The 56,993-nt window shown below is 73.6% G+C and carries 50 protein-coding genes (1 of these 50 only partly in view); 38 read left to right on the forward strand and 12 right to left on the reverse strand.

Annotated elements, in window-relative coordinates:
• Positions 1-29 precede the first annotated feature (29 nt).
• A complete protein-coding gene (locus AQJ30_RS26125) occupies positions 30-653 on the reverse strand; it encodes a TIGR03086 family metal-binding protein (RefSeq protein WP_067238805.1) in 624 nt (207 codons plus the stop codon).
• Positions 654-766: 113 nt separating this feature from the next.
• Between AQJ30_RS26125 and AQJ30_RS26130 the strand changes: the two genes are divergently transcribed.
• Positions 767-1,747: a helix-turn-helix transcriptional regulator gene (locus AQJ30_RS26130; protein WP_067238808.1), complete on the forward strand. Its 981-nt coding sequence runs from the start codon at positions 767-769 to the stop codon at positions 1,745-1,747.
• A 63-nt stretch (positions 1,748-1,810) separates the two neighbouring features.
• On the opposite strand, the gene AQJ30_RS26135 is transcribed toward AQJ30_RS26130, so the two are convergent.
• On the reverse strand, positions 1,811-2,437 hold the full coding sequence (locus AQJ30_RS26135; RefSeq protein ID WP_067238810.1) for a TetR family transcriptional regulator: 627 nt from the start codon (positions 2,435-2,437) through the stop codon (positions 1,811-1,813).
• A gap of 145 nt (positions 2,438-2,582) precedes the next feature.
• Here AQJ30_RS26135 and AQJ30_RS38805 point away from each other — a divergent pair, with 145 nt between their 5' ends.
• The 3 genes from AQJ30_RS38805 to AQJ30_RS26145 all read left to right on the forward strand — a co-directional run bounded on the left by AQJ30_RS38805 (position 2,583) and on the right by AQJ30_RS26145 (position 4,322).
• Positions 2,583-2,747, forward strand: a complete 165-nt coding sequence (locus AQJ30_RS38805; protein WP_168218151.1) for a hypothetical protein — start codon at positions 2,583-2,585, stop codon at positions 2,745-2,747.
• A gap of 15 nt (positions 2,748-2,762) precedes the next feature.
• Positions 2,763-3,029 (forward strand): DUF4190 domain-containing protein, encoded by a 267-nt coding sequence (locus tag AQJ30_RS26140; protein WP_067238813.1) that lies wholly within the window; start codon positions 2,763-2,765, stop codon positions 3,027-3,029.
• A gap of 123 nt (positions 3,030-3,152) precedes the next feature.
• Positions 3,153-4,322 (forward strand): cysteine desulfurase family protein, encoded by a 1,170-nt coding sequence (locus tag AQJ30_RS26145; protein WP_067238816.1) that lies wholly within the window; start codon positions 3,153-3,155, stop codon positions 4,320-4,322.
• A gap of 51 nt (positions 4,323-4,373) precedes the next feature.
• Here the strand turns inward: AQJ30_RS26145 and AQJ30_RS26150 are convergent, their stop codons facing one another.
• Positions 4,374-5,123 carry an N-acetylmuramoyl-L-alanine amidase gene (locus tag AQJ30_RS26150; RefSeq protein WP_067238818.1) on the reverse strand — a complete coding sequence of 250 codons (750 nt, stop codon included), beginning with the start codon at positions 5,121-5,123 and terminating at the stop codon, positions 4,374-4,376.
• A 96-nt stretch (positions 5,124-5,219) separates the two neighbouring features.
• On the opposite strand from AQJ30_RS26150, the gene mnmA reads away from it, so the two are divergent.
• Entirely contained in the window at positions 5,220-6,344 is a 1,125-nt protein-coding gene (mnmA, locus tag AQJ30_RS26155; RefSeq protein WP_067238821.1) for a tRNA 2-thiouridine(34) synthase MnmA, read from the forward strand.
• A gap of 37 nt (positions 6,345-6,381) precedes the next feature.
• Here mnmA and AQJ30_RS26160 read toward each other — a convergent pair whose 3' ends face one another.
• Together AQJ30_RS26160 and AQJ30_RS26165 are read right to left on the reverse strand one after the other, a co-directional pair.
• Positions 6,382-7,164 (reverse strand): alpha/beta fold hydrolase, encoded by a 783-nt coding sequence (locus AQJ30_RS26160; RefSeq protein ID WP_067238824.1) that lies wholly within the window; start codon positions 7,162-7,164, stop codon positions 6,382-6,384.
• A 38-nt stretch (positions 7,165-7,202) separates the two neighbouring features.
• Positions 7,203-7,565 (reverse strand): DUF427 domain-containing protein, encoded by a 363-nt coding sequence (locus AQJ30_RS26165; RefSeq protein WP_067238826.1) that lies wholly within the window; start codon positions 7,563-7,565, stop codon positions 7,203-7,205.
• Between the two features lie 51 nt (positions 7,566-7,616).
• Here AQJ30_RS26165 and AQJ30_RS26170 point away from each other — a divergent pair, with 51 nt between their 5' ends.
• The 5 genes from AQJ30_RS26170 to AQJ30_RS26190 all read left to right on the forward strand — a co-directional run bounded on the left by AQJ30_RS26170 (position 7,617) and on the right by AQJ30_RS26190 (position 14,748).
• Complete coding sequence (locus AQJ30_RS26170; RefSeq protein WP_067239275.1) at positions 7,617-8,156, forward strand: LOG family protein; 540 nt, start codon at positions 7,617-7,619, stop codon at positions 8,154-8,156.
• Positions 8,157-8,182: 26 nt separating this feature from the next.
• A complete protein-coding gene (locus tag AQJ30_RS26175) occupies positions 8,183-8,872 on the forward strand; it encodes an SDR family oxidoreductase (RefSeq protein ID WP_067238829.1) in 690 nt (229 codons plus the stop codon).
• An 84-nt stretch (positions 8,873-8,956) separates the two neighbouring features.
• The gene (locus tag AQJ30_RS26180; protein ID WP_067238832.1) at positions 8,957-9,964 is read left to right on the forward strand and encodes a methionine synthase; all 1,008 of its coding nucleotides are present in this window, start codon (positions 8,957-8,959) and stop codon (positions 9,962-9,964) included.
• A gap of 15 nt (positions 9,965-9,979) precedes the next feature.
• Positions 9,980-12,172 carry an NAD-dependent DNA ligase LigA gene (gene ligA / locus AQJ30_RS26185; protein WP_067238835.1) on the forward strand — a complete coding sequence of 731 codons (2,193 nt, stop codon included), beginning with the start codon at positions 9,980-9,982 and terminating at the stop codon, positions 12,170-12,172.
• Between the two features lie 260 nt (positions 12,173-12,432).
• Positions 12,433-14,748, forward strand: coding sequence for a putative bifunctional diguanylate cyclase/phosphodiesterase (locus tag AQJ30_RS26190; RefSeq protein ID WP_067238838.1), 2,316 nt, complete (start codon positions 12,433-12,435; stop codon positions 14,746-14,748).
• A gap of 221 nt (positions 14,749-14,969) precedes the next feature.
• Here AQJ30_RS26190 and AQJ30_RS26195 read toward each other — a convergent pair whose 3' ends face one another.
• Complete coding sequence (locus AQJ30_RS26195; protein WP_067238839.1) at positions 14,970-15,554, reverse strand: TetR/AcrR family transcriptional regulator; 585 nt, start codon at positions 15,552-15,554, stop codon at positions 14,970-14,972.
• A gap of 96 nt (positions 15,555-15,650) precedes the next feature.
• Here AQJ30_RS26195 and AQJ30_RS26200 point away from each other — a divergent pair, with 96 nt between their 5' ends.
• From AQJ30_RS26200 to AQJ30_RS26255, 12 genes are all read left to right on the forward strand, one after another.
• The gene (locus AQJ30_RS26200) at positions 15,651-16,022 is read left to right on the forward strand and encodes a DUF4267 domain-containing protein (RefSeq protein WP_067238842.1); all 372 of its coding nucleotides are present in this window, start codon (positions 15,651-15,653) and stop codon (positions 16,020-16,022) included.
• Positions 16,023-16,074: 52 nt separating this feature from the next.
• The gene (locus AQJ30_RS26205) at positions 16,075-16,584 is read left to right on the forward strand and encodes a cupin domain-containing protein (protein ID WP_067238844.1); all 510 of its coding nucleotides are present in this window, start codon (positions 16,075-16,077) and stop codon (positions 16,582-16,584) included.
• A gap of 67 nt (positions 16,585-16,651) precedes the next feature.
• Positions 16,652-16,948: an Asp-tRNA(Asn)/Glu-tRNA(Gln) amidotransferase subunit GatC gene (gene gatC, locus AQJ30_RS26210; RefSeq protein WP_006130840.1), complete on the forward strand. Its 297-nt coding sequence runs from the start codon at positions 16,652-16,654 to the stop codon at positions 16,946-16,948.
• Between the two features lie 6 nt (positions 16,949-16,954).
• Complete coding sequence (gene gatA, locus AQJ30_RS26215) at positions 16,955-18,448, forward strand: Asp-tRNA(Asn)/Glu-tRNA(Gln) amidotransferase subunit GatA (protein WP_067238847.1); 1,494 nt, start codon at positions 16,955-16,957, stop codon at positions 18,446-18,448.
• Entirely contained in the window at positions 18,445-18,684 is a 240-nt protein-coding gene (locus tag AQJ30_RS26220; protein WP_067238850.1) for a hypothetical protein, read from the forward strand. Before gatA ends, AQJ30_RS26220 begins: the two co-directional genes overlap by 4 nt.
• A 16-nt stretch (positions 18,685-18,700) precedes the next feature.
• Positions 18,701-20,215 carry an Asp-tRNA(Asn)/Glu-tRNA(Gln) amidotransferase subunit GatB gene (gene gatB, locus AQJ30_RS26225; protein ID WP_067238852.1) on the forward strand — a complete coding sequence of 505 codons (1,515 nt, stop codon included), beginning with the start codon at positions 18,701-18,703 and terminating at the stop codon, positions 20,213-20,215.
• A 105-nt stretch (positions 20,216-20,320) separates the two neighbouring features.
• A complete protein-coding gene (locus AQJ30_RS26230; RefSeq protein WP_245727135.1) occupies positions 20,321-20,698 on the forward strand; it encodes a hypothetical protein in 378 nt (125 codons plus the stop codon).
• Between the two features lie 226 nt (positions 20,699-20,924).
• Complete coding sequence (locus AQJ30_RS26235) at positions 20,925-23,159, forward strand: MMPL family transporter (protein ID WP_067238855.1); 2,235 nt, start codon at positions 20,925-20,927, stop codon at positions 23,157-23,159.
• Between the two features lie 35 nt (positions 23,160-23,194).
• The gene (locus tag AQJ30_RS26240) at positions 23,195-23,764 is read left to right on the forward strand and encodes a hypothetical protein (RefSeq protein ID WP_067238857.1); all 570 of its coding nucleotides are present in this window, start codon (positions 23,195-23,197) and stop codon (positions 23,762-23,764) included.
• A gap of 193 nt (positions 23,765-23,957) precedes the next feature.
• Complete coding sequence (locus AQJ30_RS26245; protein WP_067238860.1) at positions 23,958-24,194, forward strand: hypothetical protein; 237 nt, start codon at positions 23,958-23,960, stop codon at positions 24,192-24,194.
• Between the two features lie 62 nt (positions 24,195-24,256).
• Positions 24,257-27,412: a helix-turn-helix transcriptional regulator gene (locus tag AQJ30_RS26250; RefSeq protein ID WP_067238863.1), complete on the forward strand. Its 3,156-nt coding sequence runs from the start codon at positions 24,257-24,259 to the stop codon at positions 27,410-27,412.
• A gap of 47 nt (positions 27,413-27,459) precedes the next feature.
• Positions 27,460-27,654 carry a DUF6191 domain-containing protein gene (locus tag AQJ30_RS26255; RefSeq protein ID WP_067238865.1) on the forward strand — a complete coding sequence of 65 codons (195 nt, stop codon included), beginning with the start codon at positions 27,460-27,462 and terminating at the stop codon, positions 27,652-27,654.
• Here the strand turns inward: AQJ30_RS26255 and AQJ30_RS26260 are convergent.
• Together AQJ30_RS26260 and AQJ30_RS26265 are read right to left on the reverse strand one after the other, a co-directional pair.
• Positions 27,647-28,807: a PQQ-dependent sugar dehydrogenase gene (locus AQJ30_RS26260; RefSeq protein WP_067238868.1), complete on the reverse strand. Its 1,161-nt coding sequence runs from the start codon at positions 28,805-28,807 to the stop codon at positions 27,647-27,649. The genes AQJ30_RS26255 and AQJ30_RS26260 overlap by 8 nt on opposite strands.
• 226 nt (positions 28,808-29,033) lie before the next feature.
• Positions 29,034-30,035, reverse strand: coding sequence for an aldo/keto reductase (locus AQJ30_RS26265; protein WP_067238871.1), 1,002 nt, complete (start codon positions 30,033-30,035; stop codon positions 29,034-29,036).
• A 74-nt stretch (positions 30,036-30,109) separates the two neighbouring features.
• On the opposite strand from AQJ30_RS26265, the gene AQJ30_RS26270 reads away from it, so the two are divergent.
• The 6 genes from AQJ30_RS26270 to serA all read left to right on the forward strand — a co-directional run bounded on the left by AQJ30_RS26270 (position 30,110) and on the right by serA (position 40,206).
• Complete coding sequence (locus AQJ30_RS26270; protein WP_067238874.1) at positions 30,110-31,084, forward strand: 2-hydroxyacid dehydrogenase; 975 nt, start codon at positions 30,110-30,112, stop codon at positions 31,082-31,084.
• A 397-nt stretch (positions 31,085-31,481) separates the two neighbouring features.
• Complete coding sequence (locus AQJ30_RS26275) at positions 31,482-34,640, forward strand: putative bifunctional diguanylate cyclase/phosphodiesterase (protein WP_067238877.1); 3,159 nt, start codon at positions 31,482-31,484, stop codon at positions 34,638-34,640.
• A 231-nt stretch (positions 34,641-34,871) separates the two neighbouring features.
• Positions 34,872-36,719, forward strand: coding sequence for an acetolactate synthase large subunit (locus AQJ30_RS26280; protein WP_107119709.1), 1,848 nt, complete (start codon positions 34,872-34,874; stop codon positions 36,717-36,719).
• Between the two features lie 28 nt (positions 36,720-36,747).
• Positions 36,748-37,272 (forward strand): acetolactate synthase small subunit, encoded by a 525-nt coding sequence (gene ilvN, locus AQJ30_RS26285; RefSeq protein ID WP_067238881.1) that lies wholly within the window; start codon positions 36,748-36,750, stop codon positions 37,270-37,272.
• A 118-nt stretch (positions 37,273-37,390) separates the two neighbouring features.
• Positions 37,391-38,389: a ketol-acid reductoisomerase gene (ilvC, locus tag AQJ30_RS26290; protein ID WP_067238884.1), complete on the forward strand. Its 999-nt coding sequence runs from the start codon at positions 37,391-37,393 to the stop codon at positions 38,387-38,389.
• A gap of 227 nt (positions 38,390-38,616) precedes the next feature.
• Positions 38,617-40,206, forward strand: coding sequence for a phosphoglycerate dehydrogenase (serA, locus tag AQJ30_RS26295; RefSeq protein ID WP_067238885.1), 1,590 nt, complete (start codon positions 38,617-38,619; stop codon positions 40,204-40,206).
• Between the two features lie 90 nt (positions 40,207-40,296).
• On the opposite strand, the gene AQJ30_RS26300 is transcribed toward serA, so the two are convergent.
• Positions 40,297-41,499, reverse strand: a complete 1,203-nt coding sequence (locus AQJ30_RS26300) for a PucR family transcriptional regulator (protein ID WP_079084317.1) — start codon at positions 41,497-41,499, stop codon at positions 40,297-40,299.
• Between the two features lie 143 nt (positions 41,500-41,642).
• On the opposite strand from AQJ30_RS26300, the gene AQJ30_RS26305 reads away from it, so the two are divergent.
• The 5 genes from AQJ30_RS26305 (at position 41,643) to AQJ30_RS26320 (ending at position 47,264) form a co-directional block, all read left to right on the forward strand.
• The gene (locus AQJ30_RS26305) at positions 41,643-42,569 is read left to right on the forward strand and encodes a proline dehydrogenase family protein (protein WP_067238891.1); all 927 of its coding nucleotides are present in this window, start codon (positions 41,643-41,645) and stop codon (positions 42,567-42,569) included.
• Between the two features lie 54 nt (positions 42,570-42,623).
• On the forward strand, positions 42,624-44,255 hold the full coding sequence (pruA, locus tag AQJ30_RS26310) for an L-glutamate gamma-semialdehyde dehydrogenase (protein WP_067238894.1): 1,632 nt from the start codon (positions 42,624-42,626) through the stop codon (positions 44,253-44,255).
• Between the two features lie 275 nt (positions 44,256-44,530).
• Positions 44,531-44,662 carry a hypothetical protein gene (locus tag AQJ30_RS39860; RefSeq protein WP_107119710.1) on the forward strand — a complete coding sequence of 44 codons (132 nt, stop codon included), beginning with the start codon at positions 44,531-44,533 and terminating at the stop codon, positions 44,660-44,662.
• A gap of 207 nt (positions 44,663-44,869) precedes the next feature.
• Positions 44,870-45,922: a 3-isopropylmalate dehydrogenase gene (locus AQJ30_RS26315; protein ID WP_067238897.1), complete on the forward strand. Its 1,053-nt coding sequence runs from the start codon at positions 44,870-44,872 to the stop codon at positions 45,920-45,922.
• Between the two features lie 253 nt (positions 45,923-46,175).
• A complete protein-coding gene (locus AQJ30_RS26320; protein WP_067238900.1) occupies positions 46,176-47,264 on the forward strand; it encodes a branched-chain amino acid aminotransferase in 1,089 nt (362 codons plus the stop codon).
• 79 nt (positions 47,265-47,343) lie between these two features.
• Here AQJ30_RS26320 and AQJ30_RS26325 read toward each other — a convergent pair whose 3' ends face one another.
• On the reverse strand, positions 47,344-48,822 hold the full coding sequence (locus AQJ30_RS26325) for a cytosine permease (RefSeq protein ID WP_067238902.1): 1,479 nt from the start codon (positions 48,820-48,822) through the stop codon (positions 47,344-47,346).
• Positions 48,823-48,936: 114 nt separating this feature from the next.
• Between AQJ30_RS26325 and ureA the strand changes: the two genes are divergently transcribed.
• The 5 genes from ureA to cimA all read left to right on the forward strand — a co-directional run bounded on the left by ureA (position 48,937) and on the right by cimA (position 54,944).
• The gene (gene ureA, locus AQJ30_RS26330; protein ID WP_079084318.1) at positions 48,937-49,683 is read left to right on the forward strand and encodes an urease subunit gamma; all 747 of its coding nucleotides are present in this window, start codon (positions 48,937-48,939) and stop codon (positions 49,681-49,683) included.
• Positions 49,680-51,389, forward strand: coding sequence for an urease subunit alpha (locus AQJ30_RS26335; protein ID WP_067238904.1), 1,710 nt, complete (start codon positions 49,680-49,682; stop codon positions 51,387-51,389). Before ureA ends, AQJ30_RS26335 begins: the two co-directional genes overlap by 4 nt.
• A gap of 9 nt (positions 51,390-51,398) precedes the next feature.
• Complete coding sequence (locus AQJ30_RS26340; protein WP_067238907.1) at positions 51,399-52,436, forward strand: agmatine deiminase family protein; 1,038 nt, start codon at positions 51,399-51,401, stop codon at positions 52,434-52,436.
• A 10-nt stretch (positions 52,437-52,446) separates the two neighbouring features.
• Entirely contained in the window at positions 52,447-53,049 is a 603-nt protein-coding gene (locus tag AQJ30_RS26345) for a TetR/AcrR family transcriptional regulator (RefSeq protein ID WP_067238909.1), read from the forward strand.
• 281 nt (positions 53,050-53,330) lie between these two features.
• Positions 53,331-54,944, forward strand: a complete 1,614-nt coding sequence (gene cimA, locus AQJ30_RS26350) for a citramalate synthase (RefSeq protein WP_067238912.1) — start codon at positions 53,331-53,333, stop codon at positions 54,942-54,944.
• A gap of 33 nt (positions 54,945-54,977) precedes the next feature.
• Here cimA and AQJ30_RS26355 read toward each other — a convergent pair whose 3' ends face one another.
• Positions 54,978-55,592, reverse strand: a complete 615-nt coding sequence (locus tag AQJ30_RS26355; RefSeq protein WP_067238914.1) for a GOLPH3/VPS74 family protein — start codon at positions 55,590-55,592, stop codon at positions 54,978-54,980.
• A 77-nt stretch (positions 55,593-55,669) separates the two neighbouring features.
• Positions 55,670-56,993 carry the 3' portion of a ricin-type beta-trefoil lectin domain protein gene (locus tag AQJ30_RS26360; protein ID WP_067238917.1) on the reverse strand. Its footprint extends 542 nt past the window's final position, so the window shows 1,324 of its 1,866 coding nt (coding positions 543-1,866); the start codon falls outside the window, past its right edge; its stop codon occupies positions 55,670-55,672.

The raw sequence follows: 56,993 nt of genomic DNA on the forward strand, positions 1-56,993 counted from the left end.
GGGGGGGGGGGGGCTGACCGGGGGCCCGCTCAGGCGTGCGCGGCCAGCGGTGCCCGCCCGAGCCAGGCCGCCAGCCGGGTGTGCGCGTCGGCGTCCCCGGCCACCTCCCGGGCCGCTGCGAACGGCGTGTTCTCGTCGCGCTCCGGGTCGGGCAGCGCCCGGTGCGCGGCGGACAGCGCGAACTCGGCCAGGTCGTCGGCCAGTTCGACCGGACGGCCCAGTGCCTCGTTCAGGTCCCAGGTGTGCGCGACGAGTTCCATCACGTACCCGGAGAGCCCGGCGTGTCCGGGCACCTCGCCCCACGGCACCCGCACCGCGGCGGTCAGCCGCTCGTCGGGCTCCCAGGCCGCGAGCACCCGCGCCCGGGCCTCGGCGTAGGCCCGCGGCCAGGCGGCGTCGGCGACCCCGTCCACGAACGGCCGGACGGCGAGCCCGTCGCCGCCCTCGCCCACGACCGCGATCCGCAGGGTGCCGCCCACGATGTGGGAGAGCAGCGTCCGTACGTCGAACTCCGTGCAGGGCGTGGGGCCGGCCAGCCGCTCGGGCCGCACCGCCGCGATCACGGCGGCCGCCTGCGCGGTGGCGCGGGCGTAGACGGGACGCGGGTCGACGGCGGGCGCGGACCGGTGGGCCTCGGTGGCGTGCGTGTTCATGGGGTGCTTCTCCTGCCGTTCGGTGACTCGGTACGCAGGTGATCCTCACGGCATAACCTGACAGTTCCCGTCATGATTTGCGGCGGACTTCCGGGCGGCGCGATGCTGGGCGCGTGAAGTCCGACCGCCTGCTGGCGATCCTGCTGCTCCTGCAGACCCGCGGCCGCGTGCCCGCGCCCGAACTCGCCGAACGGCTGGAGGTGTCGGTCCGCACCATCTACCGCGACGTCGAGGCCCTGTCGGCGTCGGGCGTCCCGGTCTACGCCGAGCGCGGCCGGCACGGCGGCATCGAACTGCTCCCCGGCTTCCGCACGGACGTCACCGGACTGACCGCCGACGAGTCGCGGGCCCTGTTCATCCTGGCCGCCGAGGGCGCGCACGCCGCCCTCGGCCTGGACGCGGCCCTCGGCTCCGCGCTGCGCAAGGTCATGGCCGCGCTGCCCGCGCCCCACCGCCCGGCCGCCGAGGTCACCAGCCGGCGCATCCTGGTCGACGCCACCCGCTGGAAGGGCGGCCCGCAGCCCGCCGCCGACCTGGACACCCTCCAGGACGCGGTCTTCGCCGACCGCAGGCTGCGCCTGCGCTACCGGCACAGCGGCGCCCGCGAGCCGCGCACCTACACGGTCGACCCGTACGGTCTCGTCGCCAAGGCCGGCGTCTGGTACCTGGTCGCCGACCGGCGCGGCACCCCGCAGCTCTTCCGCGCCGACCGGGTGCGCTCGGCGACGGTCCTCGACGACCCGGTGCGCCGGCGGCCCGGCGTCGAACTCGCCGACGCCTGGGAGGTGGTGCGCCGCCAGGTCGAGGAGCGGCCGGACGCGCTCGCCGTGACCGCGCGGGTGCGGCGCCCCCGCCTCGACATGTTCCTGCGGATGAACGCCGCGCACCTGACCGGGCCGCCCGCCGAGGACGACGGCGCGAGCGAGTGGGTGACCGTCCGCCTGGCGTTCCCCTTCGTGGTGGCCGTCCGCCAGCTCCTCGCGTTCTCCGACCAGGTGGAGGTCCTGGACCCGCCCGAGGCACGCGCGGAACTGCGCGCGGCCGCCGCCTCCGTCACGGAGCTGTACGGGCCCGCCGGCCGCGCGTCCGGGTGACACCCCGGGCCGCAATCGGGGCCCGCGGGCACGACATGGCCGGGAACCGCCCCCGCTACCGGCTCAATCGAGCCAGTGCCGACGCCCCTTGCTGATCAGCCGCATCTGCCGGGTGGCGAGCCGGGTGATCCGCTCGCGCTCGCCCTCGGGGCCGTCCAGCGCCTCCAGGAAGAGCGAGGCGGTGGCGAGCATCTGGTCGACGTAGAGGTGGGAGAGCATCAGCAGGTCGTCCTCGCTCCAGCCGCGCGCCTCGGGGTCCTTGGCCAGCTCGGCCCGCACCTCCTCGGCGAACCGGCCGAGTTGGCCGCGTATCGCCTCCCGCACCGACTGGACCCCGCCATGTCGCTCGCGGGCGATGAAGCGGACGTGGGCGGGGTACGCGTCCACGTGACGGGCGATCAACTCCACAGCGCGGTGGATGCGTTCGTCGCTCGAGTCGGCCGTGGTCACCGTCGACCGCACCATCCGGTGCAGGCTGCCGAGGGCTTCGTCGACCAGGGCCACGCCCAGGTCGGCGGTGGAGCGGAAGTGCCGGTAGAACGCGGTCGGGGCGACCCCCACGGCCCGGGTGACCTCGCGCAGGCCGAGGCTGCTCAGGCTCTGCTCCTCCAGCAGCGCCAGCGCGGCGTCCAGGAGCGCCTGCCGGGTCTTCTGCTTCTGGACCTGCCGGATGCCCGCGGTGTGACTCATGTCATCCAGTTAACAACTGTTCTCCGTAATTGGAAAGTCTTCGATCGCGCTAGACTGGGAACTCAGTGAACAACTGTACCTACAACTGTTCACCGAGATGTCACGGAGACGGAACCGACCCGTCTCGGAGGGGGGATTGGATCCCATGCTGTTCCTCGTCGCCGCACTCTTGCTGCTCGGCGTGGTCCTGGGCACCGTGGCCCACGCGCCGTTCGGCTTCACCCTCGTCGCCGCCGCCGTCATCGCGGCCTGGCTCGTCGTCTTCGCCGTCCGTGAGCGCCACGGCCGCCGCAGTGCCGGCCACCGCTGAAGGAGCTGATCCGTCATGCACCTCACCGCACCCGCCACCCGCCGCACCGGCCTGCGCGACACCGACGGCATGGCCGTGGCGTCGTTCGTCCTCGGCCTCGTCGGCTTCCTGGTCCTCAACGTCTTCCTCGGCCCGACCGCGATCATCCTGGCCTCCATCGCCCTGATCCGCGGCACGCAGCGCAAGGGCCGCGCCTACCTGGGCCTCGCCCTCGGTGTCCTGGACCTGGTCGTCCTCGTCGCCTTCATGCACGTCGACTCGACGGTCTCCTGGAGCTTCTAGGCTGCCCCCCGGGGACCGGTCGACCCGGGCGGCCCGGTCCGGTCCGCGGCGAAGGCGCCGCGTGTCCACGGACCGACCGCACACCGGGGCTCGTTCGACGGGCGCCGTACAATCGGCGGCACCATGGCATACCTCGACCACGCCGCGACCACCCCGATGCTCCCGGAGGCGGCAGAGGCGCTGACCGCCGCGCTGAGCGCCACCGGCAACGCGTCCTCCCTGCACGCATCCGGGCGCCGGGCCCGCCGCACGGTCGAGGAGTCCCGCGAAGTCCTCGCGGCCGCGCTCGGCGCCCGCCCCAGCGAGGTCGTCTTCACCTCCGGCGGCACCGAGGCCGACAACCTCGCCGTGAAGGGCCTGTACTGGGCCCGCCGCGACGCCGACCCGGCCCGCACCCGGGTCCTGGCCAGCCCCGTCGAGCACCACGCCGTCCTGGACGCCGTCCACTGGCTCGGCGAGCACGAGGGCGCCACCGTCGAGTACCTCCCCGTCGACCGCTACGGCCGCGTCTACCCCGGGGTCCTGCGCGAGGCGATCGCCCGCAACCCCGACGACGTGGCCCTGGCCACCGTGATGTGGGCCAACAACGAGATCGGCACGCTCCTGCCGGTCGCGGAACTGGCCGAGGTGGCGCGGGAGTTCGACGTCCCGCTGCACGCCGACGCGGTGCAGGCCTTCGGCCAGGTCCCCGTCGACTTCGCCGCCTCCGGCCTCGCCGCGATGACCGTCTCCGGCCACAAGATCGGCGGGCCGTACGGCATCGGCGCCCTGCTGCTGGGCCGGGAGTACACGCCCGTGCCCGTCCTGCACGGCGGCGGCCAGGAGCGCCACGTCCGCTCCGGCACCCTGGACGTCCCGGCCATCGCCTCCTTCGCCGTCGCCGGCCGGCTCGCGGCCGAGCAGCGCGACTGGTTCGCCCGCGAGATCGGCGCCCTGCGCGACCAGCTCGTCGAGGTCGTCCGTGAGGCCGTCCCCGACGCGATCCTCGGCGGCGACCCCGCCCCGGAGGGTCGGCTCCCGGCCAACGCCCACTTCTCCTTCCCCGGCTGCGAGGGCGACTCCCTGCTGCTCCTGCTGGACGCCCAGGGCATCGAGTGCTCCACCGGGTCCGCTTGCACCGCGGGCGTCGCCCAGCCCAGCCACGTCCTGCTGGCCACCGGCACCGACCCCGACCTGGCCCGCGGCACCCTGCGCTTCTCCCTCGGCCACACGTCCACCGAGGCCGACGTCGAGGCGCTCGCCAAGGCGATCGGCCCCGCGGTGGAACGCGCGCGTGCGGCCGGGCTGACGTAGCGGCCGGGGCGCGGAGCGCCCAGCGGTCCGACAAGGCGGGCCGCGGCGTCCTCACGTGCGCGTGACGGCTCCGCGCGCCGCGCGCACCAGGCGTATGTACCGGTCCCAGTCCCAGTGCGGGCCGGGGTCCGTGTGGTCCGCGCCGGGCACCTCGACGTGGCCGATGACGTGGTCGCGGTCCACGGGGATGCCGTAGCGCGCGCAGATCCCGGCCGTCAGACGGGCCGAGGAGGCGTACATCGCGTCAGTGAAGGACGACGCCCGGTCCACGAAGCCCTCGTGCTCCACGCCGACGCTCCGCTCGTTGTACTCCCGGTTCCCCGCGTGGAACGCCACGTCCAGCTCGCGGATCATCTGCGTCACGCGGCCGTCCCGGCCGACGATGTAGTGCGCCGCCGCCCGGTGGCCCGGGTCCTGGAACACCTTCACCGCACTGGCGAGGCTGCCCTGGGTGACGTGGACGACCACCCGGTCGATCGTGTAGTCGTCGGGCCGGTCGGCCCAGCGGAAGTTCGCCGGGGAGGCCGCCACCCAGCGCGCGCCCCGGAAGTCCACCGCCCCCTGGACCCGGGGCTTCTCCACCCCCGGCATCCGCCACCACAGCCGCCCGAGCTCGTCGCGCGCCAGCGCCGCCGTGCCCGCGAGGGCCGCCGCGCCGCCGATCAGCAGGGCCCGCCGCCCGATCCGCCGGTCGGCGTCCTTCCCGGCACCCGCCCCGGCGCCCCCTCGGCCGCCCTTCCCGGCGCCCGGTCCCGTGCCCCTCGTCGCGCCCGTCGCCGTGCCCTTCCGCGTCGCCCCCATGCCCCGTCCCGTCCCGTGCCGTCCTTGCGCGCCCCTCGAGGGATGAACGCGCACCCGGGCACCCCGGTTCCCGCCGCCCCGTACCCTGGAAGGGTTATGACTGAGACCCCGCAGCGTCCCCTCCGCGTCCTCGCCGCCATGTCCGGCGGGGTCGACTCCGCCGTCGCCGCCGCCCGCGCCGCCGAAGCCGGGCACGACGTGACCGGCGTCCACCTCGCGCTCTCCGCGAACCCCCAGTCGTTCCGCACGGGCGCGCGGGGCTGTTGCACCATCGAGGACTCCCGCGACGCCCGCCGCGCCGCCGACGTCATCGGCATCCCGTTCTACGTCTGGGACCTCGCCGACCGCTTCCGCGAGGACGTGGTCGAGGACTTCGTCGCCGAGTACGAGGCGGGCCGCACCCCCAACCCGTGCCTGCGCTGCAACGAGAAGATCAAGTTCGCGGCGCTGCTCGACAAGGCGCTCGCCCTGGGCTTCGACGCGGTCTGCACCGGTCACTACGCCAAGGTCGTCGTGCACGAGGACGGCTCGCGCGAGCTGCACCGCGCCTCCGACATGGCCAAGGACCAGTCGTACGTGCTCGGCGTGCTCGACGAGCGCCAGCTCGCGCACGCGCTGTTCCCGCTCGGCGACACGGTCACCACCAAGGACGAGATCCGCGCGGAGGCCGAGCGGCGCGGCCTGGCCGTCGCCAAGAAGCCCGACTCGCACGACATCTGCTTCATCGCCGACGGCGACACCCAGGGCTTCCTCGCCCGGCGCCTCGGCCGGGCCGAGGGCGACATCGTGGACGAGTCCGGCACCCGGCTCGGCACCCACGAGGGCGCCTACGGCTTCACCATCGGCCAGCGCAAGGGGCTGAGGATCGGCACCCCGGCCCCCGACGGCAAGCCCCGCTACGTGCTGGACATCTCCCCGGTGGACAACACCGTCACGGTCGGCCCCGCCGAGGCCCTGGACGTCTCGGCGCTCACCGCGATCAAGCCCCGCTGGTGCGGCGCGGCGCCCACCGGCCCCGCCGCCTACACAGCGCAGCTGCGCGCCCACGGCGGCGAGACCGAGGTGCGGGCCGAGGTCGTCGAGGGCGAGCTGCGGGTGACCTTCACCGAGCCGGTCCGCGGCGTGGCCCCCGGCCAGGCAATCGTCCTGTACGACGGCACGCGCGTGGTGGGCTCGGCGACCATCGCGTCGACCGTGCGGGCGACCGCGGGCGTCGCCTGAGCCACACCTGCGACCCGACGGCCCGCGCCCGGTGCCCTTAGGCCTTCAGGAACTCGGTCAGCACCGGTGCCACCACGTCCGGCTCCACCACGTGGGTCTGGCCCTCCAGGACGCGGGCGGAGCCCTGCGGCAGCGCCTCGGCCACCGCGTGGGCGGCGCGCTGGAGCCAGTCGGGGCTCGCGCCGCCCGCCAGGGCCAGCACCGGCACCTCGACCGACGCCAGCAGCTCGCGCGGCACGAGTCCGCCGCCCATCACGGCGTCGTCGTGGGCGAGGCTCGGCGCGACGGCCTCCAGGGCCGCCCACATCGGCGCCTGGCGGGCGCCCCGGATCATGTCGTCCGCCATGCCGGTCAGCCGCAGGAACAGCTCCACCGCGTCCCCGCGCCGGCCCTGCTCCAGCGCCTCGGTGAGGCCGCGGGTGTACGCGGCCCGCTCCTCGGCGCCGGCGGGGGAGAAGTCCGCGTAGGGCACCTCGTAGACCACCGCGCGGCGCACCGGCAGCCCCTCGGCCAGGGCGCGCAGCACCAGCGCGCCCCCGGAGGACACGCCGAACAGCGACGCCTCGCCGCCCACCGTCTCCACTAGGACCGCCAGGTCCTCGACCTCGCGCCGCACGTCGTAGGGCACGGTGTCACCGCTGTCGCCGCGGCCCCGGCGGTCGTACACCACCGTCTCGAAGCGCTCGGCGAGCGCGGCGGCCAGCGGGGCGAGGGTGCCCCCGGTGGACAGCGCGCCGCTCACCAGGATCACCGCGGGACCCCGGCCGGCGCGCGTGTAGGCGATACGGGTCCCGTCGCGGGAAAGGAGGTTGTCGTCCATGCCCGTGCAGACTGCCGCAGGACACGGATCTCATCGCGCTACGACACGTCCGCGACGACCTCGGTGTCGTAGAAGCACAGGTGCCCCTTGATCGCGGCGACGTCCGGCTTCGGGTCGGGATAGGCCCACACCCGGTCCGTGCCGTCCGTGCCGTCCGTGCCGTCCGCCGGGCCCGGCAGCGACCAGTACGACGCCGTGCCCTTGAACGGGCAGTACGTGTGGGTGTCGGACGGCGTCAGCAGCTCCGTGCGGACGTCCTCCGCGGGGAGGTAGTAGCGGACGGGACAGCCCGTCTCGCGCAGCACCAGCGGCCGGTCGCTCTCCGCCAGCACCTGTCCGTCGCGCACCACGCGCACGCGGAGGTCGCCCTGCTCGATGGTGATCGTGTGTCCAGTGGCCATGTACGGACAGCGCCCGCGGGGCCGCGAATCTTCCCGCGTACCGTGGGCGCCATGCGTATCTGTGTCTTCCTCTCCGCCGCCGACCTCGACGACCGCTACACCGGCCCCGCGCGCGAGTTCGCCGAACTGCTCGGCAAGGGCGGCCACACGCTCGTGTGGGGCGGGTCCGACGTGGGGCTGATGAAGGTGGTCGCGGACGGCGTGCAGCAGGCGGGCGGGCGGCTGTGCGGGGTCTCGGTGGAGTTCCTGTCCGCGCGGGTCCGCCCGGGCGTCGACGACATGGTGGTCGCCAAGGACCTCGCCGAGCGCAAGCGGCTGCTGCTGGAGAAGGCGGACGCCGTGGTGATCATGGTGGGCGGCACGGGCACCCTCGACGAGGCCACCGAGATCCTGGAGCTGAAGAAGCACGGGCACACCGACAAGCCGGTCGTGCTGCTGAACACCGCGGGCTTCTACGACGGGCTCAAGGAGCAGTTCCGGCGCATGGACGAGGAGGGCTTCCTGCCGCGTCCGCTGACCGACCTGGTGTTCTTCGCGGAGGAGCCGGTGGGGGCGCTGGCCTACCTGGAGGAGAGCCAGGGCGTCGTCTGATCCGGGGAGGGTGCGAGCATGGCGGCATGGCTACACATGTGATCACCGGGGCCGGCTCCGGCATCGGCGCGGCCGTCGCCCGCCGCCTGCACGCGCGCGGGGACGACCTCGTGCTGCACGCCCGCGACGCGGGACGCGCGAAGGAGCTGGCGGCACAGTTCCCCGGCGCGCGCACCCTGGTCGGGGACCTCGCCGACCCCGACCGGCTGAGCTGGGCGTTCTCCCACCAGGCGCTGCCCGACCGGGTCGACTCGCTGCTGCACGTCGCGGGCGTGGTCGACCTCGGCCCGGTCGGCGAGCTGACCCCGAAGTCCTGGCGCCACCAGCTGAACGTCAACCTGATCGCGCCCGCCGAGCTCACCCGCCACTTCCTGCCCCAGCTGCGGGCGAGCCGCGGCCACGTGCTGTTCGTGAACTCCGGGGCGGGCCTGCGGGCGAGCGCCGACTGGTCGGCGTACGCGGCCTCCAAGCACGGCCTGAAGGCCCTCGCCGACTCCCTGCGCCAGGAGGAGCACGACCACGGCGTCCGGGTCACCTCCGTCTACCCCGGGCGCACGGCCAGCCCCATGCAGGCCAAGGTCCACCAGCAGGAGGGCAAGCCCTACGACGCGTCCGCGTGGATCGACCCCGAGTCGGTCGCCACGACGGTCCTGATGGCGCTGGACCTGCCCCGGGACGCCGAGGTCAACGACCTGACGGTCCGTCCGGGCGCCTGACCGCCGCCGCGTCGCCCCGCCCCGTCGCCCCCGGCCAGGGCCCGGCCGGGGGACCGGCCGGGCCGGGTTACGTAGGCTGCCGGGGTGAGCAACGACACTGAGTTCCGCTTCGGGCCCGCCACCGGCGTCGGCTCCCTGCCCGGCGGCGACGCCAGGGAGGCCGCCAAGACCGTCACCGGGTCCTTCGAGGACTTCCCGCACCTCGCCGAACTGCCCGCCCGCGGCCCCGGCGCCGACATGATCGGCCGCACCGCCGGACTGCTCGTCGAGCTCTACGCACGCGTGGAGCCCAGCGGGTGGCGGATCGGTGACCGGCCGGGACGCGACACCCGGCGGGCCAGGTCCTGGCTGGTGGAGGACCTGGACGCGCTGGAGGAGTTCACCCAGGGCTACGAGGGCGCGCTCAAGGTGCAGGCCGTCGGGCCCTGGACGCTCGCCGCGAACCTGGAGCTCAAGAACGGCGAGGCCGCGCTCTCCGACCCCGGGGCCTGCCGCGACCTCGCCGGGTCCCTCGCCGAGGGCCTGCGCACGCACCTGGCCGAGGTCGCCCGCCGCGTCCCCGGCGCCCGGCTCGTGCTCCAGCTCGACGAGCCCTCCCTCACCGCCGTGCTGCGCGGACAGGTGCGCACCGCCAGCGGCTACCGCACCCACCGCGCCGTCGACCGGCAGGTCGTCGAGGCCACCCTGCGGGACGTCGTCGGGGTGCACGCGGACGGGCCCGTGGTGGTGCACTCCTGCGCGCCGGACGTGCCGTTCGCCCTGCTGCGCCGGGCCGGCGCGGCCGGCGTGTCGTTCGACGCCTCCCTGCTCACCGAGCGTGACGACGACGCGATCGGTGAGGCCGTCGAGGCCGGCACCGCGCTGTTCGCCGGTGTCGTACCCGCCGTGGACGGTCCATTGTCGGACCCTGCCGGTAGCGTCATGGGTGTCAGGACGCTGGGGCGCAGGCTGGGGCTGCGGCCGGAGCTTCTCGCACGGGTCGTCACGGTCACTCCGGCGTGCGGCCTCGCGGGCGCTTCGCCCGCGTACGCCCGCCGGGCCCTCGCCCACTGCGTCCGGGCGGCGAGATCCCTCGCGGACAACCCAGAGTAACGGGAGGACAACACGGTGGCCGGCGACAAGCAAGCGGAGACGACGGTGCCCGCCGAGGCGCGGGAGCGGCACGCCCAGCTCGCTGAGCAGATCGAGGAGCACCGCTTCCGTTACTACGTGAAGGACGCTCCCGTCATCAGCGACGCCGAGTTCGACCGCCTGCTGCGGTCCCTGGAGGCGCTGGAGGAGGAGCACCCCGAACTGCGCACGCCCGACTCGCCCACCCAGAAGGTGTCGGGCGCGTACGCCACGGACTTCACCGCCGTCCAGCACCGCGAGCGCATGCTCTCGCTGGACAACGCCTTCGACGACCTGGAGCTCGCGGCCTGGGCCGAGCGGGTCCACAAGGACGTCGGCACCTCCGCGTACCACTTCCTGTGCGAGCTGAAGGTCGACGGCCTCGCGGTCAACCTCACCTACGAGAACGGCCGGCTCACGCGCGCGGCGACCCGCGGCGACGGCCGCACGGGCGAGGACATCACGCCCAACGTGCGCACCATTGCCGAGATCCCCGACCGCCTCCACGGCGACGGCGTCCCCACGCTCGTGGAGATCCGCGGCGAGGTCTACTTCCCGATGGAGAAGTTCGAGGAGCTCAACGCCCGGCTGGTCGAGGCGGGCGACAAGCCCTTCGCCAACCCCCGCAACGCGGCGGCCGGTTCGCTGCGCCAGAAGGACCCGCGCGTCACCGCCACCCGCCCGTTGCACATGGTGGTCCACGGCATCGGCGCCCTGGAGGGCTTCGAGGGCATGACCCGCCTGTCCGAGGCGTACGACCTGCTCAAGGAGTGGGGCCTGCCCACCTCCCCGCACAACCGGGTGGTCGACGACCTCGACGGCGTACGGGAGTTCATCGCGTACTACGGCGAGAACCGCCACTCCGTGGAGCACGAGATCGACGGCGTCGTCGTCAAGCTCGACGAGATCCGCCTGCAGGGCCGCCTCGGCTCCACGGCCCGCGCCCCGCGCTGGGCCATCGCGTACAAGTACGCGCCCGAGGAGGTCAACACCAAGCTGGTCAACATCCGCGTGGGCGTGGGCCGTACGGGCCGGATCACGCCGTACGCGCAGGTGGAGCCGGTCACGGTGGCCGGCTCGGAGGTCGAGTTCGCCACCCTGCACAACCAGGACGTCGTCAAGGCCAAGGGCGTGCTGATCGGCGACACCGTGGTGCTGCGCAAGGCCGGTGACGTCATCCCGGAGATCCTCGGCCCCGTCGTCGACCTGCGCGACGGCAGCGAGCGCCCGTTCGTGATGCCCTCCGAGTGCCCCGAGTGCGGGACGCCGCTGCGGCCGATGAAGGAGGCGGACGTCGACCTGCGCTGCCCCAACGCGCGCGGCTGCCCCGCCCAGTTGCGCGAGCGCCTGTTCTACCTCGGCGGCCGCAGGGCCCTGGACATCGAGCACTTCGGCTACGTCGCCGCCGCCGCGCTCACCGCGCCCCTGGAGCCCGCCGAGCCGCCGCTGAAGGACGAGGGCGACCTGTTCGACCTGACCGCCGAGCAGTTGCTGCCCATCAAGGCGTACGTCCTCGACCAGGACAGCGGGCTGCCCAAGCGCGACCCGAAGACCGGCGAGGAGAAGATCGTCACGGTCTTCGCCAACCAGCAGGGCGAGCTCAAGAAGAACGCGCTTGCCATGCTGGACAACATCGCGGCGGCCAAGGAGCGCCCGCTCGCCCGGGTGCTCACCGGCCTGTCGATCCGTCACGTCGGACCGGTCGCCGCCGAGGCGCTGGCCCGTGAGTTCCGCTCGGTCGACCGCATCCAGCAGGCGAGCGAGGAGGAGCTGGCGGGCACCGAGGGCGTGGGTCCCACCATCGCCGCCTCGCTCAAGGAGTGGTTCGCCGAGGAGTGGCACCAGGAGATCCTGCGCAAGTGGAAGGCCGCCGGAGTGCGCCTCGAGGACGAGGCCACCGCCGAGGACGAGGGGCCCCGTCCCCTGGAAGGGCTCACGGTCGTCGTCACCGGCACGCTGGAGCACTTCACCCGCGACGGAGCCAAGGAGGCCCTGCAGGGCCGCGGCGCGAAGGTGACCGGTTCGGTGTCGAAGAAGACCGCGTTCGTCGTGGTGGGTGACAGCCCCGGGTCGAAGTACGACAAGGCCGTGCAGCTCAAGGTGCCCGTGCTGGACGAGGACGGCTTCGTCGTCCTGCTGGAGCAGGGGCCCGAGGCGGCGGCCGGGGTGGCGCTCCCGACCGAGGAATAGCGGTTGAAGGCCACCCGATCAGCGCATATCAGATGTATACGGGTGGCCCGGGCGCATTCGGGCAACCGTCGGCGACCGCTGCCCGTGGAAGCCTTCCGCGGCCTACTGTTGAGATGTGCGCCTGCCGGGCCCCATTGCGGTCGGGGCATCCCCGCGCTCGCGAAGCGCAGGGGAAAGGGTTCTCCCACGCGGCGCCGTGGATGGTTCGTCGGGCATCGGGCCGCGGGGCGTGGGCACCGCCGGCTGTGAGAGGGACGGGAATGGAACCGACCGAGAGCGCCGCGACGCACGCGCGGCTGCCCTGGCTCCGGACGGCCGGCGCCCGGTGGGCGGACCGCTGGTCGGCCCGGCCGGGCCGGCGTCCCGGCGGCCCCGGGCACCCCGCCGGGCGGCCCACGACCGGCGCTTCGCCGTCGGCGTCGTCGGGCGCGCCGTCCGGGTCGTCCGCGTCGTCGGCCACTGCGGCGTCCACCGTCACGGACGCCCGCCGTCGCGCCCTGCTGCCCGTGCTCCCGGTCTCCCTCGGACTGCCCGGCGCCGACACCGAACGCCACCCGTCCCGGCCCGCGCTGCCCGCCGCCGTGGTCGCGGCGGCCGGCTTCGCCCTCGGCGCCGGTTTCTACCGCGCCTTCACCGGCGACCACGCGCTGTTCCCGTCCGGGACGACCGGCTGGTCGCTGGCCCTGCTCAGCGGCGTCATCGTCGGCCACCTGGTGATGCTCGGCCGCGCCCGCTGGTGGGGCGGCACCGGCTCCGGGGCCGCCCTCACCCTGTCCGTGCTGCTGCTGTACGGCTGGGTGCCCGCCGGCATGGTCAGCCTCACCGTCGTCGTCCTGGTCGGCGTGGCCCGGCGCCACCGCTGGCGGCAGGGCGTCCTGCAGGGCGCGGTGGACATCCTCGGCATCGGCGCCGGCGCCCTGCTGCTGGCCGCCTGCGGACGCGTGCCGTCCGTCGAGAACCCCTGGGACCCCGGCACCTGGACCCTCTACACGGCACCCCAGGTCATCCTGGTGGCCGTCGCCTACCTCGCCGTCACCCGCGTGCTGCTGTGGTACCTGCACGCGCCGCGCGGGGGACTGCCCACCGTCGCCCGCACCGCCCTGGTCCGGCAGGGCCTGGTCGCCGTCGCCCTGCTCGGCATCGCCCCGCTGGTGTGCGTGGTGGCCGTCGCCAAGCCGATCCTGCTGCCGCTGTTCGCCATCCCGCTGATCGCCCTCGACTCCACGCTGTGGATCGCCCGGGCCCGCGCCGAGGAGCAGCTGCGCGACCCGCTGACCGGACTGCCCAACCGGCAGTGGCTGCTGGAGCGCATCTGGACCGCCCTCGACGACGCCGAGCGCATCGGCGCCCGCGCCGCGCTCATGCTGATCGACCTCGACCGGTTCCGCTCCGTCAACGACACGCTGGGCCACCTCGCCGGGGACCGGCTGCTGCTGCAGACGGCCGACCGGCTGCGGGTGGCGCTGCCGCGCGGCGCGGAGGTCGCCCGGCTCGGCGGGGACGAGTTCGCCGTCTTACTGCCCGTCGCCGACTCCACGACGTCCGCGACCCGCGTCGCGCGCGCCCTGGTGTCGGCGCTCAGCTCCCCGCTCGACCTCGACGGGCTCACCCTCGTGCTGGAGGCCAGTGCGGGGGTCGCCGTGTTCCCGGACCACGCGCTCGACGCGGAGGGCCTGCTGCGCCGGGCGGACGTGGCGATGTACCAGGCCAAGCGGGACCGCACCGGCGTGGAGGTGTACGAGTCGAAGCGGGACTCCAACACCCCGGACCGGCTGGGGCTGCTGGGCGATCTGCGCCGGGCCCTGGACGCCCACGAGGTGGAGTTGCACTACCAGCCGAAGGTGCGCTTCGACGGCCAGGTGGCCGGTCTGGAGGCCCTGGTGCGGTGGGTCCACCCGGAGCGCGGGAAGGTGCCCCCGGACGAGTTCATAGCGATCGCCGAGTCCTCCGGGCTGATGCCCCACCTGACGGAGTACGTCCTGGAGACCGCGCTCGCGCAGGTGGCCCGGTGGCGGGAGCAGCAGCTGTTCGTGCCGGTCGCGGTGAACGTCTCGCCGCGGGACGTGCACACGCCGGGGTTCGCGGGCTCGGTGGCCGCCCGACTGGCCCGGCACGGGGTGCCGGCGGGCTCGCTCCAGCTGGAGATCACCGAGCACGTGCTGCTGGAGGACCCGCAGCGGGCCGCGGACACGCTGAACGCGCTGACCGGGCACGGCGTGAAGATGTCCCTGGACGACTTCGGCACCGGCTACTCCTCGCTGGTGCACCTGCGGCGGCTGCCGGTCAGCGAGCTGAAGATCGACCGGTCGTTCGTGGCGCGGCTGGCCGTGGACGCCGAGGACGCCGAGATCGTGCGGTGCACGGTCGACCTGGCCCACTCGCTGGGCCTGCTCGTCGTCGCGGAGGGCGTCGAGGACGACGAGACGTGGGAGCGGCTCCGCGACCTGGGCTGTGACGCGGTGCAGGGCTGGCTGGTCGCCGCGGCGATGCCGCCCGAGGAGATGACCGCGTGGCTGCTGGCCCGCGGCTCCCGCGGCTGGCAGCGCCCCCGGGCGGCCCTGCCGGCCGCCGAGTAGCCCGCCGGGCGGACTCTTCGCGGGCCGCTGAGCAGCCCTCCGGGCGGACTCTTCGTCGGCCGCAGAGCAGCCCCCGGGCGGACCCTTCGCGGACCGCCCCTCGGACTTTCCTGCCGGGCGCACCCCCTCGAACCCCCGGGCACCCCCGGCCCCTCCCCGGCTCTCCTCCCCGGGCGCCCCGGCCCCCTCCCTGGGCGCCCGGCCCCCTCCCCGGGCGCCCCTCAGACCCTCCCCGCCGTGAAGTGGCCGATCAGCAGGTCCAGTCGGCGGGCGTGGCCGGCCTCCGGGAGGCGGGCGCTGCGCATCAGGGTGACCAGGCCGTGCAGGCTCGCCCAGAACGTCTCCGTGAGCAGCGGGACGTCGTCGCCGTCGGCGGCGACGGGCTCCACGGCCCGCACCAGCTCCCCGAACGCCTCCTGCAGCGGCGCCGGCGCCTCGGGCGTCGCGAACGGCAGGTCCACGGCGTGGGTGAACATCGCGTCGTACAGTGCGGGCCGCCGCCGGCCGAACGCCGTGTACGCGCTCCCGACCGCCGCCAGCCGCGCCCGCGCCCCCGAGGCGGCCTCCCGCGCGGTGCGCAGCTCGACCGCGAGTTCGGCGCAGCCCTCCACCGCGACCGCCGCCATGATCGCGTCCTTGCCCTTGAAGTGGCTGTAGAGGACCGGCTGGCTGTACTCGATCTCGGCCGCCAGGCGCCGTGTGGTCACCGCGTCCCAGCCCTCGGCCTCGGCCAGTTCGCGGGCGGCCGTGACGATCAGCCGCTCCCGCTCCGCTCGTTCGCGCTCCCGGCGCGTCTGGATCGACATGCTCCTGATTCTAGCAACGCTAGACAACCTGTCGACGCTCGTGCTAGCTTCGCTACAACGGCTAGCGCCGCTAGCCAAACGTACTAGGGGGCTCCCATGACCGTCACCGCCTACACCCTGGCCGTCCTGCTCGACCTGTTCTGCCTGTTCCTGGGCTACCGCTTCTGGTTCCAGCCGACCCCCGCCGCCGCGGGCTACGGCGTGCCGGCCGACGCGCACGGCGACGCGGGGGCCTACCTGTCCGTCAAGGGGCTGCGCGACGGCACCCTCGGGCTGGTGGGCCTGGCGCTGCTGGCCTTCGCCGGGGTCCGTGCGGAGGCCTGGTTCATGGTCTGCGTCGCGCTGATCCCGCTCGTCGACACGGTGATCGTCCTGCGGCACGGCGGGCCGAAGGCCGTCGCGTTCGGGATCCACTGCGCCACCGCGGTCGTTGTCCTGGTCAGCGCGGCCCTGCTGTTCGCCGTCTGACCGCGTCCACCGCGGGCCACCGGGCCCGCCCGCCCACCGGGGGAACCGAACGATGTCGCTGTTCGTGCCGAGGTTCGACGAGACCGTCCTGGTCCGTGACGCCGGGGCCGAGGTGGTCGGGGGCGACCCCGTCGCCGTACGGCTGCTGGCCGACAGCAGCGCCACCGGCGGCGCGCTGTCCACGGTGCGCGTGACCCTCGCGGAGGGCGCCGACGGTGCGAAACCGCACGTGCACCACCGCTCCGCCGAGATGTTCTACGTCCTCGACGGCACCGCCGAGGTCCTGTCCGGCGACGACGTCGTCACCGCCGGGCGCGGCGACCTGATCGTCGTCCCGCCGGACCGCCCGCACGCCTTCGCCGCGGCCCCCGGCGCCCCGCTGGACCTGCTCGTCGTGATCACGCCGGGCGTGGAGCGCTTCGCCTACTTCCGCCACCTGCAGCGCATCCGCCTGGGCGAGCTCACCCCGGAGAGCCTGCTGGAGGTCCAGGAGCTGTACGACAACCACTTCCTGAGCAGCCCCGCCTGGGACACCCGGCACCGGCCCGGCGAAACCGTTTAACGGCCGGAGCTCCCCGCCCCCTAGGATTGGGCCCACACCACACACACTCACCCCAGAGGAACGCTGCATGCCTGGCATCACGCGCGAGGAGGTCGCCCACCTCGCCCGGCTGGCGCGTCTGGAGCTGAAGCCCGAAGAGCTCGACCACTTCGCGGGACAGCTGGACGACATCATCGGCGCGGTCGCCCGCGTCAGTGAGGTCGCCGACCAAGACGTACCGCCGACCTCGCACCCGCTCCCGCTGACGAACGTCATGCGCGCGGACGAGGTCCGTCCGTCGCTCACCCCCGAGCAGGCGCTGTCCGGCGCCCCGGCCCAGGAGCAGCAGCGTTTCAAGGTGCCGCAGATCCTGGGGGAGGAGTAACCCGCCATGACGGACATCACCAAGCTCACCGCGGCCGAGACGGCCGCGCGGATCGCCTCCGGCGCGCTCACGGCCGTCGAGGTCACCGAGGCCCACCTGGCCCGCATCGAGGCCGTCGACGAGAAGGTGCGCGCCTTCCTGCACGTGGACCGCGAGGGCGCGCTGGCCCAGGCCCGCGCCGTCGACGCCAAGCGCGAGCGCGGGGAGGAGCTCGGCCCGCTGGCCGGCGTCCCCCTCGCCCTGAAGGACATCTTCACCACCGAGGGCGTGCCCACGACCGTGGGCTCCAAGATCCTCGAGGGCTGGATCCCGCCGTACGACGCGACCCTCACCCGGCGGCTGAAGGCCGCCGACGTGGTCATCCTCGGCAAGACCAACATGGACGAGTTCGCCATGGGGTCCTCGACGGAGAACAGCGCCTACGGCCCGACCGGCAACCCCTGGGACCTCACCCGGATCCCCGGCGGCTCCGGCGGCGGCTCCTCGGCCGCGCTGGCCGCCTACATGGCGCCGCTGGCCATCGGCACCGACACGGGTGGCTCGATCCGCCAGCCGGCCGCCGTCACCGGCACGGTCGGCGTGAAGCCGACGTACGGCGCGGTGTCCCGGTACGGCATGGTGGCCTTCTCGTCCTCCCTCGACCAGGGCGGCCCTTGCGCCCGCACGGTCCTGGACGCGGCCCTGCTGCACGAGGTCATCGCCGGGCACGACCCGCTCGACTCCACCTCCATCGACGCCCCGGTCCCGGCGGTCGTCGAGGCCGCCCGCAACGGCAGCGTCCAGGGCATGCGCGTGGGCGTCGTCAAGCAGTTCCGCGGCGAGGGCTACCAGGCCGGCGTCATCCAGCGCTTCGACGAGTCGGTGGCGCTGCTGAAGGAGCTGGGCGCGGAGATCGTCGAGCTGGACTGCCCGTCCTTCGACCTCGCGCTGTCGGCGTACTACCTGATCGCGCCCTCCGAGTGCTCCTCCAACCTCGCCCGCTTCGACGGCCTGCGCTACGGCCGGCGCAGCGGCGACGACGGCACCCGCTCCGCCGAGGAGGTCACCGCCCTCACCCGCGCGGAGGGCTTCGGCCCGGAGGTCAAGCGCCGCATCATGCTGGGTACGTACGCGCTGTCGAGCGGCTACTACGACGCGTACTACGGCTCGGCGCAGAAGGTCCGCACGCTCATCACCCGGGACTTCGAGAAGGCCTTCGAGCAGGTCGACGTGATCGTCTCCCCGACGACCCCGACCACCGCCTTCCCGATCGGCGAGCGCGCCGACGACCCGATGGCGATGTACCTCGCGGACCTGTGCACCATCCCGACCAACCTGGCGGGCAACGCGGCGATGTCGCTGCCGTGCGGCCTCGCCCCCGAGGACGGTCTCCCGGTGGGCCTGCAGATCATCGCCCCGGCGCTGCAGGACGACCGGCTGTACAAGGTGGGCGCCGCCGTCGAGGCCGCCTTCGTGGAAAAGTGGGGACACCCGCTGCTGGAGGAGGCACCGTCGCTGTGAGCGCACTGACCAAGGCCAAGGGCTTCAAGAAGTCGAAGTCCGGCACGTACCTGTCCATGGCCGCGACCGCGTTCGGCGCGGTCGGCGCCGCGAAGCAGATCAAGAAGGCCCGCGCCGAGAGCGACACGCTGCGGCTCGTCGACGCGGTCGTCACCGCCGCCGGCATCGTCACCGGCCTCGCCCTGCTGTACCGCGAGCTGAAGCGGCTGGGCGACGACGACGTCCTGCTGGGCTGAGAGGGAAGTACTCACCGTGACCACCACGATCGACCTGGTGTCGTACGAGGACGCCCTGGCGTCGTACGACCCCGTCATGGGCCTCGAGGTCCATGTCGAACTCGGCACCCGGACCAAGATGTTCTGCGGCTGTTCGACCGCGCTCGGCGCCGACCCGAACACCCAGACCTGCCCCGTCTGCCTCGGCCTGCCCGGCGCGCTGCCGGTCGTCAACGCGACCGGCGTGGAGTCCGCGATCAAGATCGGTCTCGCGCTGAACTGCGAGATCGCCGAGTGGTGCCGCTTCGCCCGGAAGAACTACTTCTACCCGGACATGCCGAAGAACTTCCAGACCTCCCAGTACGACGAGCCGATCGCCTTCGACGGCTACCTCGACGTGCAGCTGGAGGACGGCGAGACCTTCCGCGTGGAGATCGAGCGCGCCCACATGGAGGAGGACACCGGCAAGTCGACGCACGTCGGCGGCGCCACCGGCCGGATCCACGGCGCGTCCCATTCGCTGCTGGACTACAACCGCGCGGGCATCCCGCTCATCGAGATCGTCACCAAGCCGATCGAGGGCGCCGGCGAGCGCGCCCCCGAGGTGGCCAAGGCGTACGTCCGGGAGCTGCGCGAGGTCATCCGGGCGCTCGGCGTGTCCGAGGCCCGCATGGAGATGGGCCAGATGCGCTGCGACGTGAACCTCTCGCTGCGCCCGCACGGCACCGAGAAGTTCGGCACCCGGTCCGAGACGAAGAACGTCAACTCGCTGCGGTCCGTGGAGCGCGCGGCCCGCTTCGAGATCCAGCGGCACGCGGCGGTGCTGTCCTCCGGCGGCACGATCGTGCAGGAGACCCGCCACTTCCACGAGGACACCGGGTCCACGACCTCGGGCCGCGTGAAGGAGGAGGCCGAGGACTACCGGTACTTCCCGGAGCCCGACCTCGTCCCCGTGGCGCCCTCGCGCGCGTGGGTCGAGGAGATCCGCGCCGCGCTGCCCGAGCTGCCGCTGGCCCGCCGCACCCGGCTGCTGGCCGAGTGGGGCATCTCCGCCACCGACATGCAGGCGATCCTCAACGCCGGTGCGCTGGAGCCGATCGTCGCCACGATCGACGCCGGCGCGGACGCGGCGTCCGCCCGCAAGTGGTGGATGGGCGAGCTGGCCCGCAGCGCCAACGAGTCCGGCACGGCGCTCGACGAACTGGCCATCACGCCGGAGCAGGTGGCCCGGGTCACCGAGCTCGTCGCGAAGGGCGACCTCAACGACAAGCTGGCCCGCCAGGTCATCGAGGGCGTCCTCGCGGGTGAGGGCACCCCGGACGAGGTCGTCGACCAGCGCGGTCTGAAGGTCGTCTCCGACGAGGGCGCGCTGACCGCCGCCGTCGAGGAGGCCATCGCCGGCAACCCTGGCGTCGCGGACAAGATCCGCGGCGGCAAGGTGGCCGCGGCCGGCGCCCTGGTCGGCGCGGTCATGAAGGCCACCCGGGGCCAGGCCGACGCGGCCCGCGTCAAGGAACTGATCCTGGAGAAGCTGGGCGTCACCGAGGGCTGAACCCCCGCGAACGGCCCCGGAGGCGCCCCGCCCCCGGGGCCGTTCGCGTCCCCGGAACCACCCGCTCCGTGCTCGTGCGGGGCCGACCGGGTACGCTCCCGCGCCATGAGTGGACGCACCGACTCCGACACCGGCGAGCACATACGCGCCGACGAGGACACCCGCGCCGACGCCGGGACGGCCCCGGCCGGCCCGGAGGCCGACGTGGACGGGGAGGACGAGCACGAGGACGAGCGCGAGGACGCCCGGCGGGCCCGCTGGACGGCGACCGGGACCGGCGCCGTGCTGACCCTGGCCGGCCTCGCCGCCTCCCTGCTGCGCCTGACCGGCTCCGCCCCGGCGCTCGTCCCGGCCGCCTACGCCCTCGGGGCCGCCGTCTGCGCCCTCGGCGCGCTCCTCGGCGCCCGCGGCCGCACCCGCCGCGCGCTCTGGCTGCTGATCGCCGGCGTGATGGTGATGGCGGTGGGGGACCAGTCCGACTGATCCGGCCCGGACCCCGCTTACGCAGGGCTTATGCCCGGCCGACATCCATCCCGTTATTGTCCTGTGATCCGCCTCCCACTCCTGTGAAAAGCCCCACGAAGGCCGCAAACGATCTCCAATGCCTGGAAGAGTGACCTGGCATCGCTCATGCGTTCTTTGCGGGCCGTTCATCCCATGGACGACTGTTCCCGGCCAAAGATCCACACTTCACCCCGGGAGCACGTTCGTGGCAGCCCTCGCACGCTGGTGTGTCCAGCGCCGCCTCGTCGCCGTCCTGCTGTGGCTGGCCGCCTTCGGCGGGGTGAGCGCCGCCGCCGCGGTCGCCGGGAGCGCGTACTCCAACGACTACGCCGTCCCCGGCACGGAGGCCGGCCACGCCGCCCGGCTCCTTGAGCAGGGCTTCCCGGAACTCGGCGGTGACACCGACAGCGTCGTCTGGCACACCAGCTCGGGCTCCGTGCGCGCCGCCGACGTCGAACAGACCATGACCCGCACCCTGGACCGCATCGCCGACCTGCCCGGCGTCGCCACCGTGAGCAGCCCCTACGCCGACCGGGGCGCCGGCGCCGTCAGCGCCGACGGCCGCACGGCGTACGCCACCGTCACCTTCACCGACGGCGCCGAGGACATCGACCGGGGCGAGGCGCAGGCGGTGGTGGACACCGCCAAGGGGGCCGAGTCCGACGGGCTCCGGGTGGAGCTGGGCGGCAGCGCCATGTCCCTCACCGAGGCCCCCGGCGGGCACCTGGCCGAGGTGGTCGGCGTGGTCGTCGCCGCGGTCGTGCTGTTCCTCGCCTTCGGCTCGCTGGCCGCCTCGCTGCTGCCGATCGCCACCGCCCTGGTAGGCGTCGGCACCGCGTACGCCGGGATCGCGCTGCTCGGGCACGCCATGACCGTCGCCGACTTCGCGCCGATGCTCGGCATGCTGGTCGGGCTCGGCGTCGGCATCGACTACGCGCTGTTCATCGTGACCCGGCACCGTCGCGGCCTGCGGCGCGGGCTGTCCGTCACCGAGGCGGCCACCACCGCCGTCGCCACCACCGGACGCGCCGTCGTCTTCGCGGGCGCGACGGTGTGCATCGCGCTGCTCGGCATGCTCACCCTGCGGCTGACCTTCCTCAACGGCGTCGCCGTCGCCGCCTGTCTCACCGTGCTGCTCACCGTCGCCGCCTCGGTCACCCTGCTGCCCGCCCTGCTCTCCTTCATCGGCCCGCGGGCCCTGAGCCGCCGAGAGCGGCGCCGGCTCGCCGAGCACGGGCCCGAACCGGAGGTCCCCACCGGGTTCGCGGCCCGCTGGTCGGCGCTGGTCGAACGCCGGCCCAAGCTGCTCGGCGCGCTCGCCCTGGCCGTCGTCGCCGTCCTCGCCCTGCCCACCCTGGGGCTGCGCCTGGGCACCTCCGACCAGGGCAACGACCCGACGACCACCACGACCCGCCAGGCGTACGACCTCCTCGCCGAGGGCTTCGGACCGGGCGTCAACGGCCCGCTGACGCTGGTGACGCGCGTGGCGGGCGGCGAGGACCGGCTCGCCCTGGACAACCTCGACGCCACCCTGCGCACCACCGAGGGCGTCGCGTCGGTCACCCCGGTGACCTACGACTCCGCCGGTACGACCGCCCGCCTCACCGTGGTGCCCGACTCCGCGCCCCAGTCCCAGCGGACCAGCGAGCTGGTCGACCGGCTGCGCCAGGAGGTGCTGCCCCGCGCCGAGCACGGCACCGCGCTGGACGTGCAGGTCGGCGGCATCACGGCCGGCTACGACGACTTCGCCGACGTCATCGTGGGCAAGCTGCCGCTGTTCGTCGGCGTCGTCATCGGCCTCGGCTGCCTGCTGCTCCTGCTGGCCTTCCGGTCCGTCGGCATCCCGCTGAAGGCCGCCGCGATGAACGTCGCCGCCGTCGCCGCCTCCTTCGGGGTGGTCGTGGCGGTCTTCCAGTGGGGCTGGGGGAGTGAACTGCTCGGACTCGGCCGGGCGGGCCCGATCGAGCCGTTCCTCCCGGTGATCATGGTGTCGGTCCTGTTCGGGCTGTCCATGGACTACCAGGTCTTCCTGGTCAGCCGGATGTACGAGGAGTGGCTGGAGACCGGGGACAACCGGCGCGCCGTTCGCGTCGGGCTCGCCGAGACCAGCCGGGTCATCAACTCCGCCGCGGTCATCATGATCTCGGTCTTCCTCGCCTTCGTGCTCAGCGGCGACCGGGTGATCGCCATGTTCGGCATCGCGCTCGCCGCCGCCGTCGCCCTGGACGCCTTCGTCCTGCGCACCCTGCTGGTGCCGGCCCTGATGCACCTGCTGGGCGACGCCAACTGGTGGCTGCCCGGCTGGCTGGAGCGCCGGCTGCCCCGCATCAGCATCGAGCCGCCCGAGTGCCGCGCCGCCGCCCTGGACCGGCTCACGGACGTCGTGGCCGAGGTCGAGCAGATCGACGCGGCCGCGCGCAGCCCGCACGACGATCATTAAGCAACCTCTCAGAGAGCGTCCGTACGGTGCCAGGCATGGAAACCACGACTGACGAGACCGCCGCCGAGGACGCCCGCACCGAGGAGGCCGCCCCCCAGGAGGCCGCCACCGCCCGGGACGCCGCCACCGGGGGCGCGAGCGGTGCCGACCCGGAGGCCGACGCCGACGCGGACGCCACGACGGACGCCGAGGCGGCCGGAGCGGCCGGGCCCTCCGGGGTCGGCCAGGGCGCCGGGGCCGTCGTCTCCGTCGCCCTCGGCATCGTGTCGCTCACCGGCAGCTGGACGGGCACCGTCGCCGCCGCCCGCGAGACCCTGGTCGGCCAGCTGCGGACCTCCTCCACGGCGAGCGTCTCCCAGCAGATCAAGGAGGTCTACGGCGACGCCTGGCACACCACCGCGCTGTGGGCCGGCCTGTTCGCCCTGGTCGCGCTGGTCACCGGCGCGGTCGTGCTGGTCCGCCCGGCCTTCGGCGCGCCCGGCAGGCCGCAGGCGCCCTGGATCAAGTCGGTCGCCTGGGCCGGTGTCGCGCTCGGCGTGATCGGCCTGCTGCTGGCCGTGCTGAAGTACAGCGACGCCCTGCTCGGCCTGCCGCCCGCGAGCTGAACCGGTCCTCACCCGAGGGGCCTTAGGCCCCGGCGTACGTGCCTTACGCCGGGCCCGGGGCCCCTCACCCGCGTCTAAGGCACCGCGCCCCCGCGAAGATGCGGAACTCTCCCGATGTGGCGGACCCGCCTCGGAGACGAAGGTGGAGGCATCGCAACCGAGCGAAGCCGACACACTCTCCCGAGGGGACCGCATGTACGAGCTCGAGCTCCAGCAGCTCCGTTCCGCCGAACTCATCCGCCAGGCCGACCAGGAGCGCCTCGCCCGCGAGGTCGTCCGCGGCCGCCGGGCCGCCCGGCGCGAGGCCGCCGGCCGCACCGCCGCCCGCGAGGGCGACGCCGGCCCGTCCGATACCAGTCGTACCGGCCCCACCAGCCATACCGGCCATGCCCGCCGCTCCTGGCGGCTGCGGTCCACCCGGGCCGCGTGAACGCCCCCGCCGCCCCGGCCCTCCCCGAAGAAAACACCGGGGCGGCGCCGGGGCCCTGTGCCATGCTCGGGACCGTGCAGACCAGGACCGTCTCACCCGTGTTCGTGGGCCGCGCCGCCGAGTTGGGCACCCTGGACGACGCGCTCGCCCGGGCCGCCGCGGGCGAGCCGCAGGCGCTGCTCCTGGGCGGCGAGGCCGGGGTCGGCAAGACCCGGCTCGTCGAGGAGTTCACCGCCGCGGCCGCCCGCGCGGGCGCCGTCGTCGCCGTCGGCGGCTGCGTCGAGATCGGCGCCGACGGGCTGCCGTTCGCCCCGTTCTCCACCGCGCTGCGCGCCCTGCGCCGCGCCCTGCCGGACGACCTGGCCGCCGCCGCGGCCGGCCAGGAGGAGGAACTCGCCCGGCTGCTCCCGGAGTTCGCCGAACCCGGCACCGGCCGCCACGACGAGGAGGGCACCGCCCGCCTCTTCGAGCTCACCGTGCGGCTGCTGGAACGCGTCGCCGCCGAACGCACTGTCGTCGTCGCCCTGGAGGACCTGCACTGGGCCGACGCCTCCACCCGCCACCTGCTGTCGTACGTGGTGCGCACCCTGCGCACCGGCCGGCTCGTCGTCCTCGCCACCTACCGCAGCGACGACATCCACCGCCGCCACCCGCTGCGCCCGCTGCTCGCCGAACTCGACCGGCTGCGCACCGTCCACCGCATCGACCTCGGCCGGTTCACCCGCGCCGAGGTCGAGCGGCAGATCGCCGGCATCCTCGCCGCCGACCCCGACCCCGCACAGGTCGACGCGATCTTCGAACGTTCCGACGGCAACGCCTTCTTCGTCGAGGAACTCGCCGTCGCCGCCCGTCAGGGCTGCCGCACGGGACTGACCGACTCCCTGCGCGACCTGCTGCTCGTCCGGGTCGAGGCGCTGCCCGAGAGTGCCCAGCGGATCGCCCGGATCGTCGCCGAGGGCGGCAACACCGTCGAGTACCGGCTGCTGGCCGCCGTCGCCCGGCTCGCCGAGGACGACCTGCTGGCGGCGCTGCGGGCGGCCGTCAACGCCAACCTGCTCCTCGCCACACCCGGCGGCGACGGCTACCGCTTCCGCCACTCGCTGGTCCGCGAGGCCGTCAGTGACGACCTGCTGCCCGGCGAGCGCTCCCGCCTCAACCGCCGTTACGCCGAGGCCCTGGAGGACGACCCGGGGCTCGTCCCGGCCGACGAGCGGGCCATGCGGCTGGCCAGCCACTGGTACCGCGCCCACGACCCGGCCAAGGCCCTGCCCGCCGTCCTCGACGCCTCCGACCAGGCCCGTTCCCGCCACGCCCACAGCGAGCAACTGCGCCTCCTGGAACGGGCCATGGAGCTGTGGGACACCGCCCCCGAGGAGGTCCGCGCCGGGCTGAGCCCCCTGGAGCACCCCGAGTCGTACCCGCCCCCGCCGCCCGCCGGACCCGCGGACCCCGACGGCCGCCCCGCGGCGGATCCCGACGGCCGCTCCGCGTCCGGGACCGCGCCCCGCTATCTCGATCTCATGGCGGCGGCCACCGTCGCCGGCCGGCTGTGCGGGGAGCGCGAACGCGCCCTGAAGACCGCCCGGCGGGCGCTGCGGCTCCTCGAGGAGGAGCCCGACCCGCTGCGCTCGGCGTGGTTCTGGATCCAGTGCGCCCGGCTGACGCGGCAGGTCGGCCGCGGTGACGGCCGGGCGGAGCTGACCCGGGCCGAGGAGTGCGTGCGCGGCCTGCCGCCCAGCCGGGTGCACGCCGAGGTCCTCGTCCAGGTCGCCAACTGGGCGATGATCCACGCGCCCGGCCCGGACGCCTTCCGCGCCGCCGAACGGGCCGTCGAGTACGCCCGCATGGTCGGCGCCCGCGAGACCGAGCTCAACGCCCGCCAGATCCTCGGCACCCTCCAGCTCGCCTCCGGGCACACCGAGACCGGCCTCACCGCGCTGCACGAGGTCAAGGAGCGGGCGCTCGCCGAGGACATCCCCACCGTGGCGCTCAACGTCTACGTCAACCTGCCCTCCGGGCTGGAGGCGATCGGCCGCTCCCGCACCGCCGTGCCCCTCCTGGAGGAGGGCGTCGCCTTCGCCCGGCGCCACTGCCTGGCCGACAGCGAGGGCTGGGTGTGGGGGAACCTCGCCGAGTCCCTGATGTCGCTGGGCCGTTGGGACGAGGCCGACCGCGCCCTCACCGCGGGACAGGTCGGCCAGGGCGCCACCACCCGCGGCTTCCTGGCCACCGTCCGCACCGAACTCGCCTACGAGCGCGGCGACCTGGACGAGGCGCGCCGCCATCTCGCGCTGGCCCGCGACCTGTTCCGGGCGCAGGAGGACGCAGCCCAGCACGAGCTGCCCCTGACCCGGGTCGCGCTCGGCCTCGCCGCCGCCGAGGGCCGCCCCGATCGGGCGCAGGCCCACCTCGACCGGGTCCTGGCGGCCGGCTTCCCGCCCGGCTGCGAGCGCTACGGCTGGCCGCTGCTGCTCACCGCGGCCGCCCTGGAGGGCGACGCGCCCGTCCCCGACCCCGCCCGGACCGCTGCCCTGCGCCGTGCCGCCAAGGGGCTCACCGCGGCCGTCCCGCTGTGGCGGGCCCACCAGGACTGGGTGCGCGCCGAACTCGCGCGCGCCGAGGGCCGCGGCGACCCGGGGGAGTGGAGCGCCGTGGTCACCGCCTTCGAGGCGCTCGACCGCCCCTACGACCTGGCCCGCACCCGGTACCGGCTGGCCGAGGCCCTCCTGACCACGGGCGGCGACGGCAGCCAGGGCAGTCATGACCAGGACCGCGACGGCGACGGTGCCGGGGACGGTCGGGACCGCGACGACGACCGCGACGACGACCGCGACGACGACCGCGGTGACGAGCGCGCCCGCGCCACGGAGCTCCTGCGCCTGGTCCGCGCCGTCGCCGAGCACCTGGGCGCCCGCCCCCTCGCCGACGCCGCGACCCGGCTCGCGCACCGAACCCGCCTGCCCCTCCTGCGCGGGACCGTCCCCGCCGACCCGTACGGCCTGACCAACCGCGAGCACGAGGTGCTGCGGCTGGTCTGCGCCGGGCGCACCAACCGGCAGATAGCGGACGAACTGTTCATCTCCCCGAAGACGGCCGGCGTCCACGTCTCCCACATCCTGGCCAAGCTGGGCGTCTCCGGCCGGGGCCAGGCGGCGGCCCTCGCCCACCGCCTGGGCTTGTTCCCGCCGGAGGTGGAGGGGAGGCTGGTGGCGGGCTGAGACGGCGCCGGCCGCGGCGTCGCCCCCGGGCGCGGGAGGGAAGCGCGATGTTCAACGCCTTCGAGGACCTGTTCGCGCCGGGGCGCAAGCACACCCGGGACGAGGAGAACCGCCTGGAGCTGACCCGCGAGGACGTCGGCGACGCCGATCCCGGCCGGGGCCCGATAGACCTCGCCTCGGGGAAGGTGGTCGTCCGCCCGCCCGAGCAGGACGCCCCGCAGGGAGGAACAGACCCTAGCTGACCTCCAGCTCCAGGATCCTGTCGTCGCCCTGCTTCGGCGTCCCCCGTCCGTCCGTGTTGCTCGTGGTCAGCCAGAGCTTGTCCCCGCCGGCCGCCACCACCGTCCGCAGCCGCCCGTACCGGCCCTCCAGGAAGTCCTGCGGGGCCGCCGACGCCTGCGTGCCCCTCAGCGGGATGCGCCACAGGCGCCGGCCCTTCAGCCCCGCCATCCAGACCGAGCCCCGGGCGAAGGCGACGCCGCTGGGCGAGGCGTCGTCGGTGTGCCACTGGGCGACCGGGTCCTGGTACGCCGCGTCGTCGCCCTTGCCCTCGGCCTCGGGCCAGCCGTAGTTGCCGCCCGGCTTGATCGCGTTCAGCTCGTCCCAGGTGTCCTGACCGAACTCCGACGCGAACAGCCGCTGCTTGTCGTCCCACGCCAGGCCCTGCACGTTGCGGTGGCCGTAGGAGTACACGGGGGAGTCGAAGGGGTTGCCCGGGGCCGGCTCGCCCTCCGGGGTCAGGCGCAGGATCTTGCCGGCCAGGGAGTCCTTGTCCTGGGCGAGCCCCCGGTCACCGGTCTCGCCGGTGCCGACGTAGAGCATCCGGTCGGGTCCGAAGGCGATCCGGCCGCCGTTGTGGATCACGCCCTTGGGGATGCCCTTGAAGACCGTGTCGGGCGCGCCCAGCTGCTCCCCGGCCGGCTTCTTCTCGTCGTAGAGCATCCGGACGACGCGGTTGTCCGAGGCCGACGTGAGGTACGCGTAGATCATGTGGTCCGCGGCGTAGTCGGGGGACAGGGCGATGCCCAGCAGGCCGCCCTCGCCGTTCGGCTCCACGCCCGCGACCTCGCCCAGCTCGGTCCTGCGCCCGCTGTCCGCGTCGATCCGGGTGATCGTGCCCTCGTCACGGGAGGACACCAGCAGGTCGCCGTCCGGGACCGGCGCGAGGCCCCACGGGGTGTCCAGGCCCTCGGTGACCGTGCGGACCACCTTCACCGTGCCCTTGGCCGGTGGTGTCGGCTCGGCCGGGCTCGGCGACGCGGACCGCGCCGGAGCGGTCCCGGCGGAGGTGCGGCCGGTGTCCGGCGCGCCCCCGTCGCCGGCGGAGCAGCCGGCCGTCAGCAGCAGCGCGCTCACGGCCAACACGGCCGGTACGGCTCGACGTTGCACGATCATGTCCCTTCGACGCGGCGGGTTCTCCCTGTCATACACCGCGCGCGGCCCCCCGGGTTCCCGATCACCGCACCCCGAACCGCTCCGGAGCGCCGGCCGGTACGACTCCAGGACGCGCCAACCGCGGGACGCACCAGCCCCGGGACGCACCAGCCCCGGGACGCGCCAGCCCCAGGACGCACCAGCCCCGAGATGCGCCGGTCCAAGGACGCGCCCGCTCCAGGACGTGTCAGTCCCAGGACCCCTGCGCGGCCGGCAGCCCGTCGATCTCCGCCAGGTCCCGCGGTGTCAGCCGCAGCCCGGCCGCCGCCGCGTTCTGCGTGACCCACCGCTCCTGCTTGGTGCCCGGCACCGGTATCACCTGCCGCCCCCGGGACAGCACCCAGGCCAGTGCCACCTGCGCGGCGGTGACGTCCTCGCCGTGGCGCCGGGCGATCCGGCGCAGGCCCGCCACGATCGGCTGGTTCGCGGCCATCATCTCCGCCGTGAAGCGGGGGTGCCGGGCGCGCAGGTCGGCCGGCTCGAAGCCCGCGCCGGGCCGGAGGGTGCCGGTGAGGAAACCATTCCCCAGTGGCATCGCCGCGAGGAATCCCACGCCCCGCTCCGCGCACCACGGCAGCAGCGCGTCCAGCGCCTCGGGCGACCACACCGACAGCTCGGCCTGCACCGCGCTCACCGGGAAGACCTGCTGCACCCGCCGCAACTGGCGCAGCGTGGCGTCGTACAGCCGGGGTCCCGGCGTGCGGCGGCCGCCCCGCGCGCCGACCGCGCACAGCCCGAGCGCCCGCACCTTGCCCGCCCGCACCAGGTCCGCCATGGCCCCCCAGGTCTCCTCCACGGGCACCTCGGGGTCGGCGCGGTGCAGCTGGTAGAGGTCGATCACGTCGGTCTGCAGCCGGCGCAGCGAGGCGTCGCAAGCCCTGCGCACGTACCCGGGGCGGCCGTTGGCCACGATGTGCTGCTCGCCGACGAGCAGGCCGACCTTGGTCGACACGAACGCGTCCTGCCGCCGCTCCTTCAACACCCGCCCCAGCAGCAGCTCGTTGGTGAACGGGCCGTACATGTCGGCGGTGTCGAGCAGCGAGACCCCCAGGTCCAGCGCCCGGTGCACCGCCCTCAGCGACTCCTCGCCCCGCTGCCGCGACGCGCTGTAGGCCCAGCTCATCGGCATGCACCCGAGTCCGACGGCCCCCACCGCGAGCGCCCCCGCGCCGATCGTCCTGCGCTCCACCAGCCCGTGACCCTCCCTGTGCCGACCCCCAACCTAACCTCTGCGCCCGCACGCCCCTGACATAGCCTCCTGGCATGACCCACGACGCGCCCCGTGACGTATGGCTCCCCCTCCCGCCCGACGGCATCGACGGCCTGCCCGAGGGCCCCAACTACCTCTTCTACGACGGCGGGGACGACGGCACCCAGCCCTTCCCCGGGGACCCGGCCGACTGCGCCGTCTACGTCGTGCCGTACCTCAAGCGGCAGTCCGTGAAGGTGCGGCCGCTGCCGCTGATGCGCAACCTCCGCGTGGTGCAGACCCTCAGCGCGGGCGTCGACGACATCACCGGCCACCTGTCCGACCTGCCCGCGGGCGTCAGCCTGTGCAACGCCCGCGGGGTGCACGAGGCGAGCACCGCCGAACTCGCCGTCGCCCTGACCCTGGCGTCCCTGCGCGGCATCCCCGGGTTCGTGCGGGCGCAGCAGGAGGGACGCTGGCAGAGCCGCTTCCACCCGGCGCTCGCCGACCGGAGCGTGCTGATCGTCGGCTACGGCTCGATCGGCGCCGCCATCGAGGACCGGCTCGCGCCGTTCGAGCTCGCGCGGGTGGTGCGCGTCGCGCGCTCCGCACGCACCACGGAGCGCGGCCCGGTCCACCCGATCGCCGAGCTGCCCGCGCTGCTCCCCGACGCGGACGTCGTCATCCTCTCCACCCCGCTCACCGAGGCCACCCGCGGCCTGGTGGGCAAGGACTTCCTGGCCCGGATGAAGGAGGGCGCGCTGCTGGTCAACGTGGCCCGCGGGGCCGTCGTGGACACCGACGCCCTGCTCGGCGCCCTGGAGGGCGGGCGCATCACCGCCGCCCTGGACGTCGTGGACCCCGAACCGCTGCCGGCCGACCACCCGTTGTGGCACGCGCCCGGTGTGCTCATCAGCCCGCACGTCGGCGGCCCCACCTCCGCCTTCCTGCCCCGCGCCGAGCGCCTGCTGGTGGACCAGTTGGGCCGGTACGTGAACCGGGAGCCGCTGCGGAACGTGGTCCTGACGACGGGCGCGGCGAGCGACTGACCCGCTCCGGGCACCCTCCGCAGTCCCCCGTGCGCGGTCCGTGCGTGCGCCGTCGTTGATCGTCACTGAGCGTAGAGGAACTATGTCCCTGAGTGACGATCCTGGTGTATCGTCCCGACAGGGGCTGCGCCGGGCACATTCGGCGCCGGGGACGGACATTTCAGACTGTAGGGGGGCGACGGGCGATGCACGGCCTATGGACGAACGATCCGACGCGGCGGAGCCGTCGGCGGCGACCCTGGCGCACGACGGCGCACGGACGTGCCCACGGCGCACACCCCGGTCACCGGGGCGCACAGACCAGTCACCACCGCCGGCCGGGCTGCCGGCGCCGGCCGGCCCACCCGGTCCACCGGGCCCTGCGGGACCCGGGGCCGGCGCGTGCCAGGAGGCCCCGGTGACCTCGCCGCCGTCGACCTCCACGCCCGTGCTCGACGGGACGCCGAGGGAGCGGACCCCGGTGGGTGCCGCCCCGGTCGGACCCCGGCCCCCCGCACCCCTGCGGCCCGGCCTGGTCCACCAGATGGTGCTGGCCCTCGTCTGCGCGGCCTACGCCATCGGTTCCGCGCTCGACTGGGGCTCCGAGGAACTCGCCCTGGTCATGGGCGACTTCGGGCTGGCCGCCGCGGCCGGCACCGCCGCCGTCTCCTGCTTCCTCTACGCGCGCACCCGCCGCGTGCGCTTCCGGCCGGCCTGGCTGCTGTTCGCCCTCTCCTCGACGATGGCGGCCCTCGGCAACGGCGTCTGGGGGTGGTACGAGGTCGTCCTGCGGCGGCCCGTGCCCAGCCCCTCCTACGCCGACCTGTTCTTCCTGTGCTTCGCCCCGCCGGCCATCGTGGGCCTGCTGGTGCTCGCCACCCGGCCCATGACCAAGGCCGGGTGGGTCTGCCTCGCCCTGGACGCCTGGCTGATCGCCGGCTCGCTGCTCACCCTGTCCTGGAGCCTGGCGCTCGCCCAGGCCGCCCGGTTCGACGGCCCCAGCGTCGCGCACGCCGCGCTGTCGCTGGCGTACCCGCTGATGGACATCGCCCTGGTGAGCATGGTGCTGGTGCTGCACTTCCGGCGCTCGACCGCGAACCGCACCGCGGTGAACACCGCGATCGGGGCACTCGCCCTCACCGTGATGTGCGACGCCCTGTTCACCTCCCCGCTGCTGCACAACAACTACCGCTCGGGCCAGCTGCTCGACGCCGGCTGGTTCGCGGGCTCCCTGCTGCTGGCCTACGCCCCCTGGGCCTCCACCCGTCACGCCCGCCGCCAGCCGGTGCGCGAGGGGCACACGCGCGTGGTCCACGAGCACCTGCCCGGACAGCGCACCACCGTCCCGCCCACCCCGACCACGGCCACGGGCCCCGCCGGGACGCAGACCCTGGCACAGGCACAGGCGCAGGCACAGGCACCGGCGCAGGCGTCGGTGGCGGCCGCGGGCGGCGACGCCGGGCGCCGGTCCGGCCCGGCACCGGGGAGCGACCCCGGCCGCTACCCGGGCACCCGGCCGATCACCGGCTCGCTGGCCGCCCTCACGCCCTACCTCGCCGCCGCCGTCTGCACGCTGGGCATCCTCTACAACGTGCTCAACGGCCGCAGCGTCGACCGCGTCGTCCTGATCACCGGCGGGGCCGTCGTCCTGGCCCTCGTGGTGCGCCAGGGCATCATGCTGCTCGACAACATCACCCTCACCCAGGAACTGGCGCAGAAGGAGAACCACTTCCGCTCCCTGGTGCAGGGCTCCAGCGACGTCATCATGATCGCCGCCCCGAGCGGCGTCCTGCGCTACGTCTCCCCGGCCGCCGCCGGGGTCTACGGACGCCCCGCGGAGGAGCTGGTCGGCACCGAGCTGGCCGGTCTGATCCACCCGGAGGACCTGGGCTGCGTGGTGCACGAGCTGCGCCGCTTCCTCGCCGCCGACCCCGCGGAGGAACCCACCACCCGCATCGAGTGCCGCTTCCGGTCGGGCGGCGCGGGCACCTCCCGTCCGGGGGACGCCGGGGGCGGGGGAGGCTGGCTCAACGTCGAGTCCACCGTCAACCGCCACCACGGCGGCCTCATCTTCAACTGCCGTGACGTGACCGAACGCGTCCGCCTCCAGGCGCAGTTGCAGCACAACGCCGAGCACGACCCGCTCACCGACCTGCCCAACCGCGCCCTGTTCACCCGGCGCGTCCAGCACGCCCTGTCCGGCCGCCGCAGCTCCGACCGGGGCACCGCACTGCGCAACACCGCCGTGCTCTTCATCGACCTCGACGGCTTCAAGGCGGTCAACGACACCATCGGCCACCAGGCCGGCGACGCCCTGCTCGTCCAGGCCGCCCGCCGCCTCCAGGACGCCGTCCGCCAGGGCGACACCGCCTCCCGGCTGGGCGGCGACGAGTTCGCGGCCCTCATCGTCGGCGACACCACCCGGGACCGCGGCGCACGCGAGCGGCACATCCTGGAGCTCGCCGACCGCCTCAGGCTCACCCTCTCCCAGCCCTACGACATCGACGGCTCCGACGTCCGGGTCGCCGCGTCCATCGGCGTGGCCTTCGCCGAACCGGGCCTCGGCGCGGGCGAGCTCCTGCGCAACGCCGACCTGGCGATGTACCGAGCCAAGGCGGCCGGCAAGGGCCGCGTCGAGCTGTACAAGCCGCAGATGCAGCAGGACGTCGTACGCCGGGCGGAGCTGGCCACCCGGCTGCGGGCGGCCCTGCACGACGGCGAGTTCATGCTGCTGCACCAGCCCGTGGTGCGGCTGGCCGACGGCCGGATCACCGCGGTCAGCGCCCAGGCGCGCTGGCGGTCCTCGCAGGGCGTGCTGTTCACGCCCGCCGAGTTCCTGCGGGTCGCCGAGGACGGCGAGCGCACCGCGGAGCTGGGCCGCTGGGTCCTGGAGGAGGCCGTCTCCCAGGCCGCCGAGCGGGCCGCGGCCGGGCTGAGCGCGCCGGTGTGCGTGCGCATGGGGGCGCGGCGGCTGGTGGACCGGTCGATGCCGCCCGGTTCCGTCGAGACCCTGCTCACCCGGCACGGCCTGCCCTCGGGCTCGCTCGTCGTGGAGGTGACCGACCTCGACCCGCGGGTCTCCTTCGACGAGCTGGAGCGCCGGCTGGGGGCCCTGCGCCGGCACGGGGTGCGCATCGCCCTGGACGGCTTCGGCTCCGGCTACGGCGCGCTCACGGCGCTGCGCAGGCTCCCCCTGGACGTGCTGCGGCTGGACCGCGGCCTGGTCGAGGGGGTCGTCGAGTCCGCCCGGCTGCACAAGATCACCAGCGGGCTGCTGCGGATCGCCGCCGACCTGGGGCTGCAGTCCGTGGCCGACGGCGTGGACCTGCCCGAACAGGTCGTCGCCCTGCGCGCGATGGGCTGCACCCACGGCCAGGGCATGGCGTTCACCGGCCCGCTGGACGAGTACCGGCTGCGCCGCTCGCTGCGCTCCGGCCGGTGCCCGGTGCCGCACGGCCCGGGCGAGCCGGCGCTCGCGGGCGGCGCGGCCCTGCGGTACACCGGAGGGGTCACGGCCGTCCTCGGTGGTGGAACGGCCCTCTGCTCACATGATGAGACGCCCGTCCCACCCACTTGACACGTGGTGCGCGTCGGGGGGAGGGTCAGTGCCATGCGCACCCGAATTCTCGTACTTGGACAGCGCGTCGGCTGACGCTGAGCCCTGAACCGCTCAGCGATCCCCACCCGGCGCGCTCCCCTCGCTTGCCTTACGGCACGAGGGGTTTTTTGTTGCACGGATACCTGTCGTGCGGCAGCCGAACCCCGCCCGAACCTCGCAAAAACCCTCAGCATCGAGAAGAGAATGCCGATGACCGAGCAGGCCACCGGGGCCCCTCATCCGCAGCCCCGGCCCCGATCCGGAGGACACCAGTCCGCCCCCGAGCACGTCACGGGTGCGCAGTCCCTCATCCGTTCGCTCGAGGAGGTCGGTGTCGACACGGTGTTCGGCATCCCCGGCGGCACGATCCTCCCGGCGTACGACCCGCTGATGGACTCCACCAAGGTGCGCCACATCCTGGTCCGTCACGAGCAGGGCGCCGGCCACGCGGCCACCGGCTACGCGCAGGCCACCGGCAAGGTCGGCGTCTGCATGGCGACCTCGGGACCCGGCGCCACCAACCTGGTCACCCCGATCGCCGACGCGCAGATGGACTCCGTGCCGCTGGTCGCGATCACCGGCCAGGTGGTCTCCTCGGCGATCGGCACCGACGCCTTCCAGGAGGCGGACATCGTCGGCATCACCATGCCGATCACCAAGCACAGCTTCCTGGTGACCAAGGGCGAGGACATCCCCCGGGTGGTCGCGGAGGCGTTCCACATCGCCTCCACCGGCCGCCCCGGCCCGGTCCTGGTCGACATCCCCAAGGACATCCTGCAGAAGCAGACCACCTTCTCCTGGCCGCCGGTCCTGGACCTGCCCGGCTACCGGCCGGTGACCAAGCCGCACGCCAAGCAGATCCGCGAGGCCGCGAAGCTGATCACCGCCGCCAAGCGGCCCGTGCTCTACGTCGGCGGCGGCGTGCTGAAGGCGCAGGCCACCGCCGAGCTGAAGGTCCTCGCCGAGCTGACCGGCGCGCCCGTCACCACCACCCTCATGGCGCTGGGCGCGTTCCCCGACAGCCACCCGCTGCACCTGGGGATGCCGGGCATGCACGGCTCCGTCGCCGCCGTCACCGCGCTGCAGAAGGCCGACCTGATCGTCGCCCTCGGCGCCCGCTTCGACGACCGCGTCACCGGCAAGCTGGACAGCTTCGCGCCGTTCGCCAAGATCGTCCACGCCGACATCGACCCGGCCGAGATCGGCAAGAACCGCGCCGCGGACGTGCCGATCGTCGGCGACGCCCGAGAAGTCATCGCCGACCTGGTCCAGGCCGTCCAGAAGGAGCACGCCGAGGGCCACCGCGGCGACTACGGCGCCTGGTGGAAGGACCTCGACCGCTGGCGCTCGACCTACCCGCTGGGCTACGACCTGCCCGAGGACGGCTCGCTCTCCCCGCAGCAGGTCATCGAGCGCATCGGCCGCCTGGCCCCCGAGGGCACGATCTTCACGGCGGGCGTCGGCCAGCACCAGATGTGGGCCGCGCACTTCATCAAGTACGAGAAGCCCGCCACCTGGCTGAACTCCGGCGGCGCGGGCACCATGGGCTACGCGGTCCCGGCCGCGATGGGCGCCAAGGCCGGCGCGCCGCAGCAGACGGTGTGGGCGATCGACGGCGACGGCTGCTTCCAGATGACCAACCAGGAGCTCACCACCTGCGCCCTGAACAACATCCCGATCAAGGTCGCAGTCATCAACAACGGCGCCCTCGGGATGGTCCGCCAGTGGCAGACCCTCTTCTACAACCAGCGCTACTCCAACACCGTGCTGCACTCCGGGCCCGACGACGTCAACCCGCAGGCCCGCGGCACCCGCGTCCCCGACTTCGTGAAGCTGTCGGAGGCCATGGGCTGCTACTCGATCCGCTGCGAGGACCCCGCCGACCTCGACAAGGTCATCGAAGAGGCCAACAGCATCAACGACCGCCCGGTGGTCGTCGACTTCATCGTCCACGAGGACGCCATGGTGTGGCCGATGGTCGCCGCCGGCACCTCCAACGACGAGATCATGGCCGCCCGGGACGTCCGCCCGGACTTCGGCGACGGCGAAGACGACTGACCGCGACCGGCAAGGAAGAGCAGAAACCATGTCCAAGCACACGCTCTCCGTCCTGGTGGAGAACACGCCGGGCATCCTCGCCCGGATCGCCGCCCTGTTCTCCCGGCGCGGCTTCAACATCGACTCGCTCGCGGTCGGTGTCACCGAGCACCCCGACATCTCCCGCATCACCATCGTGGTGAGTGTCGACGACCTGCCGCTGGAACAGGTCACCAAGCAGCTCAACAAGCTCGTCAACGTGCTGAAGATCGTCGAGCTGGAGCCGTCACAGGCGGTCCAGCGCGAACTCGTTCTGGTGAAGGTGCGCGCCGACAACGAGACGCGCTCCCAGATCGTCGAGATCGTCCAGCTGTTCCGCGCCAAGACCGTGGACGTCTCCCCGGAGGCCGTGACCATCGAGGCCACCGGCAGCAGCGACAAGCTGTCCGCCATGCTCAAGATGCTGGAGCCGTTCGGCATCAAGGAACTCGTCCAGTCCGGCACGATCGCGATCGGCCGCGGTGCCCGTTCGATCACGGACCGCTCGCTGCGCGCGCTCGACCGGTCCGCCTAGGCACAGCTCCGGGCGGCCGGCGATCACCGGCCGCCCGGATACCGAGACCCCCGAACCTCCCCTCCCCCCGCCGTCATACGGTGGGACGCAACACCCGTACCCAAGGAGTGAACGCAAAGTGGCCGAGCTGTTCTACGACGCTGACGCCGACCTGTCCATCATCCAGGGCCGCAAGGTCGCGGTCATCGGCTACGGCAGCCAGGGCCACGCCCACGCCCTGTCGCTGCGCGACTCCGGTGTCGACGTGCGGGTCGGCCTGCACGAGGGCTCCAAGTCCCGCGCGAAGGCCGAGGAGCAGGGCCTGCGCGTGGTGACCCCGGCCGAGGCCGCCGCCGAGGCCGACGTCATCATGATCCTGGTGCCGGACCCGATCCAGGGCCAGGTCTACGAGGAGTCCATCGCCCCGCACCTGAACGACGGCGACGCCCTGTTCTTCGGCCACGGCTTCAACATCCGCTTCGGCTTCATCAAGCCCCCGGCCGGCGTGGACGTCTGCATGGTCGCCCCCAAGGGCCCGGGCCACCTGGTGCGCCGTCAGTACGAGGAGGGTCGCGGCGTCCCCTGCATCGCGGCCGTCGAGCAGGACGCCACCGGCAACGCCTTCGCGCTGGCCCTGTCGTACGCCAAGGGCATCGGCGGCACCCGCGCCGGCGTCATCAAGACCACCTTCACCGAGGAGACCGAGACCGACCTGTTCGGTGAGCAGGCCGTCCTGTGCGGTGGTACGGCCGCTCTGGTCAAGGCGGGCTTCGAGACGCTGACCGAGGCCGGCTACCAGCCGGAGATCGCCTACTTCGAGTGCCTGCACGAGCTGAAGCTGATCGTGGACCTCATGTACGAGGGTGGCCTGGAGAAGATGCGCTGGTCGATCTCCGAGACCGCCGAGTGGGGCGACTACGTCACCGGCCCGCGGATCATCACCGACGCCACCAAGGCCGAGATGAAGAAGGTCCTCGCCGAGATCCAGGACGGCTCCTTCGCGCAGCAGTGGATGGACGAGTACCACGGCGGCCTGAAGAAGTACAACGAGTACAAGCAGCAGGACTCCGAGCACCTGCTGGAGACCACCGGCAAGCAGCTGCGCAAGCTGATGAGCTGGGTCGACGAAGAGGCGTGAGCCCCGGGTGACGGGGCCGGAGCGGACCGCTCCGGCCCCGTTGTCCAACCCGTCGCACACGGACGGGTGATCCTTCCGCAGAGGCGCAGGACGCGCACCGCCGCGCCACTACACTGCCGTACTACATACGCGTCAGGCCCACAGCGTCGTGCGTCTCCACGCGGCTAGCCCCTCCACCGCCTGCGGCCGTCGGGACGGCCGTCCGCATTGCATCTGTGAGGACTCACGTGAGCTCGAAACCTGTCGTACTCATCGCTGAAGAGCTGTCGCCCGCGACTGTGGACGCCCTCGGCCCGGACTTCGAGATCCGGCACTGCAACGGAGCGGACCGAGCCGAACTGCTCCCTGCCATCGCCGACGTCGACGCCATCCTGATCCGCTCGGCCACCAAGGTCGACGCCGAGGCGATCGCCGCGGCCCGCAAGCTGAAGGTCGTCGCCCGCGCCGGCGTCGGCCTGGACAACGTCGACGTCTCCGCCGCCACCAAGGCCGGCGTGATGGTCGTCAACGCCCCGACCTCCAACATCGTGACCGCCGCCGAGCTGGCCTGCGGCCTGATCCTCGCCACGGCCCGCAACATCCCGCAGGCCAACGCCGCGCTGAAGAACGGCGAGTGGAAGCGCAGCAAGTACACGGGCGTCGAGCTCGCCGAGAAGACCCTCGGAGTCGTGGGTCTCGGGCGGATCGGCGCCCTCGTCGCGCAGCGCATGTCCGCGTTCGGCATGAAGGTCGTCGCCTACGACCCCTACGTGCAGCCCGCGCGGGCCGCCCAGATGGGCGTCAAGGTGCTGTCGCTCGACGAGCTGCTCGAGGTCTCCGACTTCATCACCGTCCACCTGCCCAAGACCCCGGAGACGGTCGGCCTGATCGGCGACGAGGCGCTGCGCAAGGTCAAGCCGAGCGTGCGCGTCGTCAACGCCGCGCGCGGCGGGATCGTCGACGAGGAGGCGCTGTACTCGGCGCTCAAGGAGGGCCGCGTCGCCGGCGCAGGCCTCGACGTGTACGCCAAGGAGCCGTGCACCGACTCCCCGCTGTTCGAGTTCGACCAGGTCGTGGCCACCCCGCACCTCGGCGCGTCGACCGACGAGGCGCAGGAGAAGGCCGGCATCGCCGTCGCTCGGTCGGTGCGCCTCGCGCTCGCCGGCGAGCTGGTGCCCGACGCGGTGAACGTGCAGGGCGGTGTCATCGCCGAGGACGTCAAGCCGGGCCTGCCGCTCGCCGAGCGCCTCGGCCGGATCTTCACCGCCCTCGCGGGCGAGGTCGCGGTCCGCCTCGACGTCGAGGTGTACGGCGAGATCACCCAGCACGACGTGAAGGTGCTGGAGCTGTCCGCGCTCAAGGGTGTCTTCGAGGACGTCGTCGCCGAGACCGTGTCCTACGTCAACGCCCCGCTGTTCGCGCAGGAGCGCGGCGTCGAGGTCCGTCTGACCACCAGCTCGGAGTCGGCCGACCACCGCAACGTCGTCACCGTGCGCGGCACCCTCGCGGGCGGCGAGGAGGTGGCGGTCTCCGGCACGCTGGCCGGCCCCAAGAACGTCCAGAAGATCGTCGCCGTCGGCGAGTACGACGTGGACCTGGCCCTCGCCGACCACATGGTGGTGCTGCGCTACGAGGACCGTCCCGGTGTCGTCGGCACCGTCGGCCGCATCCTCGGCGAGGCGGGCATCAACATCGCCGGCATGCAGGTCGCCCGTGCGACGGTCGGCGGCGAGGCGCTCGCCGTGCTGACCGTGGACGACACGGTGGCCCCCGGTGTGCTGGCCGAGGTCGCGGCGGAGATCGGCGCCACGTCGGCCCGCTCGGTGAACCTGGTCTGACCCACCCCGTCCCGGACGCCGGGCGGCCCGAGGTTCCCCCTCGGACCGCCCGGCGTCCGGCGTTTCCCGCCGGAACCGGACGGACACCCCCTAGAGCCGGGCCGCCTTGAGCGCCATGTGCAGCAGCAGGCGGTCCTCGCCGTCGTCGAGGTCCAGGCCGGTGAGCTGTTCGACGCGGGAGAGGCGGTAGTAGAGGGTCTGGCGGTGGATGCCGAGGGCGGCGGCGGTGCGGCCCGCCTGGCCCGCGCCGTCGAGGTAGACCTCCGCCGTGCGGGCCAGCTCCCGGTGGGCCGGGGTCAGCAGCGGGGCCACCGCCGGGTCGCGGGGCGCGTCCGCGGGCAGCCGGGTCAGCAGGCGGTACGGGCCGATGCCGGACCACTCGGCGACCGGCCCCAGCCGGGGCTCGGCCAGGGCGGCGCGGGCCGCGGCCGCGGCCTGGGTCCAGGACGCGGCCAGCCCGGCCAGGCCGGTGCCCGGCTCGCCGACGCCGGCCGCGCGGCCCCCGGCGCCGAGCAGCCGGTTCGCCGCCGTCACCGCCGGGGTCCGCACGTCCGCCGAGCGCAGCCGCACCAGCACCGCCAGGCTCTGGCCGGCCGTGCCCCACGGCACGGTGCACAGCGCGGTGGCGTGCGGCACGGTCCGCACCGACGGGGCGTCGTCCGGGTCGGCCGACGGCCAGGGCGCGACGCACACCAGCGTGTGCGGGCCGTCCGCGCGCGGGCCCAGGGCGGTGCGCAGCTCGGCGACCGCCATGTCGCGCTGCCAGCCCGACCCGGCGGTCAGCACCGCCCGCAGCTCACGCGTCAGGTCGGCCCCGTGCTGCACCTCGTCGGCGAGCAGCGCGCCGATCCGCGCCGTCACCTCCATCGCGGCGGCGAGCTGCGCGTCCGAGGGTCCCGGCTCGGAGTCCAGCAGCCACACGTAGCCGAGGACGACCCCCCGGTGGCGTACCGGCAGGCAGATCCGCCCGCGGTAGACCCCCGCCTCCGGGGTCGGCGGGATGCGCACCGGGCCGGTGGCGCGGGTGATGCCGAAGCCCTCGAACCACGCGCGGACGGCGGCCGTGGAGCGCCGGGTGAGGATCGAGCGGGTGCGCACCGGGTCCAGCGCCGACGGGTCGAGGTCGTCCTCGCTGTCGTAGGCGCCGAACGCGATCAGCTCGAAGTCGCGGTTCTCCAGCGTCGCGGGGGCGCCGAGCAGCTCGGAGATCTCGTCGACCAGCTCCTGGTAGTCACCGTCGTACTCGGACGTCACCCGGGCATTGTCCCGCACGTCGCCGGTCCTTTCATACATCTGTCTGAGATCTCCCGCACGGATGCGTGACAGCTGTCGATGGCCCAGGATCGGAGGGATCCTTAGGTTTCACGGTGGTTCCCCGTGCCGTGGCCGCCCCGTCGGCCGGCGGCCCCCTGATGCACGATCGATGGAGGTGCCCCGTGCTGGGTCCCGTGATTCTCGCCGCGTCGCGCAGCGACCGGATGCGACGCCTGATCTCGGCGGCCCCGGTGACCAAGCAGGTCGTCGACCGCTTCATCCCGGGGGAGACGGTGGACGACATCGTCCCCATCGTCCAGGAGCTCACGGGCAAGGGCCTGGAGCTGACGATGGACGTCGTCGGCGAGGACATCACCACCCCGGAGCAGGCCTCCGCGGCCCGGGACGCCTACCTGGAGCTGATCGAGCGGATCGCGCCGCTCGGCCTCGGCGACAAGGTCGAGATGTCGGTCAAGCTCTCCATGTTCGGCCAGGCGCTGGACGGCGGTCACGAACTGGCCCTCGCCAACGTCCGCCCCGTCGTGGAGGCCGCCGCCGCGATCGGCACCACCGTCACGCTCGACGCCGAGGACCACACCACCCTCGACTCGATGTTCGCCATCCACGAGGAGCTGCGGAAGGACTTCCCGCAGACCGGCTGCGTCATCCAGGCCTACCTCTTCCGCACCGAGGCCGACGCCCGCCGCCTGGCCGACGCCGGCAGCCGGGTCCGCCTGGTCAAGGGCGCCTACAAGGAGCCCGCCGAGGTCGCGTACCAGCAGAAGCACGAGATCGACAAGGCCTACGTCCGGGTCCTGCGCATCCTGATGGAGGGCGAGGGCTACCCGATGATCGGGTCCCACGACCCGCGGCTGATCTCCATCGCCCAGGAGCTGGCCCGGCGCGCCGGCCGCAAGCTCGACGAGTACGAGTTCCAGATGCTGTACGGCATCCGGGGCGAGGAGCACCTGCGGCTGGCCGCCGAGGGCCACCGCATGCGCGTCTACACGGCCTACGGCACCGACTGGTACGGCTACTTCATGCGCCGTCTCGCGGAGAAGCCGGCGAACCTGCGCTTCTTCGCCCGCTCGATGGTCAGCAAGGGCTGAGCCCGCACCGCACCCCCGCTCGCAACACCGCTCACGCAAGGAGTTACGGAACCCATGGACGCTGTGACCCAGGTCCCCACCCCCGTCAACGAGCCGGTGCACGGCTACGCCCCCGGCTCGCCCGAGCGCGCGCGCCTGGAGGCGAAGCTCAAGGAGCTGGCCGACAACCCGATCGACCTGCCCTGCACCATCGGCGGCGAGAAGCGCATGGGCGGCGGCGAGCCCTTCCAGGTGGTCCAGCCGCACAACCACAAGGCCGTCCTCGGCACGCTGCGCCACGCCACCCGGCAGGACGCGCAGGACGCGATCGACGCGGCCCTCGCCGCCGCGCCGGCCTGGCGCGCGCTGTCCTTCGACGACCGCGCCGCGATCATCCTGCGCGCCGCCGAGCTGCTGGCCGGCCCCTGGCGCGAGACCATCGCCGCCTCGACCATGCTCGGCCAGTCCAAGACCGCCCAGCAGGCCGAGATCGACAGCCCCTGCGAGCTGGTCGACTTCTGGCGCTTCAACGTCCACTACGCCCGCCAGATCCTCGCCGAGCAGCCGCCGGCGAACTCCCCGGGCGTGTGGAACCGTCTGGACCACCGCCCGCTGGAGGGCTTCGTCTACGCGATCACGCCGTTCAACTTCAGCGCGATCGCGGCCAACCTGCCCACCGCCCCCGCGCTGATGGGCAACGTGGTGGTCTGGAAGCCGTCCCCGACCCAGACCCACGCGGCCGTCCTGCTGATGCAGCTGCTGGAGGAGGCCGGGCTGCCCAAGGGCGTCATCAACCTGGTCACCGGCGACGGCATCGAGGTCTCCGAGGTCGCCCTGCACCACCGCGACCTGGCGGGCATCCACTTCACCGGCTCCACCAAGACCTTCCAGTACCTGTGGAAGACGGTCGGCGAGAACATCGAGACCTACCGCTCCTACCCGCGCCTGGTCGGCGAGACCGGCGGCAAGGACTTCCTGGTCGCCCACCCGTCGGCCGACCGCGCGGTGCTGAAGACCGCCCTGACCCGGGGTGCCTTCGAGTACCAGGGCCAGAAGTGCAGCGCCACGTCCCGGGCGTACGTCCCGGCCTCCATCTGGAACTCCGGTTTCAAGGAGGAGTTCGCCGCCGAGGTCGACTACCTGACCATGGGCGACGTGACGGACCTGTCCAACTTCCTGGGCGCTGTCATCGACGAGCGCGCCTTCGCCAAGAACAAGGCGGCCATCGACCGGGCCAAGGGCGACCCGTCCTGCACGATCGTCGCGGGCGGCAGCTACGACGACTCGGTCGGCTACTTCGTGCGCCCGACGGTCATCGAGTGCACCGACCCGGAGAACGAGGTGTTCACCACCGAGTACTTCGGTCCGATCCTCGCCGTGTACGTGTACGACGACGAGAAGTACGACGAGATGCTGACCCAGATGGAGTCGGTGTCCGCCTACGCCCTCACCGGCTCGGTCGTCGCGGGCGACCGCGCCGCCGCGGCGTACACGATGGAGAAGCTGCGCTACGCGGCCGGCAACTTCTACATCAACGACAAGTCCACCGGCGCCGTGGTCGGCCAGCAGCCCTTCGGCGGCGGCCGCGCCTCCGGCACCAACGACAAGGCCGGCGCCCCGCAGAACCTGATGCGCTGGACCCTCACCCGCGCCATCAAGGAGACGCTGGTCCCGCCGACCGACTACGGCTACCCGCACATGGGCTGAGTCCCACCGCGCCCCGCACGGGCCGGGTCCGACCTCCGGGTCGGGCCCGGCCCGTCGCCGTCTCAGATAGTAGGAAGTCCGAGTAATTGTGCAGACAGACCGAGGACCGTCGCTTAGCTTTGTAGGAGCCGAACGTCTCGCTCGACCCAGCGAATGGCGGTCGTGAGCCGGGCCCCGTGCAGGCAACCCCTGCGGCCCCCGCTCCCCGCCCTTTCCGGCGTCTCCACACCCTCCCGTGCACAGTGCACTCCCGGATGCCGAAGGAGCCGACGACCATGGCCGAGACGACCGCCCGCCGCCGAGTCCGTCACCTCTCCCGTACGACCGAGTCCGACCGCAAGAACGCCGCCGCGGCGCTCCAGCGCGCCCTGGACCGCCGGGACAACGGCGGCGAGACCGGGCACTGAGCCCGGCGGCAGCCCTCCTGCCGCGCCCCCACGAGCCGGGAGCCGCCCTCCCGCGGGGTGCGGCGCGGCGTCCGACGGGACCCGGACCCCGCGCCGCACCTCGAAGTGGTCGCCGCGCCCGCCGTCCGGGTGGGCCGCGGACGCCGGAGCTGTCCGGATGGCGGACAAGCCGTGTCATCCCATGGGACGAGGAGTAGGGTGCTCGCCATGTCGGCTAGCTCTCGCATCCTCAATCTCGCAGTGATCCCCGGTGACGGCATCGGCCAGGAGGTCGTGGCCGAAGGGCTCAAGGTCCTCTCCGCCGTCCTCCCGCAGGATGTGAAGCTGGAGACCAAGGAGTACGACTTCGGCGCCAGGCGCTACCACGCCACCGGTGAGACCCTCACCGACGCCGACCTCGACGCCCTGAAGCGGCACGACGCCATCCTGCTCGGCGCGATCGGCGACCCCTCGGTGCCGTCCGGCGTCCTGGAGCGCGGCTTCCTGCTCAAGCTCCGCTTCGCCTTCGACCACCACGTCAACCTGCGCCCCTCCAAGCTCCTGCCGGGTGTCGCCACCCCGCTGGCCGGCGAGCCGCAGATCGACTTCGTCGTGGTCCGCGAGGGCACCGAGGGCCCGTACACCGGCAACGGCGGCACCATCCGCAAGGGCACCGAGCACGAGGTCGCCACCGAGGTCTCCGTCAACACCGCCTACGGCGTCGAGCGCGTCGTCCGTGACGCCTTCGCCCGCGCCCAGGCCCGCCCGCGCAAGAAGCTCACCCTCGTCCACAAGAACAACGTGCTGACCTTCGCCGGTCACCTGTGGACGAACGTCTTCGACCGGGTCGCCGCGGAGTACCCCGAGGTCACCACCGAGTACATCCACGTCGACGCCGCGACCATCTACCTGGTCACCCAGCCCGAGCGGTTCGACGTCATCGTCACCGACAACCTCTTCGGCGACATCATCACCGACCTCGCCGCGGCCGTCTCCGGCGGCATCGGCGTCGCCGCGTCCGGGAACATCAACCCGAGCGGCGCGTTCCCGTCCATGTTCGAGCCCGTGCACGGCTCGGCCCCGGACATCGCCGGCCAGGGCAAGGCCGACCCCACCGCCACGGTCCTGTCCGTCGCCCTGCTGCTGCGCCACCTCGGGTACGAGACCGAGGCCGCCCGCATCGAGGACGCCGTCTCCGCCGACCTCGCGGAGCGCGCCGGGCAGCCCGCCCGCAGCACCGCCCGGATCGGCGACGCGCTCGCCGTACGCGTAGCCGGCTGACCCGCCGCGCTGCACACGAAAGCCGTCGGGTCGCTTCCGCACCCGGCGGCTTTCCGTATGCGGCCCCGGGTGCCACCATCAACCCCTGGGCCGCTCCACCCTTCACCCCGATTCCTTCCGCCCCGGCATCCGCGCGATAATCGAACGCGGAGCCGCGACATGAGGGAATGCTCGGACGTCCTACCACCGGCCGACACGGTCGTGCGGGGCATGAGCGCGGCCCGACACGACAACCGGTGAAGGACAACCACTCATGACCACGCCCACGATCGAGCTCAAGCCCTCCGCCAGTCCGCTCTCCGCCGCGGAGCGCGAGGCGATCCTGGCCCACCCCGGGTTCGGCCGCCACTTCACCGACCACATGGTGACGATCAAGTGGACCGAGGGCCGGGGCTGGCACGACGGCCAGCTCGTTCCGTACGCGCCGATCCCCCTCGACCCGGCCACCCACGTCCTGCACTACGCCCAGGAGATCTTCGAGGGCCTGAAGGCCTACCGCCAGCCCGACGGCTCGGTGGCCACCTTCCGCCCCGACCAGAACGCCCTGCGCTTCCAGCGGTCCGCGCGCCGCCTGGCGATGCCGGAGCTGCCGGTGGAGACGTTCATCGAGGCGTGCGACGCGCTGGTCGCCCAGGACCGGGACTGGGTCCCCGCCCACGGTGGCGAGGAGTCGCTGTACCTGCGGCCCTTCATGATCGGCACCGAGGTGGGCCTCGGCGTGAAGCCGGCCAACGAGTACCTGTTCCTGGTCATCGCCTCGCCGGCCGGCGCGTACTTCCCGGGCGGGGTGCGCCCGGTCTCCATCTGGGTCTCCGAGGACCGCGTCCGCGCCGTCCCCGGCGGCATGGGCGACGCCAAGACCGGCGGCAACTACGCCGCCTCCCTGCTCGCCCAGGCCGAGGCCGCCGCCAAGGGCTGCGACCAGGTCTGCTACCTCGACGCGGTCGAGCACCAGTGGGTCGAGGAGCTGGGCGGGATGAACCTGTACTTCGTGTACGGCGACAGGATCGTCACCCCCACGCTGACCGGCTCCATCCTGGAGGGCGTCACCCGTGACTCCCTGCTCAGCGTCGCCCGCGACCTCGGGTACCGGGCCGAGGAGGCCCGGGTCTCCGTCGAGCAGTGGCAGCGCGACTCCGAGAACGGCACCCTCACCGAGGTGTTCGCCTGCGGCACGGCGGCGGTGATCACGCCGGTCGGCACGGTCAAGCGCGCGAGCGGCGAGTGGCAGCAGGGCGGCGGCGAGCCCGGCGAGGTGACCCTGCGGCTGCGTGACGCGCTGCTGGACATCCAGCGCGGCACTGCCGAGGACAAGCACGGCTGGATGCACCGGCTGGCCTGACCCCGGCACGGCGGCGCCCCGGCACCCGGCCCGCCGCACCCGGCGCCCGGCACCCCGGAAGCCCGGCGGCGGCGCGGGATCAGCCCCGGCCGGGCCCGCCCGGCCCGGCCGGCAGTGCCGCCGAGTCCGACGCACCGGCCCCGGACCCCTCCTCGAGGGACGCCGGGGCCGTCGTGCGTGCGGACCCGCGCGTCGACAGGACGTACGCCGTCCCGCCCACCAGTCCGGACAGCAGGAAGCTGCAGTCCACCCCGCCCGTCAGCCCCAGCAGCGGGCCCTCGTACGAGGGCAGCGACACCGCGAGCACGCCCACCACCGCGCCCAGCGCCCAGCTCACCGTGGCCGGGACGTGCCAGCCGCCGGTGAACCAGTAGATGCCGCCCCGCGCGCGGCGGTTGAAGACCTGGAGGGCGTCCGGGTCGTAGACGCCGCGGCAGCGCACGAAGCCGATCAGGGTGATCACCGCCCACGGGGTCCCGACCGCGGTGAGCAGCAGGACGAAGGAGGTCATCGCGTCCTGCGCGCGGGAGGCGAAGTGGCCCACGAACACGCAGGCCGTGGCGACGACGGCGACCGTGCAGGTGGCCCGGGCGCGCGAGGCGCGGGGCAGGATGGCGTCGAGGTCGAGGCCCATCGAATACAGCATCAGCCCCGCGTTGCCGACCGAGCCCGCCGAGGCGGCCAGCAGCAGCGGGACGAGGTACCAGCCGGGGGAGGCGTCGACCAGCGGGCCGGCGTAGTCGAGGGCCGCGCGGGCCGCGTACGCCGTGAAGGTGCCGAAGAGCTGCGGCACCAGCAGGCCGAGGAGCAGGCCGGCCCAGGTGGCGCGCAGCACCCGCCGGGAGGAGTGGCGGGCCGGTGAGATGTAGCGGGTGTAGTCGCCGAGCAGCGTGATGAACGCGATCGGCCCGGACAGCCCGGCGGCCACCGCCGACAGGAACCAGGTGGGCCAGTAGCCCCCGAGCAGGTGGCCGCCCGCGCCCGGCAGCGCGGCGGTGGTGAAGTGCGGGGCGTAGGCGAGCACCCCGAGCGCCAGCAGCGCGGTCATGCCGACGGCCAGGACCCGGGACATGGCGAGCAGCACCCGGTAGCCGTAGACGGCGCCCGCCACCGTCGCCGCCGCGAGCAGCCCGTAGACCACGGCGTAGGACAGCGCGTCGGCGGGGAGCCCGGCCAGGCGGCCGAGGACGCCGACCACCACGTCCCCGCCGATCCACACGGTCAGCGCGGTGTAGCCGAGGGCCAGCAGCAGGCCGACCACCGAGCCGACCAGGCGTCCGCGCACCCCGAACTGGGCGCCGGAGGAGGTGGACAGGTTGGTCGCGGTGCGCAGCGAGATCAGGGCCAGCGGCGCGGTGAGGGCGGTGCCGACGACGGTGCCCGCCACGATCGAGGTGAGCGAACCCCACCAGTCGAGGCCGAAGGACGGGGGCAGCCAGCCGAAGACGATCACGCCCAGGCAGAGGTTCGAGCCGAGCAGGATCGAGACCAGGTCGCGCGGACCGCTGGTGCGTTCGTCCTCGGGGACGGTGTCGACTCCGCGCTGTTCCATCGGCATGCTGGTCTCCCTCGGTTAGAACGACGTTCAATGTGATAGCTACGCCATGCCGCCGTCAACCTTTCGTCGAGGGAATTTCATGTTTAGAGTGATGTTCTAAATGGAGGGAGTGACATGCGGCTGACCCCGACCGAACGCGACCGGCTGCTGCTCTTCGGCGCCGCCGAGCTGGCCCGGGCCCGCCGGGCCCGCGGGCTCCGGCTGAACGTCCCCGAGGCGACGGCGCTGATCGCGGACACCGTGTGCGAGGCCGCCCGCGACGGCGCCCGGCTCGCGGAGGCGATCGACCGCGCCCGCCGCGTGCTCGGCCCGGACGACGTCCTGCCGGGTGTCGCCGACGTCGTCACCGAGGTGCACGTCGAGGCCGTCTTCGACGACGGCTCACGGCTGGCCGTGGTCTCCGACCCGATCGGCGGCTCGCTCGGCGACGCGGCCCCCGGCGCCCTGCTGCCCGGCCCCGAGCACGCCGAGCCGGAGCCGGCCGTGCGGCTCACGGTCACCAACACCGCCCCGGTGCCGGTGTCCGTCACCTCCCACTTCCACTTCTTCGAGGCCAACCCGCGCCTGCGCTTCGACCGCGCGACGGCCTACGGCATGCGGCTCGCCGTGCCCGCCGGGTCCTCGGTGCGGTTCGGACCGGGCGAGACGCACGAGGTCGGTCTCGTCCCCCTCGGCGGCGCCCGCGTCGCCATCGGCTTCGCCGGCCTCGTCGACGGCCCGCTCGACGCCCCCGGCGCACGCGAGGAGGCCCTGCGGCGGGCGGCGGCGTGCGGCTACCTGGGCGCCGGGCCCGGCCCCCGGCCGGACGCCGCGCCCGACGACCGCCCCGACGACCGCCCCCGCGAGGAGGACCCGCGATGAGCCGCCCCGGAGGGCACCCCGCCGAGGCCCGCCGCCTCACCCCCCACGAGTACGCCGCCACCCACGGCCCCCGGGCCGGGGACCGCATCCGGCTCGGCGACTCGGGCCTCGTGGTCCGCGTCGAGTCCGACGCACAGCAGCACGGCGACGAGTTCCTCGCCGGGTTCGGCAAGACGGCCCGCGACGGGCTGCACCTGAAGGCCGCCGCCGTGCGCGAGACCTGTGACGTGGTGATCAGCAACGTCGTCGTGATCGACGCCGTGCAGGGCATCCGCAAGGTCTCCATCGGCATCCGCGAGGGCCGGATCTCCTCGATCGGCCGGGCCGGTAACCCCGACACCCTGGACGGCGTGGACGTCGTCGTGGGCACGGGCACCTCCATCGTGTCCGGCGAGGGGCTGATCGCCACCGCCGGGGCCGTCGACACCCACGTCCACCTGCTCTCCCCGCGCGTCATGGAGGCGTCCCTGGCCTCCGGCGTGACCACCATCGTCGGGCAGGAGTTCGGCCCCGTGTGGGGCGTCGGCGTCAACTCGCCCTGGGCGCTCCGGCACGCGTTCAACGCCTTCGACGCCTGGCCCGTCAACATCGGCTTCCTGGGCCGCGGTTCGTCCTCCCACGAGGCGCCGCTCGTGGAGGCGCTGGCCGAGGGCGGCGCGAGCGGCTTCAAGGTGCACGAGGACATGGGCGCGCACACCCGGGCGCTGGACACCGCGCTGCGCGTCGCCGAGGAGCACGACGTCCAGGTGGCCCTGCACAGCGACGGACTGAACGAGTGCCTGTCCGTCGAGGACACCCTGCGCGTGCTGGAGGGCCGCACCATCCACGCCTTCCACATCGAGGGCTGCGGCGGCGGACACGTCCCCAACGTGCTGAAGATGGCCGGGGTGCCGAACGTCATCGGCTCCTCCACCAACCCCACCCTGCCCTTCGGCCGGGACGCGGTCGCCGAGCACTACGGCATGATCGTCTCCGTCCACGACCTCAAGACCGACCTGCCCGGCGACGCCGCCATGGCCCGCGACCGCATCCGGGCCGGCACCATGGGCGCCGAGGACGTGCTGCACGACCTGGGCGCCATCGGCATCACCTCCTCCGACGCCCAGGGCATGGGCCGGGCCGGCGAGACGGTCCGCCGCACCTTCGCCATGGCCGGCAAGATGAAGGCCGAGCTCGGCGCCCCGGCGGGCGACGACAACGACCGCGTCCTGCGCTACATCGCCAAGCTGACCGTCAACCCGGCCATCGCACACGGCCTTTCCCACGAGGTCGGCTCGATCGAGGTCGGCAAGCTCGCCGACCTCGTGCTGTGGCGGCCGGAGTACTTCGGCGCCAAGCCGCAGCTGGTCCTGAAGTCAGGCTTCCCGGCCTACGGCGTCACCGGCGACCCCAACGCCGCCACCGACACCTGCGAACCCCTCGTGCTGGGCCCGCAGTTCGGGGCGCACGGCGCCACGCCCGCCGACCTGTCCGTGGCCTTCGTCGCCCGGGCCGCCGTGGACCAGGGCCACGACACCCTGCCGACCCGGCGCCGCCGCGTCGCCGTCCGCGGCACCCGCGGCATCGGACCGGCCGACCTGCGCCGCAACTGCCGTACCGGGCAGGTCGACGTGGACGGGCGCACCGGCCTGGTCACCCTCGACGGCGAGCCGCTGCGCTCCGAGCCCGCCGACTCCGTCTCCCTCAACCGCCTCTACTTCCTCTGAGGATCCACGATGTCCGCTGCCGCCGACGGCTTCCGCATGCCCGCCGAATGGGCCCCCCACGAGCGCACCTGGATGGCCTGGCCGTCCCCCAACCCCACCTTCGACGACCCCGCCGGACTCGCCGCCGCGCGCGAGGCCTGGGCCTCGGTCGCCCGTGCGGTACGCCGCTTCGAACCGGTGACGGTGGTGTGCGGCCCCGGCCAGTCCGCCGGGGCGCGCGCCCTGCTGGGCGAGGACGTCGACACCGTCGAACGGGACCTGGACGACGCCTGGATGCGGGACATCGGGCCCACGTTCCTCACGAACGGACGCGAACTGGCCGCCGTCGACTGGACGTTCAACGGCTGGGGCGCCCAGCACTGGGCCCGTTGGGAGCACGACGCGAAGATCGCCGCGCACGTCGCGGACCTCACCGGGGCCCGCACGTACGCCTCGGCGCTGGTCAACGAGGGCGGCGCGATCCACGTCGACGGCGAGGGCACCGTCCTGCTCACCGAGACCGTGCAGCTCGGGCCCGAGCGCAACCCCGGCTGGACCCGCGAGCAGGTCGAGGCGGAGGTCCACGGCCTGCTCGGCACCCGCAAGGCGATCTGGCTGCCCCGCGGCCTGACCGGCGACTACCCCCCGCACGGCTACGGCACCCTCGGCCACGTCGACATCGTCGCCGCGTTCGCCCGCCCCGGAGTGGTCGTCGCCCACCACCAGCCCGACCCCGCCCACCCCGACCACGAGGTGACGCGGGAGGTCATCGGGCTGCTGCGGGCCCAGACCGACGCGCGCGGGCGCCGGCTGGAGGTCGTCGAGGTGCCCGCCCCCACCGTCCTGGAGGCCGACGGCCACTGGGCCGACTACTCCTACATCAACCACTACCTCTGCAACGGCGGCGTCGTGCTGTGCGGCTTCGACGACCCGCGCGACGAGATCGCGGCCGGCATCTTCCGCCGGCTGTTCCCCGCGCGCACCGTGACCCTGGTCGACGCCCGTACGATCTTCTCCGGTGGCGGTGGCATCCACTGCATCACCCAGCAGCAGCCGAGGATCCCGTAGGGGGCAGCACATGGCCGGTGGGCGCAGACAGGCGCCGCCCCGCGAGGACGTCCTCGCCGCGGCCATGGCGATGATCGCCGAGCGCGGCCTGGAGCAGCTCACCATGGCCGCGCTCGGCCGCGAGGTCGGCATGAGCAGCGGCCACCTGCTCTACTACTTCGGCTCCAAGGACGAGCTGCTGCTGCGCACCCTGGAGTGGAGCGAGGGCCGCCTCGGCGCCGAGCGCGCCCGCCTGCTGGCCCGCCCCGGCACGGCCCGCGACCGCCTCGCCGCCTACGTCGACCTGTACGTCCCCGACGGCCACCGCGACCCGCACTGGACGCTCTGGCTGGAGGTCTGGAACCGCTCGCAGAACGCCGCCGCCGAGTCGGCCGCCCGCGAGCGGCAGGCCGCCATCGAGGGCGCCTGGCACCGCGACCTGGTGGCCCTGCTCGCCGAGGGCGTCTCGCGCGGCGAGTTCCGCGCCGTCGACCCCGACCCGTTCGCCGCCCGGCTGCGCGCCCTGCTCGACGGCTTCTCCATCCACGTCGCGATCGGCCTGCGCGGCACCGACCGCGCGCAGGTGCTCGCCCACGTCGACGCGTTCCTGGACGACGCGCTGTTCGCATCCTGAGACGGACGGTGAGCCCCCCGGCGGCCTGTGCCAGACTTCCCCCGTGCTCTCGTTCGCCATGATTATTGGCAGCAGGCGCGCCGGTCCGCAGTGACCGCCTCGTACGACCAGGTACGAGCGGCCATCCTCGCCTCGACCCGCGCGCAGACCTCTCGCACCCGCGAGGGGTTTTTCGCTTTTCTGGCCCATCCGCAGCCGGGAGCGAGAGCGCGCGGGACCATGGGGGCGGTGGAGCCGGTCATTCCGGTAGACCGAGATCCGACATCAGGAGCCTTCAGACCATGACCGAGACGGCAACCAGCGAGCTGGACGACGCCTTCCACGTCTTCGACACCACCCTGCGCGACGGCGCCCAGCGCGAGGGCATCAACCTGACCGTCGCCGACAAGCTCGCCATCGCACGGCACCTGGACGACTTCGGCGTGGGCTTCATCGAGGGCGGCTGGCCCGGCGCGAACCCCCGCGACACCGAGTTCTTCGCCCGCGCCCGCGCGGAGATCGACTTCCGGCACGCCCAGCTGGTCGCCTTCGGCGCCACCCGCCGGGCCGGCGCGACGGCCGCCGAGGACCCGCAGGTCAGGGCGCTCCTGGAGTCGGGCGCTCCGGTCGTCACCCTGGTCGCCAAGGCGCACGACCGGCACGTGGAACTCGCCCTGCGCACCACCCTCGAGGAGAACCTCGAGATGGTCCGCGACACCGTCTCCCACCTGCGCGCCCAGGGCCGCCGGGTGTTCGTCGACTGCGAGCACTTCTTCGACGGCTACCGCGCCGACCCGGAGTACGCCAAGGCCGTCGTGCGGACCGCCGCCGAGGCCGGCGCGGACGTGGTCATCCTCTGCGACACCAACGGCGGCATGCTCCCCGCCCAGGTCCACGCCGTCGTCTCCACCGTCCTCGCCGACACCGGCGCCCGCCTCGGCATCCACGCCCAGGACGACACCGGCTGCGCGGTCGCCAACACCCTCGCCGCCGTCGACGCGGGCGCGACCCACGTCCAGTGCACGGCGAACGGCTACGGCGAGCGCGTCGGCAACGCCAACCTCTTCCCGGTGGTCGCCGCGCTGGAACTGAAGTACGGCAAGAAGGTGCTGCCCGAGGGCCGGCTGCGCGAGACGACCCGGATCTCCCACGCCATCGCCGAGGTCGTCAACCTCACGCCCTCCACCCACCAGCCCTACGTCGGCCTGTCCGCCTTCGCGCACAAGGCGGGCCTGCACGCCTCCGCGATCAAGGTCGACCCGGACCTGTACCAGCACATCGACCCCGAGCAGGTCGGCAACACCATGCGGATGCTGGTCTCCGACATGGCCGGCCGCGCCTCCATCGAGCTCAAGGGCAAGGAGCTGGGCGTCGACCTCGGCGACGACCGCGAGCTGGTCGGGCGGGTCGTCGAGCGCGTGAAGGAACGCGAGCTGAAGGGCTACACCTACGAGGCGGCCGACGCCAGCTTCGAGCTGCTGCTGCGCACGGAGGTCCAGGGCGGCCGTCCGCTGCGCTACTTCGAGGTCGAGTCCTGGCGGGCGATCGTCGAGGACCGCCCCGACGGCACCCACGCCAACGAGGCCACGGTCAAGCTGTGGGCCAAGGGCGAGCGCATCGTCGCCACGGCCGAGGGCAACGGCCCGGTCAACGCCCTGGACCGGTCCCTGCGGGTGGCGCTGGAGAAGATCTACCCGCAGCTGGCCAAGCTGGAGCTGGTCGACTACAAGGTCCGCATCCTGGAGGGCAAGCACGGCACCTCGTCCACCACCCGCGTCCTGATCTCCACGTCGGACGGCACGGGGGAGTGGGCGACGGTCGGCGTCGCGGAGAACGTGATCGCCGCCTCCTGGCAGGCCCTGGAGGACGCCTACACCTACGGCCTGCTGCGCGCCGGGGTCGAGCCGGCCGAGTAGACCGCGGCCGGCCGGCCGCCGTCTACTCGGCGGTCAGGGGGCGCGCCAGACGTTGGCGAAGGCGTCGTCCTCGATGCGCCGCCGCTGCCGGACCGCCTCGAGTTCGGTCAGGGCGTCCTCGACGGTGGCCGACACCCGCGTGAGCGCGTCCCCCTGCGCGGGGTCGGCGTCGTCGGGGGCCCCGACCGGCGCCTCCTGGATGCCGAGGGTCGCCGCCAGCGTGGCGAGGACCGGCTCGCGCACCGCCCAGCGCTCGCCCGCGCGGTGCCGGGCGGCGGAGTCGGCGCGCTCGGTCCGGCCGCCGAGCCGGGGCAGCAGCCGCCGGGGCGCACCGGCCCGGCGGCCCTCCGCCTCCAGCGCGGTGGCGTACCGGGCGGCCAGGCCGTTGCCCCGGCGCCACAGCCAGTCCTCGACCGTCTCGTACGGCTCCTCCCGCACCAGCGAGGCGCTCGCCTCGTCCAGCATCGGGTCCCCGGTCGGGCGCTCGCCGAACGGCACCAGCCGGTCACCGTCCAGCGAGAGCGCCCCGGCGTCCAGGAGGTCGAGGACCTCCGCGCCGGCGAGGGCGAGCGAGAGGTCGCCCTGCGCGACGGGCCGGCTGGACGGCTCGTCCAGCGCGACGATCAGCAGATCCTGTGCGGTGCTCATCCCGGCCTCCCGGTGCGGACGTCCCGGTCAGGGTACCGGCCGGGTGCCGTCGGGGCCCTGGGGGTGACGGCGGCCGGCTACCGCAGGGCCCACTTCTGGTTGGCGGCCCCCGTGCACGACCAGATCTGGGCACGGGCGCCGTTGGCCGAGGAGTTGTCGGTGACGTCCAGGCACTTGTTCGCCGCGGTGTTCACCACGTCGCCGGTCGCCGCGTTGTACGACCACCGCTGGGCGCCGGTGCCGTTGCAGTCGTAGAGCTGCACCTTGGCGCCGTCGGCGGTCGAGGCGGAGGCCACGTCGAGGCACTTGCCGAGGGCCTGGACCGAGCCGTCGGGCTGCACGGTCCAGCGCTGGGCCGCCGAGCCGTTGCAGTCGTAGAGCTGCACGGCGGTCCCGTTGGCGGTGGCGCCGCCCGCCACGTCCAGGCACTTGCCCGCGAGTCCCACGAACGCGCCGCTCTGCCCGCCCCCGCCGGACTGCGTCCCGGACCAGGTGAAGGTGGCCGACGTCTTGCCGGGCAGGGAGTAGGTGGCGTGCTGGCCGCCCCAGTTGAGCATCACCGTGCGGGCGGAGGCGGAGTCGTTGTAGGCGATCAGCGCCTTGGAGCCGTCGGGGTTGCGCCAGGCGACGTTGGGGACGGCGGACGAGGCGGTGGACGCGATCCGCTGGGCGCCGGGGCGCACGAACTTCGTCAGGTGGCCCATCGTGTAGTACTCGACGGTGTAGTCGACGGTCCCGCTCGCCCCGTCGCCGTTGTGCACGGTGATCAGGCCGCTGCAGGTGCCGCAGCCCCCGTTGTGCGGGCCGCGGTTCTGGTCCACCGCGAGGGACCACTTGGTCACCGACTTCGCCCAGTTGCGGGTGTAGTCGATGATGTTGGACATGTCCTCGCGCTGCTGGTTGGCGATCCAGGTGCCGCCGGAGTGTTCGGTGCCGAAGGCGTCCAGCCCCGGGTACTGGTTGTGCACCGTGGTCTGCTTGGCGATGTCGCCGCCGTAGCCGTGCCAGGCGATGCCGCCGAAGTTGGGGTGGCTGCGCACGGCCGCGTCGTCCACGGTCTGGGCCGCGTAGGCGTCGTAGGTGTCCCAGTTCCAGTCGTGCGCGAGGACCTTGGTGGACAGGCCCGCCGCCTGGAGCTTGGGCAGCAGCTCGCTCTTGGTGAAGTACGCCAGCCCGCTCGCGTTCCAGCTCATCGACGGGTAGCCCGAGCAGCAGGTCGGCTCGTTCTGCGCGGTGACGTAGGCGACCGGGACGCCCTGGTCGCGGTAGGCCTGGAGGTACTTCACGAAGTAGGAGGCGTAGGCCCCGTAGTCCTCGGCCTTCAGCCAGCCGCCGTTGAGCGAGCCGCTGTCCTTCATCCAGGCCGGCGCCGTCCACGGGGAGGCCATCACGGTCAGGGCC

It is taken from the genome of Streptomyces longwoodensis, from assembly GCF_001514125.1.
Taxonomy (GTDB): domain Bacteria; phylum Actinomycetota; class Actinomycetes; order Streptomycetales; family Streptomycetaceae; genus Streptomyces; species Streptomyces longwoodensis.

Coding starts and splice junctions, on each gene's coding strand:
- AQJ30_RS26345 (WP_067238909.1), top strand. CDS start 52,447: ATGGCCGGTGGGCGCAGACAGGCGCCGCCCCGCGAGGACGTCCTCGCC.
- AQJ30_RS26145 (WP_067238816.1), top strand. CDS start 3,153: ATGGCATACCTCGACCACGCCGCGACCACCCCGATGCTCCCGGAGGCG.
- AQJ30_RS26125 (WP_067238805.1), bottom strand. CDS start 653: ATGAACACGCACGCCACCGAGGCCCACCGGTCCGCGCCCGCCGTCGAC.
- AQJ30_RS26240 (WP_067238857.1), top strand. CDS start 23,195: ATGGAAACCACGACTGACGAGACCGCCGCCGAGGACGCCCGCACCGAG.
- AQJ30_RS26315 (WP_067238897.1), top strand. CDS start 44,870: ATGTCGGCTAGCTCTCGCATCCTCAATCTCGCAGTGATCCCCGGTGAC.
- AQJ30_RS26195 (WP_067238839.1), bottom strand. CDS start 15,554: ATGTCGATCCAGACGCGCCGGGAGCGCGAACGAGCGGAGCGGGAGCGG.
- cimA (WP_067238912.1), top strand. CDS start 53,331: ATGACCGAGACGGCAACCAGCGAGCTGGACGACGCCTTCCACGTCTTC.
- AQJ30_RS26165 (WP_067238826.1), bottom strand. CDS start 7,565: ATGGCCACTGGACACACGATCACCATCGAGCAGGGCGACCTCCGCGTG.
- AQJ30_RS26170 (WP_067239275.1), top strand. CDS start 7,617: ATGCGTATCTGTGTCTTCCTCTCCGCCGCCGACCTCGACGACCGCTAC.
- AQJ30_RS26270 (WP_067238874.1), top strand. CDS start 30,110: ATGACCCACGACGCGCCCCGTGACGTATGGCTCCCCCTCCCGCCCGAC.
- AQJ30_RS26325 (WP_067238902.1), bottom strand. CDS start 48,822: ATGCCGATGGAACAGCGCGGAGTCGACACCGTCCCCGAGGACGAACGC.
- AQJ30_RS26150 (WP_067238818.1), bottom strand. CDS start 5,123: ATGGGGGCGACGCGGAAGGGCACGGCGACGGGCGCGACGAGGGGCACG.
- AQJ30_RS26355 (WP_067238914.1), bottom strand. CDS start 55,592: ATGAGCACCGCACAGGATCTGCTGATCGTCGCGCTGGACGAGCCGTCC.
- AQJ30_RS39860 (WP_107119710.1), top strand. CDS start 44,531: ATGGCCGAGACGACCGCCCGCCGCCGAGTCCGTCACCTCTCCCGTACG.
- AQJ30_RS38805 (WP_168218151.1), top strand. CDS start 2,583: ATGCTGTTCCTCGTCGCCGCACTCTTGCTGCTCGGCGTGGTCCTGGGC.
- AQJ30_RS26260 (WP_067238868.1), bottom strand. CDS start 28,807: ATGATCGTGCAACGTCGAGCCGTACCGGCCGTGTTGGCCGTGAGCGCG.
- AQJ30_RS26250 (WP_067238863.1), top strand. CDS start 24,257: ATGCTCGGGACCGTGCAGACCAGGACCGTCTCACCCGTGTTCGTGGGC.
- AQJ30_RS26205 (WP_067238844.1), top strand. CDS start 16,075: ATGTCGCTGTTCGTGCCGAGGTTCGACGAGACCGTCCTGGTCCGTGAC.
- ilvN (WP_067238881.1), top strand. CDS start 36,748: ATGTCCAAGCACACGCTCTCCGTCCTGGTGGAGAACACGCCGGGCATC.
- AQJ30_RS26190 (WP_067238838.1), top strand. CDS start 12,433: ATGGAACCGACCGAGAGCGCCGCGACGCACGCGCGGCTGCCCTGGCTC.
- AQJ30_RS26160 (WP_067238824.1), bottom strand. CDS start 7,164: ATGGACGACAACCTCCTTTCCCGCGACGGGACCCGTATCGCCTACACG.
- AQJ30_RS26135 (WP_067238810.1), bottom strand. CDS start 2,437: ATGAGTCACACCGCGGGCATCCGGCAGGTCCAGAAGCAGAAGACCCGG.
- AQJ30_RS26140 (WP_067238813.1), top strand. CDS start 2,763: ATGCACCTCACCGCACCCGCCACCCGCCGCACCGGCCTGCGCGACACC.
- AQJ30_RS26300 (WP_079084317.1), bottom strand. CDS start 41,499: ATGTATGAAAGGACCGGCGACGTGCGGGACAATGCCCGGGTGACGTCC.
- AQJ30_RS26340 (WP_067238907.1), top strand. CDS start 51,399: ATGTCCGCTGCCGCCGACGGCTTCCGCATGCCCGCCGAATGGGCCCCC.
- AQJ30_RS26200 (WP_067238842.1), top strand. CDS start 15,651: ATGACCGTCACCGCCTACACCCTGGCCGTCCTGCTCGACCTGTTCTGC.
- AQJ30_RS26255 (WP_067238865.1), top strand. CDS start 27,460: ATGTTCAACGCCTTCGAGGACCTGTTCGCGCCGGGGCGCAAGCACACC.
- AQJ30_RS26320 (WP_067238900.1), top strand. CDS start 46,176: ATGACCACGCCCACGATCGAGCTCAAGCCCTCCGCCAGTCCGCTCTCC.
- pruA (WP_067238894.1), top strand. CDS start 42,624: ATGGACGCTGTGACCCAGGTCCCCACCCCCGTCAACGAGCCGGTGCAC.
- mnmA (WP_067238821.1), top strand. CDS start 5,220: ATGACTGAGACCCCGCAGCGTCCCCTCCGCGTCCTCGCCGCCATGTCC.
- AQJ30_RS26175 (WP_067238829.1), top strand. CDS start 8,183: ATGGCTACACATGTGATCACCGGGGCCGGCTCCGGCATCGGCGCGGCC.
- gatA (WP_067238847.1), top strand. CDS start 16,955: ATGACGGACATCACCAAGCTCACCGCGGCCGAGACGGCCGCGCGGATC.
- AQJ30_RS26280 (WP_107119709.1), top strand. CDS start 34,872: ATGACCGAGCAGGCCACCGGGGCCCCTCATCCGCAGCCCCGGCCCCGA.
- AQJ30_RS26230 (WP_245727135.1), top strand. CDS start 20,321: ATGAGTGGACGCACCGACTCCGACACCGGCGAGCACATACGCGCCGAC.
- ureA (WP_079084318.1), top strand. CDS start 48,937: ATGCGGCTGACCCCGACCGAACGCGACCGGCTGCTGCTCTTCGGCGCC.
- AQJ30_RS26335 (WP_067238904.1), top strand. CDS start 49,680: ATGAGCCGCCCCGGAGGGCACCCCGCCGAGGCCCGCCGCCTCACCCCC.
- AQJ30_RS26245 (WP_067238860.1), top strand. CDS start 23,958: ATGTACGAGCTCGAGCTCCAGCAGCTCCGTTCCGCCGAACTCATCCGC.
- gatC (WP_006130840.1), top strand. CDS start 16,652: ATGCCTGGCATCACGCGCGAGGAGGTCGCCCACCTCGCCCGGCTGGCG.